The sequence below is a fragment of the Duncaniella muris genome, assembly GCF_003024805.1.
Classification (GTDB): domain Bacteria; phylum Bacteroidota; class Bacteroidia; order Bacteroidales; family Muribaculaceae; genus Duncaniella; species Duncaniella muris.
Map to the genome: position 1 here is coordinate 1 of NZ_PUEC01000006.1, position 57,671 is coordinate 57,671.

At 50.8% G+C, this 57,671-nt stretch carries 43 protein-coding genes and 1 tRNA gene (1 of these 44 running past the window's edge); 22 read left to right on the top strand and 22 right to left on the bottom strand.

Features of this window, described 5'->3' with window-relative positions; genetic code table 11:
- The first annotated feature begins 528 nt into the window (after positions 1-528).
- From C5O23_RS03625 to C5O23_RS03645, 5 genes are all read left to right on the top strand, one after another.
- Entirely contained in the window at positions 529-1,884 is a 1,356-nt protein-coding gene (locus C5O23_RS03625) for a site-specific integrase (protein WP_240597652.1), read from the top strand.
- A gap of 204 nt (positions 1,885-2,088) precedes the next feature.
- A complete protein-coding gene (locus C5O23_RS03630) occupies positions 2,089-2,925 on the top strand; it encodes a DUF4747 family protein (protein WP_107031607.1) in 837 nt (278 codons plus the stop codon).
- A 133-nt stretch (positions 2,926-3,058) separates the two neighbouring features.
- Positions 3,059-3,427 (top strand): hypothetical protein, encoded by a 369-nt coding sequence (locus tag C5O23_RS03635; RefSeq protein WP_133166498.1) that lies wholly within the window; start codon positions 3,059-3,061, stop codon positions 3,425-3,427.
- Entirely contained in the window at positions 3,424-4,533 is a 1,110-nt protein-coding gene (locus C5O23_RS03640) for a DNA-methyltransferase (protein WP_170068190.1), read from the top strand. Before C5O23_RS03635 ends, C5O23_RS03640 begins: the two co-directional genes overlap by 4 nt.
- 41 nt (positions 4,534-4,574) lie before the next feature.
- Positions 4,575-5,921: a DNA-methyltransferase gene (locus tag C5O23_RS03645; protein WP_170068191.1), complete on the top strand. Its 1,347-nt coding sequence runs from the start codon at positions 4,575-4,577 to the stop codon at positions 5,919-5,921.
- Here the strand turns inward: C5O23_RS03645 and C5O23_RS03650 are convergent.
- From C5O23_RS03650 to C5O23_RS03700, 10 genes are all read right to left on the bottom strand, one after another.
- Positions 5,916-6,512, bottom strand: a complete 597-nt coding sequence (locus C5O23_RS03650; protein WP_107031610.1) for an MjaI family restriction endonuclease — start codon at positions 6,510-6,512, stop codon at positions 5,916-5,918. The two genes, C5O23_RS03645 and C5O23_RS03650, sit on opposite strands and share 6 nt — an antisense overlap.
- Entirely contained in the window at positions 6,499-6,768 is a 270-nt protein-coding gene (locus C5O23_RS03655) for a helix-turn-helix domain-containing protein (RefSeq protein ID WP_107031611.1), read from the bottom strand. Before C5O23_RS03655 ends, C5O23_RS03650 begins: the two co-directional genes overlap by 14 nt.
- Before the next feature lie 154 nt (positions 6,769-6,922).
- Positions 6,923-8,125 (bottom strand): relaxase/mobilization nuclease domain-containing protein, encoded by a 1,203-nt coding sequence (locus C5O23_RS03660; RefSeq protein WP_107031612.1) that lies wholly within the window; start codon positions 8,123-8,125, stop codon positions 6,923-6,925.
- Positions 8,122-8,517: a plasmid mobilization protein gene (locus C5O23_RS03665; RefSeq protein WP_133166499.1), complete on the bottom strand. Its 396-nt coding sequence runs from the start codon at positions 8,515-8,517 to the stop codon at positions 8,122-8,124. The genes C5O23_RS03660 and C5O23_RS03665 overlap by 4 nt, the downstream gene beginning before the upstream one ends.
- A 191-nt stretch (positions 8,518-8,708) precedes the next feature.
- The gene (locus tag C5O23_RS03670; protein WP_107031614.1) at positions 8,709-9,119 is read right to left on the bottom strand and encodes a DUF3408 domain-containing protein; all 411 of its coding nucleotides are present in this window, start codon (positions 9,117-9,119) and stop codon (positions 8,709-8,711) included.
- Positions 9,116-9,988 carry a toprim domain-containing protein gene (locus tag C5O23_RS03675; RefSeq protein ID WP_107031615.1) on the bottom strand — a complete coding sequence of 291 codons (873 nt, stop codon included), beginning with the start codon at positions 9,986-9,988 and terminating at the stop codon, positions 9,116-9,118. The genes C5O23_RS03670 and C5O23_RS03675 overlap by 4 nt, the downstream gene beginning before the upstream one ends.
- A gap of 73 nt (positions 9,989-10,061) precedes the next feature.
- Positions 10,062-11,123, bottom strand: coding sequence for an AAA family ATPase (locus tag C5O23_RS03680; RefSeq protein WP_240597653.1), 1,062 nt, complete (start codon positions 11,121-11,123; stop codon positions 10,062-10,064).
- Positions 11,093-11,404 (bottom strand): helix-turn-helix transcriptional regulator, encoded by a 312-nt coding sequence (locus C5O23_RS03685; RefSeq protein ID WP_107031617.1) that lies wholly within the window; start codon positions 11,402-11,404, stop codon positions 11,093-11,095. Before C5O23_RS03685 ends, C5O23_RS03680 begins: the two co-directional genes overlap by 31 nt.
- Before the next feature lie 1,311 nt (positions 11,405-12,715).
- On the bottom strand, positions 12,716-13,516 hold the full coding sequence (locus tag C5O23_RS03695) for a hypothetical protein (protein ID WP_107031619.1): 801 nt from the start codon (positions 13,514-13,516) through the stop codon (positions 12,716-12,718).
- 206 nt (positions 13,517-13,722) lie between these two features.
- Positions 13,723-13,803 (bottom strand) — tRNA-Leu (locus tag C5O23_RS03700).
- 592 nt (positions 13,804-14,395) lie between these two features.
- Between C5O23_RS03700 and C5O23_RS03705 the strand changes: the two genes are divergently transcribed.
- The 8 genes from C5O23_RS03705 to C5O23_RS03740 all read left to right on the top strand — a co-directional run bounded on the left by C5O23_RS03705 (position 14,396) and on the right by C5O23_RS03740 (position 27,964).
- Positions 14,396-16,090: a PKD-like domain-containing protein gene (locus C5O23_RS03705; protein ID WP_161553545.1), complete on the top strand. Its 1,695-nt coding sequence runs from the start codon at positions 14,396-14,398 to the stop codon at positions 16,088-16,090.
- A 302-nt stretch (positions 16,091-16,392) separates the two neighbouring features.
- On the top strand, positions 16,393-18,093 hold the full coding sequence (locus C5O23_RS03710; RefSeq protein ID WP_107031621.1) for a glutamine--tRNA ligase/YqeY domain fusion protein: 1,701 nt from the start codon (positions 16,393-16,395) through the stop codon (positions 18,091-18,093).
- A gap of 26 nt (positions 18,094-18,119) precedes the next feature.
- Positions 18,120-19,643 carry a tetratricopeptide repeat protein gene (locus tag C5O23_RS03715; protein ID WP_133166500.1) on the top strand — a complete coding sequence of 508 codons (1,524 nt, stop codon included), beginning with the start codon at positions 18,120-18,122 and terminating at the stop codon, positions 19,641-19,643.
- Between the two features lie 277 nt (positions 19,644-19,920).
- Positions 19,921-21,264 (top strand): trigger factor, encoded by a 1,344-nt coding sequence (locus C5O23_RS03720; protein WP_107031623.1) that lies wholly within the window; start codon positions 19,921-19,923, stop codon positions 21,262-21,264.
- A 139-nt stretch (positions 21,265-21,403) separates the two neighbouring features.
- Positions 21,404-22,819 (top strand): MATE family efflux transporter, encoded by a 1,416-nt coding sequence (locus C5O23_RS03725; protein WP_107031624.1) that lies wholly within the window; start codon positions 21,404-21,406, stop codon positions 22,817-22,819.
- 228 nt (positions 22,820-23,047) lie between these two features.
- Positions 23,048-24,697: a putative transporter gene (locus tag C5O23_RS03730; protein WP_107031687.1), complete on the top strand. Its 1,650-nt coding sequence runs from the start codon at positions 23,048-23,050 to the stop codon at positions 24,695-24,697.
- 110 nt (positions 24,698-24,807) lie between these two features.
- Positions 24,808-25,752, top strand: coding sequence for a ribose-phosphate pyrophosphokinase (locus C5O23_RS03735; protein WP_107031625.1), 945 nt, complete (start codon positions 24,808-24,810; stop codon positions 25,750-25,752).
- A 52-nt stretch (positions 25,753-25,804) separates the two neighbouring features.
- Positions 25,805-27,964, top strand: a complete 2,160-nt coding sequence (locus C5O23_RS03740) for a S9 family peptidase (protein ID WP_107031626.1) — start codon at positions 25,805-25,807, stop codon at positions 27,962-27,964.
- Between the two features lie 518 nt (positions 27,965-28,482).
- On the opposite strand, the gene C5O23_RS03745 is transcribed toward C5O23_RS03740, so the two are convergent.
- The 6 genes from C5O23_RS03745 to C5O23_RS03770 form a co-directional block, all read right to left on the bottom strand.
- The gene (locus tag C5O23_RS03745) at positions 28,483-28,920 is read right to left on the bottom strand and encodes a GtrA family protein (RefSeq protein ID WP_161553546.1); all 438 of its coding nucleotides are present in this window, start codon (positions 28,918-28,920) and stop codon (positions 28,483-28,485) included.
- Entirely contained in the window at positions 28,917-29,537 is a 621-nt protein-coding gene (locus C5O23_RS03750; protein ID WP_107031628.1) for a trimeric intracellular cation channel family protein, read from the bottom strand. The genes C5O23_RS03745 and C5O23_RS03750 overlap by 4 nt, the downstream gene beginning before the upstream one ends.
- Complete coding sequence (gene nth / locus C5O23_RS03755; protein ID WP_107031629.1) at positions 29,530-30,168, bottom strand: endonuclease III; 639 nt, start codon at positions 30,166-30,168, stop codon at positions 29,530-29,532. Before nth ends, C5O23_RS03750 begins: the two co-directional genes overlap by 8 nt.
- Before the next feature lie 54 nt (positions 30,169-30,222).
- Positions 30,223-31,242 (bottom strand): phenylalanine--tRNA ligase subunit alpha, encoded by a 1,020-nt coding sequence (pheS, locus tag C5O23_RS03760; protein WP_107031630.1) that lies wholly within the window; start codon positions 31,240-31,242, stop codon positions 30,223-30,225.
- Between the two features lie 70 nt (positions 31,243-31,312).
- Complete coding sequence (gene lgt / locus C5O23_RS03765; RefSeq protein WP_107031631.1) at positions 31,313-32,185, bottom strand: prolipoprotein diacylglyceryl transferase; 873 nt, start codon at positions 32,183-32,185, stop codon at positions 31,313-31,315.
- 99 nt (positions 32,186-32,284) lie between these two features.
- The gene (locus C5O23_RS03770; protein ID WP_107031632.1) at positions 32,285-33,691 is read right to left on the bottom strand and encodes a chloride channel protein; all 1,407 of its coding nucleotides are present in this window, start codon (positions 33,689-33,691) and stop codon (positions 32,285-32,287) included.
- A gap of 296 nt (positions 33,692-33,987) precedes the next feature.
- Here C5O23_RS03770 and C5O23_RS03775 point away from each other — a divergent pair, with 296 nt between their 5' ends.
- From C5O23_RS03775 to C5O23_RS03800, 6 genes are all read left to right on the top strand, one after another.
- A complete protein-coding gene (locus C5O23_RS03775) occupies positions 33,988-37,023 on the top strand; it encodes a SusC/RagA family TonB-linked outer membrane protein (RefSeq protein ID WP_107031633.1) in 3,036 nt (1,011 codons plus the stop codon).
- A gap of 18 nt (positions 37,024-37,041) precedes the next feature.
- Entirely contained in the window at positions 37,042-38,496 is a 1,455-nt protein-coding gene (locus C5O23_RS03780) for a RagB/SusD family nutrient uptake outer membrane protein (protein ID WP_107031634.1), read from the top strand.
- 35 nt (positions 38,497-38,531) lie between these two features.
- The gene (locus C5O23_RS03785) at positions 38,532-39,305 is read left to right on the top strand and encodes a DUF4843 domain-containing protein (protein ID WP_107031635.1); all 774 of its coding nucleotides are present in this window, start codon (positions 38,532-38,534) and stop codon (positions 39,303-39,305) included.
- 35 nt (positions 39,306-39,340) lie between these two features.
- A complete protein-coding gene (locus C5O23_RS03790; RefSeq protein WP_107031636.1) occupies positions 39,341-40,918 on the top strand; it encodes a hypothetical protein in 1,578 nt (525 codons plus the stop codon).
- A 5-nt stretch (positions 40,919-40,923) separates the two neighbouring features.
- Positions 40,924-42,261 (top strand): TlpA family protein disulfide reductase, encoded by a 1,338-nt coding sequence (locus C5O23_RS03795; RefSeq protein WP_107031637.1) that lies wholly within the window; start codon positions 40,924-40,926, stop codon positions 42,259-42,261.
- A 165-nt stretch (positions 42,262-42,426) separates the two neighbouring features.
- The gene (locus tag C5O23_RS03800; RefSeq protein ID WP_107031638.1) at positions 42,427-42,858 is read left to right on the top strand and encodes a DUF695 domain-containing protein; all 432 of its coding nucleotides are present in this window, start codon (positions 42,427-42,429) and stop codon (positions 42,856-42,858) included.
- Between the two features lie 34 nt (positions 42,859-42,892).
- Here the strand turns inward: C5O23_RS03800 and C5O23_RS03805 are convergent, their stop codons facing one another.
- On the bottom strand, positions 42,893-43,441 hold the full coding sequence (locus C5O23_RS03805; RefSeq protein WP_107031639.1) for a DUF6155 family protein: 549 nt from the start codon (positions 43,439-43,441) through the stop codon (positions 42,893-42,895).
- A 124-nt stretch (positions 43,442-43,565) separates the two neighbouring features.
- Positions 43,566-45,626 (bottom strand): protein-disulfide reductase DsbD family protein, encoded by a 2,061-nt coding sequence (locus C5O23_RS03810; protein ID WP_107031640.1) that lies wholly within the window; start codon positions 45,624-45,626, stop codon positions 43,566-43,568.
- Between the two features lie 341 nt (positions 45,627-45,967).
- On the opposite strand from C5O23_RS03810, the gene C5O23_RS03820 reads away from it, so the two are divergent.
- From C5O23_RS03820 to C5O23_RS03830, 3 genes are all read left to right on the top strand, one after another.
- The gene (locus C5O23_RS03820; protein WP_107031642.1) at positions 45,968-48,178 is read left to right on the top strand and encodes an alpha-galactosidase; all 2,211 of its coding nucleotides are present in this window, start codon (positions 45,968-45,970) and stop codon (positions 48,176-48,178) included.
- Between the two features lie 136 nt (positions 48,179-48,314).
- A complete protein-coding gene (locus tag C5O23_RS03825; protein ID WP_107031643.1) occupies positions 48,315-49,337 on the top strand; it encodes a branched-chain amino acid aminotransferase in 1,023 nt (340 codons plus the stop codon).
- 39 nt (positions 49,338-49,376) lie between these two features.
- Positions 49,377-49,925, top strand: coding sequence for an HDIG domain-containing metalloprotein (locus C5O23_RS03830; protein ID WP_107031644.1), 549 nt, complete (start codon positions 49,377-49,379; stop codon positions 49,923-49,925).
- A 125-nt stretch (positions 49,926-50,050) separates the two neighbouring features.
- Here the strand turns inward: C5O23_RS03830 and C5O23_RS03835 are convergent, their stop codons facing one another.
- The 4 genes from C5O23_RS03835 to C5O23_RS03850 form a co-directional block, all read right to left on the bottom strand.
- The gene (locus tag C5O23_RS03835; protein WP_161553547.1) at positions 50,051-51,568 is read right to left on the bottom strand and encodes a cellulase family glycosylhydrolase; all 1,518 of its coding nucleotides are present in this window, start codon (positions 51,566-51,568) and stop codon (positions 50,051-50,053) included.
- A 96-nt stretch (positions 51,569-51,664) separates the two neighbouring features.
- Entirely contained in the window at positions 51,665-54,271 is a 2,607-nt protein-coding gene (locus C5O23_RS03840) for a hypothetical protein (RefSeq protein ID WP_107031646.1), read from the bottom strand.
- A gap of 25 nt (positions 54,272-54,296) precedes the next feature.
- Entirely contained in the window at positions 54,297-56,303 is a 2,007-nt protein-coding gene (locus tag C5O23_RS03845) for a hypothetical protein (RefSeq protein WP_107031647.1), read from the bottom strand.
- 45 nt (positions 56,304-56,348) lie between these two features.
- On the bottom strand, positions 56,349-57,671 hold the 3' portion of the coding sequence (locus C5O23_RS03850; RefSeq protein WP_107031648.1) for a RagB/SusD family nutrient uptake outer membrane protein. Its footprint extends 387 nt past the window's final position; only the last 1,323 of its 1,710 coding nucleotides appear in the window; the start codon falls outside the window, past its right edge — the gene reads right to left on this strand; it ends in the stop codon at positions 56,349-56,351.

Genomic DNA, 57,671 nt, shown 5'->3' on the forward strand with positions numbered 1-57,671 from the left:
TGGCCAAATTTTCATTGCACTTATTTTCTTGAAAATCAGAGGTTAAAGCCTCTCCGCCCGTACTGCTCTCGCTATAAAATAACACATTTGTCGAGAATGAGACGAAATCTTAAATGAAAGAGCCGTGACTACAACTTTGCCCTTATCGAAAATCAATGGCTTGCGATGAAAAAATTGGGGACAAAAATCAGCTAAGAAATAATTTGGGGGACAATCGGGGGACAAAAATCAAAAGAGAAATCCCGCAACTCTTGATTTTCAATGAGTTACGGGATTTTATGGTGCCCAGAACAGGAACACGAATATTAGATTGTAATGAACTAACATAGAATTTGATTAAATTCTTGATATTATCGTATAATGCTGTATTTAACTATATTGGCGCAATTTGGATGATTTTGAATAATTCGGAAAATCTGTCTTGATTTAGTTAAATCCAATCTTGGTTGACACGGCGTTGACACGAAAGCCATTGTATATGTCAATCGTATTGGCTAATTTTGTGTTGGAAATAATAATCACTCTCCTATGGCAACACTTACTCGTAATATCACGAAGGGTACCAACCCTATGGGGAAGGCGGAGCTTCTGCTGCGTCTTTCTGTATCGCGTAATCTTGTAGTCCGCCTGAAGACTGGGCTTTGGATGGATCCCTCGCGTTTTGACAAGGGGATATTCTCTTTACCCAAAGACCCGACGGCACGTGCCGAGATTCGCGCGATAGAGGACAGGCTTATCGACATTGAACGGTTCCTTATCAATCTCTGCGAAAAAACACCGTCAGACACGCTGACAAAGGATTTCGTTGTTGCTCAGTATGATTTGTTTCTGCATCCAAAACCGGAAAAGCAGAAACGGCAACCGCGTAATCCAAATTTCTTCGACATATTTGAGGATTACATCGAAAAGAAAAATATTTCGGAATGGCGCATCAAGCATCTGCGAGTCCTGAAACGCGCATTAATGCGATATGAGCTGTATGTCCGCGCAAACGGTCGCGGCCGCTATAAAATCAAACTTGATGATTTTACAGTCGATGATGTCAACAGTTTCGAGAAGTTCCTGCGCTCAGAGCATGAAATCCACGAGAAATATCCGGAAATATATAAGGCGGTTCCGGCAGACACACATACAACGAGAAAGAAGCCTAAGCCCCAACCCAAGGGCGATAACACTATCATCGGGCTTTTTGGACTGATGCGGGCATTCTATCGCTGGTGCCGTGACCAAGAGTTGACAACCAATGACCCGTTTGCAAAATACAACGGCAAGACAACCGAAGTGTATGGCACCCCCTATTACATTACTCTTGAAGAACGCGACAGGATTGCAGACTACGACCTTTCTGCGAATCCGTCATTAGAGGCACAACGCGATGTTTTCATCTTTCAGTGCCTCATCGGATGCCGAGTATCAGACCTTATGGCAATGACACTGGCGAGTATCATCAACGGAGCCATAGAGTATATGCCGCAAAAGACAAAGGGCGAGCGTCCGCAGGTTGTAAGAGTGCCACTCAACGCAAGAGCCCAAGCCCTCGTCGCAAAATATGTCGGACGCGATGACCTCAACGGCAAACTGTTCCCTTTTATCAGCTCACAGAAATACAATGTAGCTATCAAGAAAATTTTCACTATCTGCGGCGTGACCCGTATGGTGACTGTGCTCAATCCGACCACCGGAGCAGAAGAAAAGCGGCCGCTGAATGAAATAGCCAGCAGCCATTTGGCGCGACGCACCTTCATCGGCAACCTCTACAAGAAAGTCAAAGACCCTAATCTCGTCGGCTCACTCAGCGGCCACAAAGAAGGCAGCAAAGCCTTCGCCCGCTACCGAGACATCGACGAAGATATGAAGAAGGAACTTGTCAACCTTCTTGACTGATTTCTCTTTTCCCCAGCCCCTATACATAGGTTCAGTTCAGCGGGCATATATAGTGCCCGAACTGAACTCATATCAATAATGTCACTGGTTTAACCGGTAGTTGTAGAAAATATTATACAAAGCCTTATTGATTTCACTGTTTCAGTGATTTGCTGGTTGTTTAATCCAATTAAAATCACTAACTTTGTAAAAAAATAAACAATCATGAAAACCAGTTGGTATATACTCAATATAAAAGCTCGAACCAATCAGACACCGTCTCATTATGTGGAGTGTCTGAGAAATTTAAAAGCACAAGATCCTTTGGTAACAGTAGCAAAGGATAAATGTGTCAGCATATGGAGCATTGAAGAAAGTATTGAAAATACAAATGGAATCCCAAGTTGGATGATTATCAAGATTATCTCCTATACGATAATTGATCCTACCAAATTTTACAATAGAAGAAGTAAGGAAAATCTTGAATTACAGTGGGACTCAGATGTTGTAGCCAACAAGAAAGAAACTGAACTGTTTTTTATCCCAGCATGTCATAAGTTGGCGACAAGAAAGAACAGTAAAATCACACTTAATTATGTTAAGAAATACTTAGAAGAAGCTCTAAATCAAGTAGAATCAGAATCATTTGATGTTAATATAGTTGTATCCCAGGATCTTATAAGAAAAATTAAGGATGCTTTTGCAGTAGTTAGAATACGAGCGGATATAAGTTTTTCAAATCCGGGACATAGTGATGGATTTGCGCGAGTGTTAGATGAGAAGTTGCGCGCGGCAAATCCAGACAAAGCTTTAGTAGAGCTAATTGGTTCCAAGACAACACCATTAGGTAATCAGTCTGATGGTTTAGTTTCAGCTATAACAGACATAGCGGAACAAGATGGAACGATAGAGGCAACAATCCAATCGGAAGAAGGAGGAATATATGAAAAAGTTTCAAGTTCCACTTATCCACGAATTGTATCTGTGATCCAGAGCAAAGCAAGCGAGGCCTGGGGAGCAGTATACAATGCCATTAGAGAAATATTCCCAACCGATGATTAAATTTGGCTTAAAAGGTATCTTCAAAGATTATTCGGTCACAGAGTTAGGGAAAGACCTAATCTTGCCTTTGGCAGTGACATGTGTACTTACTCCGATAATGTTGATGAGTAATATGTCTCCATACAGATGCCTTATGGAAATTCTGAATTTTGGAATTATTGTTGTCCCTATATTGATAACATTAATCCTCACGGCTTATGTATTACTGTTATCTATGTTTGGATCTACTTTAAAGGACTTTTGCACATCTGAATCAGGAATCGATTTGCATAAGAAGTTGAATTCCGGTTTTGCTGCAAATCTCACAATCTCAATTTTGAGTTTAGTAGGAGTCTTTATCGGCACATTTATTGCAAAAATGGAATTTAGTTCGGATTATGCCAATATCATTAATCAAATTGCGTATGCCATATATGTACTTTTAGTTTCATACCCAATTTTTTCTTTATTTGGGATTACTATAGACCTTTTTAATGTAGGACAAGTAACGAGAATTAAATGAGCCTTATCAACATCATATATTTTCATGCTTCGCAGCAAATGACAGAGTTGGCGGATAATTCCGTAGACTTGGTTGTTACGTCCCCTCCTTATCCAATGATAGAAATGTGGGATGAGGTTTTGGGGCAGCAGAATCCTGAGATTACAAAAGCTATTGGCGCAAATAGTCCTAAATTGGCGTTCGAGTTGATGCACTCTGAACTCGACAAGGTTTGGGCCGAGTGCTGGAGAGTAATGAAAGAGGGTGCATTTATGTGCATTAATATTGGCGATGCAACTCGAACTGTTAATGGCGAATTCTCTCTATATAATAATAACACACGGATTATATCCGCTTGTGAGAAATTAGGCTTTAACAATCTGCCGAATATCCTGTGGAGAAAGGCTACTAATGCGCCCAATAAATTCATGGGTAGCGGAATGTTGCCATGCGGTGCATATGTTACCTTAGAGCATGAGTGGATATTGATTTTCAGAAAGGGTTCTAAGCGCGCTTTCAAAACCGCAACGGAAAAGAAGGAGCGTAGAGAAAGTTCTTTCTTTTGGGAGGAGCGGAATATATGGTTTTCAGATATTTGGGATTTAAAGGGAGTCAAACAGAAGATAGACAAGTCTCCTACACGAGAAAGAAATGCATCATTCCCTTTGGAACTTCCATTCCGTCTGATTAATATGTTTTCTCAGAGAGGAGATGTTGTCCTTGATCCATTTGTTGGATTGGGAACAACTACTTTAGCTGCGATTCTCTGCGAGCGCAATAGTGTGGGATATGAAATTGACTCCTTGCTGTGTGACATTATAGAGAATAACATTAAAAACTTTGATATAGATGAAGCGAATCGGTCTATAAGCGACCGATTTCATAGACATGTAAATTTCATAGAAGAGCGTGAATTAGCTAAGAAGGAGGTCAAACACTATAATGATAGGTTGGGATGCAAAGTCATGACAGGTCAAGAGTCTGAATTGATATTCCACTTCATAAAGAATATTTCCAAGGTTCCTACAGCTGATAATCAACTTAGCTATGAAACATTTTACTATTCAGACAGATCGCTAATAAAAATTCCTATTAGGGAGTCATGCGTCTTATTTTCTGAAGAATGAGCCATCTGAATCACGTCTTGATAACTGGTGATTGTCGGCAGATGAGTTATACAGATAACGAATCTGTTGATCTTATTGTTACATCCCCTCCGTATTGGCAGTTAAAGGATTATGGCAATCCCAATCAGATTGGTTTTAATCAGAGCTATGAAGAATACATTGACAGTTTGAATTTGGTGTGGATGGAATGCTTTCGTGTGCTTCGATCCGGATGTCGGTTATGCATCAACATAGGAGACCAATTCGCAAGGGCTGCATACTATGGACGCTATAAAGTAGTGCCTATACATTCAGAAATAATTCGATTCTGTGAAACTATAGGTTTTGATTACATGGGATCTATTATTTGGCAAAAGCCGACAACAATGCATACGTCTGGAGGCGGAAAAGTTATGGGAAGCTATCCATATCCTCGCGGAGGAATAGTAAAAGTCGATTATGAGTATATTCTACTATTCAAAAAGCCCGGAAACTATAAAACGCCACCTACTGATATAAAAGATTCTTCAAAGCTCAGCGATGAGGAATGGAATACATTCTTTTCTTCTCATTGGAACTTCTTCGGAGATCGACAGAATAAACATATTGCTGTATTTCCGGAGGAGTTACCTCATAGACTAATCAGAATGTTCTCATTTTATGGGGATATGGTTCTTGACCCCTTTATGGGTAGTGGAACCACTGCTTTAGCTGCGATTCGTAATGGTAGAAATGTAGTAGGCTATGAGATTAATCACGACTTTCTTAAGTTCTATGAGGATAAGGTTCTTAGTCAGTTTTCAAAGAGTCAAGTTCACTTCCGGCATATTGTTCAGAAGGATTTAGTAACAGAAGAAGACCTTGTGAGACATCTACCATACCGGTATGTAGATGTATGTGGCCTCAAGCGAGATGAGATGGCTTATAAAAACTGTTATGGCAGTATCATGTCCGTTGGACCGGATAACTATCATGATTTAAATTCGGACTCTTTAACAGACCTGTCAATTTTAGATGGAAGGAATAATGGATCCCCGACGGTCTTAGTGAATCATGTAGATAAACGAGCTATTCTCCAAATGATTGAGACAGGAATAACCTATGTGAGAATCGGAGATGTCAGAGGATCATTAACCGTTACCCCGGGTTTTTCGCGTCTTAAATATGTATTGTTACATTACGGTGGAACGGATCCTCTGCTTTTCAAACTGGCTAAAACCGGCTCATTCCAGATTTGGACAAAGGAAACTCTTGAAGAATATGGATTTTCGCCAAAATCCTCACCTTATTATGCTGTATTGAGATTCAAAAGTTTAAATCCTATAAAATTCAAAAAAGTCCCCTCCCTAATGAAAGGGAAAGGAACTTATGTCGCTAAGATTATATCAGTTGACGAAATTGAATTATGACTCAAATATTGCCGAGTCAAACTCAATTGTTATGCCATCCTTTTTCTTATCGTAGTAGATAATTGGCGTCTCGATGTTTTCTGCAAGTCTTGCTTCCAACTTATAGGTGGATGATTTGATCTGAACTGGAATTTCACCAATAAATCCGTCTATTCCCTGAGCTTCTTCTTCAACATTTGCAAGGCGCCAAGTTTTATTATATTTATCTCCAAGGAATGCTAATATCGCGCTCTGGAATTTAAGGCCACAGTAAGTCTTGTTATAAACCAAATCCTTAACCCAAGCCTCAATCATGGGTCGATCGATTTGCGCGAAGGCTTCGCTCATGAGCTGATACATGGCAAAAATCTTGTCTGTAGCTTTAGTCACGGCATCAGGTTGTCGCTCCGAATACCATGCAATCCATTCTTCTAATGTTTTGCCGTCAAATTCCTGAATTAGTTCAGACATCTGACCCACTACTGCTGGTCTCGTCCCTTGTGCATTGCTATTTAGCAGATTAATAATCTGAGTAGCGTACTTGGGGAAAGGATACTTGCTGGCGTTTGAGAGTTGTTCTATCTCGCCATTGGAAATTTTAAATTTCTTCATGCTCTTTCTGTTCTTCCTCTTTTAGATATTCATCAAATTCGGTTACGAATTCCGGGAAAGAAATTCCAAGAGCGAGACATATTTCACGAAGTTCAATTACATCCAATCTGCGTTCATGAGTTTCAATTTTGCTTACAATGCCTTGACCTACACCTAAGCGAGATGCAAGCTGTTCTTGTGTTATGCCTTTGTTGATTCTTTTCAACCTAAGGAGTTGCAACAAGCTTTGATATGCCTTATTATGAATGGATTTCATTCCTAAAATTTGGAGTCAAAATTAATATTCCATTATAGAATATACCAAATTAGAATATTTTCTGCAACCTATAAAATGACACGAATAGTCAGATAAATGTAGAAGTAAAATGCCATCGGCAACTGCGTGAGCTGCCGATGGCATTGAATTGGGATTAATGTCCCATGTGGAAGCCTCCGTTGAGATGCTTGCCTCGGCGTTTGGCTCGCCATGCATCGAGGGCTTGCTTAGGAGTAAGCTCTGGATGTCTTGCTTTGAACTCGGGGAATGTTTCGGTATCGCTTCCGGATACTGAACAGCATCCATCTTCGGGAGCGGACGGTTGCTGAGTATGGTTAAGAGATGGGGCAAAGGAAGAAGTTGAAGTCTGCTTAGGCTCGTCTGGATTTGATGAAAATACTTTGGGGACTTTGACTTCCGGTACGAATTTCAAATAGACGGTAGAGTATTCTCCCTTACATCCATCGACACGGATTGCTTTACCGGCAACGTAGTCATTAATCTGCTGTCCCGAAAATTTCACTCCTCGGAAATTGGTTATCGGGACAATAGAGCCGTCAGCATACATCCATTTTGAGTCGGGATGCAATGGGCGATTCTCTGAAAGATGCTTTCGAATATTACTGTAACTGAAACGCCGGTCAATCTTCGATGCAGAAAACCGTTTCCCTTTTCGGGTGTACCACAGGCCTTGCACCTCATTGGTGCCACGCCTGTATTTGTACTCTATACCGACACCTGACGCTTTGAGTTTAGTCTTGAATTTGTCAAAATCGCAGATGCTACGATCTTCCCATGCGTCATTTACTGCATTGAAAATCTCGTATCTGATTTTCTCGACACCACGAAGATTATCCACATTAGTATGCTGCTTACCTTCGGAAATATGCAGTCCATACTCCTCAGTCAAGGAACGACAAGCGTCTTTATTGCGACTATAGTCATTACTGTCGGAGATAGTCTCCCCGAAATTATTGATTCGGCTATACACCAAGTGGCAGTGCGGATAATCCTTGTCGAAATGCCTGACCAATATATAAGGAGTGTCTTTTATGTCCATTCTCTCCATATATTTTCCAGCGATTTCAACCATCATTTCCTCTGTCACCTTGCCCTTATCCAAGGCGTGAAAGTTGAGAGAAATGTGTCCGACCGGGTCTTTGACATTCGGATTCATAGATATGTTATCCTGTAAAGAGGCGGTGATTTCCGCTCGCCCACCTGACAGAAATACATCCTTAGAGTCGATGATTTTCCATTCATCACAGGGCGAACCATCCGGTTTGTCCTTCTTCTTTCGGGTGACATAATCAATGCAACCTCCGGCACTTCCGCCGTTGCTTATCTTGCCCATCATATGCTGTCGGGAGTATTACGATAGGTTTTGATAAGCGACAAAATAAAGTCCCGGCATTCGTATATGTCCCGGAAAAGTTGGACAAGGTTCTCATTTGTTGAACCTCTGTTTAGAATGGATGAACAAAATTTGGCGATGCGATTGAGATTCTCGGCTATGCCCTGAAGATCTCTTATCGCCTTTACGTCTTTGGGTTTTAGACGCTCCGTCACCGTACAATGGATTGATGCCTGACGGATATATTCCGAACGGTTCAATCCAGCAACAATTGCCTTGTTCATCATTATCTCATATTTGTCGAGGCCGTATTTCACCGGAACAACGATTGACTTTCGTTCCTCGGCGGGTAGTTTGGGTCGACCTTTGGAAGGTCGGGAATTGTATCTTCTCATAATAGCAGTGTGTTTAGAAGTCTGTGACCATCGGGAGCGGTTGGGCGAGTCGTTTTCGGATTACTTGTAATACGAAAACATAAACTCGCTCCAACCCCAACTGAACACTGACGATAGTTTCGAGCTGCGCGAAACTAAGCCCGCTTTTAGTGGTCGTGATTAATCATTTTTAGACAGTTGCAATCAAACAATCAGAGTTTGCGCCAGATTTCGTGGTCGGCGGCGTAGTCGTCCATGTGGCGGAGAAGCACCGAGTCGATAAAGCCGGAGATGGTGGTGTCGATGCCTCCGAGTCGACGAACCATCAACGCGATGCGGTTGTATAGTTCCTTGCTGATGCTTGTCTGCTTTCGCTGGTCAAGTATCTTCGGGGCGAGGTAGGCTGACTTGTATTCCTCGTACTCCATCTTGCGCTGTTTTATGCCGATGCGCTGTAGTTTCGGCTCGTCTGCTGACAGTAGCGCAACTGTTGTGTTGTTCTCGGCGGTTGCGTTATCCGCATTGTTGACAGTGGTGTCGCTGTTGGCTTCAACACTATTGTTGAAGATGTTGTCAGTCATTTCGGACGACTGAGTTTCTGTAAAATTCTTTTTATTACTCATAATTGTAAATTTTGATTGTTTGTAAAACTTGTTGTCAGATACTCATTCAGGTCATTGCAACCTGAGTAGAGTGTGGAGCGGTCAATCACCTTTATTTCGAATCGCTCTGTCAACTGACCCAATGCCGTTTTACCTGCAACATCGTTGTCAAGATAGCAATGGATAGCGTTGTAATCCCGCAGATAGGGGATTGCCTTGTTGACATTGCTGACCGAGTTAAGAATGATTGCGTCCGCTTCGATGATTCCGAGTGTCAGTGCCGACAGATAATCAATGAACCCTTCAAACACTGCGCACTCCGTTGACGGACCATCGCGTATGCGCCATATCGAGATGTCTTTCGGCGATATGCAACCTTTGAAATATCGGTTGCGTATCTCATGGCCGCCTGATCCGTTGGCAAAGGCAACGGCATAGTATCGTTTGCCTCGGCAACTGTAATGAATCTGTTGACAGTGTGCCTTTGAAATCTCCGGTGGAATGCCGCGCTCTTGGAGGTATGCGACAAGTGCGTGGCTCTCCAACGGCACTGTTCGGATGTCCTCAAAACTCGGAGCAGTGTGTCGCGTAACGGATGTGGCAGCGACTGTCTGCACCGATGGCACAGGGCAACTGTCGGCAATGCATCGCAGTAGATGACGCATATCGGTTGACTGATACATCTCGGCTGCAAGGTCGATGATGTTGCCTCCTTTACCGATACCGAAGTCATACCAGCAGTTGAGCGTGGCCTCCACCTTGAACGATGGCGTATGCTCCTGTCTCAGCGGCGACTTATACCAAAGTTTGTCTCCACACCGTCTTACCGGCTCATGTCCGAGTCGGGACATGAAGGTGGCTAAAGGAATAGATTCTATCTCTTTGAACATGGTGGTAAAATGTTTAAGGGTGGCAGTTCGAGTTCGGCTCACATATATACACACCGTACCGAACTAAACTCGATTAGTAGTAGAAGTCGCGGTTAAACTGATAGGCTCCCTTCTCCTTGACAATCATCCGCTTGTTCATCAGGAAGGTCTTCAGTTTGGTGACCTTGCCGTCGCCATACGGATAGCCGCAAGATGCGTATGCCGCCTTGATTTTATCCTCGCAGTTCTGACAGCCTTTGATGGCTCCGTCGGCGAAGGCGAGTTCAAGAGCTTCGCGGTGCCGGTCGGGTGACAGCTCGTTGTAAGAGAACACCTGCTGTTTGGCGGATTTACCGAAGGTGTGGTTCTCTACAATCTCCGGCAGACCGTAGTCATTGATCCTAAAAGCGAATGGCGCGAAGTCCATTGACCGGATACATGATGCCGACACCTCGGTCACTTCATCATCTGTCGTGCTTTTGGAAACCTGCAATACGGTCTCGGCTTTGTTGTTTAGCTCCGTGCCGACATGACCGCGCACATTGTCATCGCTCTTGTTGAGATGCAGGACAGTGTGGATGTGTATCTGATACTTGTCCGTCCACTCCATCAGCTTGTTGATGAGCCTTGATGATTCGGTAGCATTGTTGATGTCGAACATCAGGTCGCGTACACCATCTATGATTACCAGACCGACATTGGGTGTTGTGGCAATCGCCCGGTCGATAATCTCCAGCCTTATATCGGGCACTTGTGCCCTGAGCTGGGCAAAGATAAGATTGTCGGGATGACGGTCGAGCGGCAGACCGGCGAGTTGCAATGCCCGGCGAATCACCTTCTGACAATGATAGGGACTCTGTTCGGTGTCGAAGTAGAGGACAGTCCGCTTGTTGTCGGGAAATTCGGCTACATACCGCAACACCTCGCCGTTCATCAGCGCAGCCGCAACGATAGCACTTACATTGAAAGTCTTCTTGCTCTTTGCTTTCCCGGTCGATGCCGAGAAGTTCCCGAGTGTGCCGATTACGGAGCCGTTGCAAAAGAGAACCTCCGGTGCCACGGCAATCTCGTCCGTCACTCTGATTTGCGAGGCCTGCCACAGAGCATCCAAATCCTTGGCATCCATCATCGTTTGCCGCGCTGAATGATGAGACATTCCACATCTGCCTGACGGTAATAGACCTTGCGGCCGATTTTTACAGGCTCGATGTATTTCTTCCTCTCCCAGTTCCAGAGCGTGGTGGGACAGATGTTGAATTTCTCCAGCACCTCTGCTTTGGGCAGAAGTTTTTCCTGCGACTGTTTCACCATCGGCGAGAACAGTGCCTCCTTCGCCTCGCTGATAAAATGGTCGGCAAACTCCACAAGGTCTTCGATTTTTATGTTGAGGGTAAGACCGGTAACCCCACTCTTGACGAGTTCAATAATGTTATTCATACAAGTTTTTGTTCCGCCGGATGATGGAAGGCATGGAGCGATGGCGGATTTAGGTCATCCCATACCTTTCGTCACGATTGACGTGGATTAGTGGTCTTTCCGATTTGAAAACAGGCATGGCGATAGCGTTCTCGACTCACTTGGGTCAAGGCAAATGACATGACAATATCAAATACGGAAGTGGGAAGTGGCCATTAAAACGATGTACATTCCGTGGGCTCTCTGGCTCTCCCAAAGCCTCAAGCATTACTGGGAACAAAATTTACGGCTTCTTCTTTGCCAAAGGAAGAAGGCTGGCGCTTAACCCTGCGCGGGTCATGAATAGTCGGTCATCTGCCTTCGGTCTCCGGATACCGTCAACATTCTGACCATTGGTTGGTCGCAGAGGTGTCGGATTACGAATCCGGTTCTCCCCGCTTTTACTCGACAAACATACCGCCAAGTGAGATTGTTTCGCCTCTCGATACCGGTTTCCCGATATTTCCGAGATTTTGATCAACATTGCCCAACATTTTTATTTCGGGCGATTTTCAATGAGAATAATCTCATCAGCGGATTGTCTGCCAGTCTATCATTATAACTATCAAATTTGCATTTTGTTCACACAAATAATTGATATATAGACGGTTGTCTGCCGTTGTCCGGCTTTTGTCTGATGTTGAGTCAGACCTTGCGACAAGATTAGACCAGATTAAACCAGATTATCAGATACGATAGAATCTCCAAACGGTCAAATGTTAAAATTCAAATGTCCGATAATTTTTTTTCGTTGAGACACCCTTTTTGACCATGATAACGGGTACCACTCCGTTATCAGCATCCCACCTCAGAATTCCAGCGATAGCGTCTTTGACAACACCACCATCATCAGACTGCACCAAAACAGTATTCAGTGGCAGTCAGTATCAGGAGTCACGCATCTGATTGACCTGCGTCTGATATTGCAACATCGGCAATATGTTGATAGTTTGCAACAAATCAGACACTTCCCCAACGTGCCCCAATCTTTCCTCAACATGTCCCAACAAATTTTTCATGTCTGAACCATCGGGTGTAATCGGGTGTTGATTGATTCATCCTGAATTCGGACTCTCAGTCGGAACAATCGGCTTTAGCAAGACCTCCGTCTCAGCAACCATCCATCAGTCCAACACCTGTTCCGCTTGCATTGCTCACGCAATTTCGCCGAGTAATCAACGTGAAACAACTTTAATACAAACTTGAACAACAAAAGCCCCGACCGCCACGTCACATCGACGCAGCAGCCGGGGCATATATCACAGACACATTATGCCAGATAATCGGAGTTAGTTATTGTTGTTTTCCATTCCTAACCTTACGTTGCAAAGCCATTAGAAATGAATCGTAGCTTGTTTTTCGATGTAGTTTAACATACGTGGAATAACCTTCATTGAGCAATCGCGTGTATTGGGTTGCTTTATATTCATTATATAATGGCATTCCTGTCTTTGGATGAATCAGGTTCCCGAAATCTTCAAATGCGTGTATCTTACAGGGAATCTTTTCTTTGTGAATCAAGAAAGAAATAAACTGTTCGAGATCATCGATACTTGTAATATGAGAGCTATCATCAGTATATTTATTTTCTTTATGTAAGGTATCAGTAACAGGCAGTTTTCCCCTCCACTTCCAATTTATAATCTCTCTGCCGCTTAAATCTGTAGTGCATAGAGGTTTCATATAGTATGTACTAGATTTGGAAAAATATATTGTCACATCCTTAATCCAGCCACAACTTTTAACATCATTCCACACAATTGATATTTTAGAAGCCACGGATACATCATCCAAGCCGGCTATTCTCTTTTTGAAGTCGACCCAAATGCCTATCATAAGAAAATCACATGAACCCTTATCAACTGTCTTATAGTTGGGATCGAAATACTTGTTATTATGATAGTGTTCTATATCTACAACATTATCATAACCAAATCCCTTTTGTAAAGAGCTTCTTAATGGGAGATAAGATTTCTCTTCTTTCAGCAGTGTCTCTATAATTTTGATAGCTCTATCGAATACCAAGTCATCAAATATTTGCTCATAAAATCTTGACTGCTCTTCTGTCGGGTTGATTGATGATACTTTAGGCATATCTTGAAGGAATCCTGAAATGGAGTGAAAATGGAGTGTACTAATAAAAGTTAAAGAATTTAATTTCGGTTTATTTAATATGCGTCATGACGGTTGATTTCGGTTTAAATCGGGGGTTGCGCGGAGGTCGGTTGACACCGCGTTGACACGGAGTGAAACTGAAAATCGCAAGTGATTGAGAAATAATCACTTGCGATTTCTTGGGGTGCCCAGAACAGGACTCGAACCTGCACGCCTCGCAGCACTCGCACCTGAAACGAGCGCGTCTACCATTCCGCCACCTGGGCTTTTCGGAGGACAAAGGTAAGCATCTTTTTTCATTCCTCCAAATTTTTTCGGCTTTTCAATATGTTTTTTTCTTACTTTTTTCTTGTTACTTTGTTTTTTACCGCTTATTAACAGTATCTATTCTCTTGTTATGCAACAACTTATACAGACATCTTTTACTATATTCATCCGCCATTATTCCTGCCGACTGCTTTTCCCGGAACAATGCAAGGTGATTAATCACTAACAATCAACCTATTTCACACACCCAACAGTCCTGACTGACTCGATTCAACCTCTTTTCAAGACTGATCTTCATGTTTCGTTCTCTATTTTTATCTCTTCCTTGCTCTGATTTTTTCACTACTCCAATACTCTATCTATGGCGATTCTCTCGCTGCGCGATTTTGTTTTTACACCTTAATTATATATTGGGAGCCAAGCATTGTTGACAATTGTTTTATGGTAGCAATGGCGACCTTTAAGGCCTTTAATTCTTTTTGTGTTTCTCTTGTCGGTGTTTTTTTGTATTTTTGGCAGCATTTTCCCGATAATCATAAGTTTATCACCAGTCACCGCACTGCAGTCATTTTTCATTCCCGTCAATTAACGATGAAATCAAATATCTTTTACCTCCTCCTATCTTTTCTCTGCCTCAACAGCCTCTTCGCCTGCAATACCGACAAAGACCTGATGGCGCCTGACCGTAGCCCGATTTCTGTTTCGTTTGACAATGAATCCGGCGTCTACGAGCTCAAAACCGGCCGTCAGCTTACGGTCACGCCCATTGTGACCAACGCAGTCAATCCGCGCTACAAGTGGGTCGACGACCGCGGAACGACCGTGGCTTCCGGTTTGACCCTGAGTTTTTCGTCACAGACAGAGGGTGTGTTCTATTTCACTTTCTGCGTTGATGCCGACAACGGTTCGGCCCGTGAAGAGATACGCATTGATGTGCTTTCTATGGTGATTCCAACCGTCACTCTGCCTTCGGAGATGCAGACCACCGTGGGCCGTGAGCTTACAATCACTCCTGCAGTCAGCACCGGGGGCGATGAATCGGCCGCCTATGAGTGGCAACTCGACGATACTGCTGTCAGCTCCGACACGGTGTTCACCTTCCATGCCGACAAGGAGGGCTCCTACACTCTCCGCCTGACGGTCAGCAACTCTGACGGAAGCGGATCTGCGGAAATGAAAATCAACGTCACAAGCGGCCAGGACCTGTCGGTAAGCTTTCCGCGCTCTGAAATCGAGGTTCTCAGCGGACGCACCGTCAGCCTCGCCCCGATCATCCGCGACACCATAGGCCTGACGAGCTATGAATGGAGCATCGACGGGCGTCTGATAGCCGATGCCAACGGCACAGTCCTCGAATACACGCCTTCTTCACCGGGTCTGTCTACCGTAAGTTTGAAAGTCACAGACTCAAACACCAGCCGCGCGGCATCTGTCAGCGTCAACTGCCTCCAGGCCACCGAAGCCGACCGCTACCGCCCGGCCACTGCATCAAGCTCCGCCGACCGCGTCACCGTCTATGAATTCCGGCCCGCTCCCGGACAGTTCATCCATCAGATCAGCGCGACAACCGCCACCGAAGCCTGCCGCGAAGCCGAGCGGCGCCTCGCCAACAACCAGACCGTCTCGCTCGGAGCATTCGGCGGATACATCACCGTCGGTTTCGACCACAGCGTCAGAAATATCAGCAGCGACTACGACTTTGCCATAGCCGGCAACTCATTCCGCACCAGCAACGAGCCCGGAATAGTCTGGGTGATGCAGGACGAAAACGGCAACGGACTGCCCGACGACACCTGGTATGAACTGCGCGGCAGCGAGACCGACAAGCCTGAGACGCTCTACAACTACTCCGTCACCTACTACCGCCCGACCGCCGCAGGTTCACCGATAGCCTGGGCCGACAGCGGGAATCTCACCGGAACCCTGACCGTCATGCCATCATGGCCCTCATGGCAAAACACCGGAAGCTACACCCTCAGCGGCACCAGACTTAAAGCCAGAACCATTTTCTCAACCGAATGGTCAAACGAGCCTTTTGACTGGGGCTATGCCGATAACATGGGCAGCGACCGCCTCACCGACTCCGAAAACCCCGATGCCGGCATGAACTACAACTATTTCAAGATCGAAAACGCCATGTCAGCCTCGCGCCGACCGGTGAGTCTTGCCTATATCGACTTCATCAAAGTGCAATGCGGAGTCAACTCCACAGCCGGCATACTCGGAGAAGTCTCCACCGAAGTCTTCGGCTTCCTCGACTGCACAATGAACAGGCAGGCGGAATAAAAAAATTTCGCTCCGCCCGCATTATCGCACCAAAACGCGGCCCTGACGGCATTACCTTTGCATCATCATCACCAAAATCACCCGCACCCCCGCTCCCCTAACCCTCTCAACCGTCACTCCCGCAATGAAAACCCTCACCTCCAGCCATCGCCACCCGCGCCCCACAGTTTCCCCGCAAGCCCTACGCCCCCTACAGTCCATAGCCGAATCAGCGTATGTGACATGATTTTTTATGCAATTACAAAAATTCTGACTAACTTTGCATTTTAAATCGAACAGAAACTCACAATATAGCCAGAACAATGGAAAATAATAACCCGTCCACAGCCCAGGAATCCAAGGGACTCAGCTTTGTAGAGCAGCTTGTGCTCGAAGATCTTCAGGCCGGCAAAAACGGCGGCCGGCTCAACACCCGTTTCCCGCCCGAACCAAACGGCTACCTCCACATAGGCCATGCCAAGGCAATATGCATGGACTTCGGAATCGCCGAAAAATTCGGTGGCACATGCAACCTGCGCTTTGACGACACCAACCCCGTCAAAGAGGACGTGGAATATGTCGACTCCATCCGTGAAGACATCCATTGGCTCGGCTTCGACTGGGGCGACCGCGAATACTACGCCTCCGACTATTTCCCCCAGCTCTTCGACCTCGCCGTACGCCTCATCAAGGAAGGCAAAGCCTACGTCGACGACCAGACCTCCGAAGAAATCGCAGCCCAGAAAGGCACCCCCACCCAGCCCGGCACCGAGAGCCCCTACCGCAACCGCTCGGTAGAAGAGAACCTCGACCTCTTCATCCGCATGAACCAGGGCGAATTCGAAGAAGGCGCCCGTGTGCTCCGCGCCAAGATCGACATGGCCAACCCCAACATGCACTTCCGTGACCCGATCATGTATCGCATCATCAAGACTCCCCACCACCGCACAGGCACAACCTGGAAAGTCTATCCGATGTATGACTTCGCCCACGGACAGAGCGACTACTTCGAAGGCGTCACCCACTCGATCTGCACACTTGAATTCGTGGTCCACCGTCCGCTCTACGAATACTTCGTCAAAGAACTCGCCGACGAAAGCTACTGCCCACGTCAGATCGAATTCAACCGACTGAACCTCACCTACACCGTCATGTCGAAGCGCAAACTCCTGCAACTCGTCAACGAAGGCCTCGTAGCCGGCTGGGACGACCCCCGCATGCCGACCATCTCCGGTCTGCGCCGCCGAGGCTTCACCCCGCGCTCCATCCGCAACTTCATCGACACCATCGGCTACACCAAATACGAAGCCCTCAACAGCATCTCGCTGCTCGAACACGCCGTGCGCGACGATCTCAACAAAGTAGCCACCCGCGGCATGGCCGTCATCAACCCCGTCAAAGTAGTCATCACCAACTACCCCGAAGGCCAGACCGAAACCGTAGAGATGGACAACAACCCCGAATCACCCGAAGCCGGCACCCATGAAATGCCCTTCAGCCGCGAAATCTACATCGAGCGCGACGACTTCATGGAAAACCCGCCGAAAAAATTCTTCCGCCTCGCCCCTGACGGCGAAGTCCGTCTGAAAGGCGCCTATATTATTAAATGTACAGGCGTGAAGAAAGATGCCGAAGGCAACATCGAGGAAATCTACTGCACCTACGACCCCGAAAGCCGCAGCGGCCTCCCCGGAAGCCAGCGCAAAGTCAAAGGCACACTCCACTGGGTATCGGCCACCCACGCCATCGATGCCACAGCCCGCCTCTACGACCGCCTCTTCAGCGTCGAGAACCCCGGAGCCGAAACCGAACGCGACTTCCGCGAACTGCTCAACCCCGACTCGCTCAAAGTAGTGGAAGGCATCAAAGTCGAGCCCTATCTGGCCGAAATCGCCGCCCCCGGCCTGCCCCTCCAGTTCCAGCGCATCGGCTACTTCACCCTCGACCCCGACTCAACCCCCGGCAATCTCATCTTCAACCGCACCATAGCGCTTAAAGACAGCTGGGAAAAAGCTCAGAAATAATCTATTGACAACCACAATCCGGGAGCGTGTCTAACCTCTTTTTCGGGGTCAAACACGCTCCTGACATAACCACCCCTGACCGAATGGACGAACCCAACGACCGCCGGGACCTCTACGAAGAATTCGAATCAGAAGTAGTCCGCCGAGGCAACACCGAAGCATTTTTCGACGAAAACGACCTCGTCGAGATCTTCGACTACGCCTCGGACTACGACAACTACATCGTCAAAATGGAAGTACTCCTCTACGGAGCCATCCACTACCCCAAGAGCGAAGCGCTTGCCACGCGCCGCGCCTGGCTCTACTACTCGTTCGGCGACGTAGAAGCAACCTCCGAGCTCAACAGACGCGTCGGCACAGGTGGCGTCCTCAATCGGCTCCTTGATCTCCGCGCCAGCAACGCCAATCTCGAACTCGGAGACGAAGAAGTGATCAGCGCCCTCGAAAAAATACTCGACGATACCGACGACTTCGATGACGAAGGCATCATACAATTCACAGACTACGCAATGGAACTGCGTCTCGAATCATGGCTGATGCAGAACAAAGACCGCATCCAGTCAAAATGCTCCTATCCGCAGACCTTCCTCTATGAATTCGCCGACCATCTGGAGGAAAACAACGACCTGCCGGCAGCCGCAAGACTCTTCGAGGAACTGACCATGCTCGAACCCTTCAACCTCGACTTCTGGCTAAGACTCGCCACAGTCCAGATCAACAACGACGACTATGAAGGAGCCCTCTCGTCAGCCGAATACGCCCTCGCCATAAACCCCGAATCAATGATGGGCCTGCGCATCAAAGGCGCATCGCTCTACAGACTTGAACGCGACCCGGAGACAGTGACCGCCATCTACCGGCGCATCGTTGCATCAGCCGAAGCCGAAGACACCGACGTCTCCACCCTCGCAGCAGCCCTCATGGAGACCAACCGGCAGGCCGAAGCCGTGGAAATGCTCACCAGATACATCGGACAGCACCTCGACTCGCGTCTTGCCATCGACGTGCTCCTCGTACTCGACCGCGAGAAAGCCTCCCCCTACGTGCGCAGCCTCATAGCCTCCGACCTCCTGAGTGAAAAAGACACCGTAGAGTGGGCCCGCAACCACGTGGTCCACGGCCAGTTCGCCTCCGCCGCCACCGTCTGCCTCATCTATGACGAAATCAAAGGATTCCAGGAAGAAATCCCATTCCTGATCGAGATAACCTACTTCGCCCTCCGCTTCGACGACGTCATCAGAGTCTACCGCGACAAATTCATCAAAATGAAATGGCCCTACCTCCCGGCACTCACCTACCCCTACCTGATGAGCCTCGTGCGCACCGGACACCGACAGGAAGCACTTGACGAAGCCAAAGAAATCCTCAACACCATACGCACCTTCAAAAAAAGCCACACCAATTCGGATCTCGGCACACTCTTCCGCCTCACCCCGGCCTCGACAGCCGCAATGATCACCGGCTACATTGAACACCTCAGAAACATAATTCACGCCCTGAAAGCCCCGGAACCGATTCCGGCCGACGAATTTGACCCCATGCTGCTCTGAACCACCGGACTGAGCACCCCGAAAAAGCCACACCTCAACCGGCCTCGCCCAAAGAGAGAATTAGAGGTCGTTTAAAGACAACCGCTTAGAAGCTGTTAAAAAACAATCGCTAAAGCCGGCCCTGCTATAAAGCAGACGGACGGCAAAGTTTTGCGATTTGGGATTTTTTTGTTAATTTTGCACGCTGATTCAACGCGCGCGGGCGAATCTGCAACGGCAGCCCCCCGGCGAAAAACAATCATCAGACGTAAACACTAATAAAACAGATAAATAGGAAATGAAAATTACCAAGGAAGAGATTTCACCCGTAGACGTACGTCTTACCGTGGCGATCGAAGAAAACGACTATAAGGACGAGGTCACCAAAAAACTCAAGGAAATCGGCCGCACCCACGTGCTCCCCGGCTTCCGCAAAGGCCACGTTCCCTTCGGAGAACTCAAACGCCGTTTCGGCAAGCAGATGACCAGCGACGTCATCAACGACACCGTTTACCGTGCAGTGGTCGACTACATCACTGAAAACAATCTCCCCGTAATGGGTCATCCCGTACCCGTAGAAGTGAAAGAAGCTTTCGAGGACGGCGATCAGGAATTCAAATATGACCTGGCCCTCATCCCCCAGCTCGACATCAAGCCCGGCAGCGACGACCACTATCCCTACTACGAAATCGAAGTTACCGAAGAAATGATCGATGAGCAGGACAAAAACCTCCGCAAACGCTTCGGCAAGCAGGAACCCGGCCAGGAAATGACTGAAGACGGCGTTGTAAAAGGCACCCTCATGCAGCTCGCCGAAGACGGAACTGTCAACCAGAACGAAGGCGCCATCCAGGTAACCGACGGCATCGTCTTCCCCCTCTACTTCAAAGACAAGGAAGAAGCAGCCAAATTCAACGGCAAAAAGCCCGGCGACAAAGTGGTATTCAACCCCAACAAGGCAGCCGGAGGCGATGCAGGCGAACTCGCATCAATGCTCCACGTCGACAAAGCCATCGCATCTGACATCACAAGCGACTTCGAGATGACCATCTCAGAAATCATCGTAAGCGTTCCCGCCGAACTCGGCGAAGAATACTACAAGATGGTATTCGGCGAAGACAAAGTACACAACGAAGAGGAATACCGCGCAGCCATCAAGGAAATGATCGCCGGCGAACTCAGCCAGAACAGCCACATCCTCTTCCGCAACCAGTTCGACAAAGCCATGATGGAAAAATACGGCGAATCAATGACACTCCCCGCCGAAACCATCAAGAAACTCTTCTTCGCTGACGCCGAAAACGCCGATGAAGCATTCAAAGCTCAGGAAAACGGCATCAAACACGAAATCATCGAAAACAACCTCCTCAAGGCCCTTGAGATCAAGGTTGAGGAAGACGAAGTGCTCCAGACAGCCAAATTCCTCACTGCCCGCCAGTTCGCACAGTACGGCATGGCCGGAATCGACGACGAGATCATCACCCGCTACGCCAAAGAGCAGCTCGAAAAATCAGAAATCCGCCAGCAGCTCATCCAGCAGGTGCTCACCTCCAAACTTTACGATGCAATCGAAAAGGCTGTCACCCTCGACAAGAAAACCGTCAGCCTCGACGAATTCAAGACCATCGCCCAGGAAGCATAACAGACATCCATTGCCGGCATCCGCTTCCCCGAACTAAAGCGGACCGCACAGCATAACCACCATCAGAACCAGGCCGCAAGCAGATCTCAACCCTGTCTTGCGGCCTGCTTTAAAATCACCATCGAAAGCACCGACACCTATGAAAGCAAGCACCCTGACCGGAAAAGCCGGTTTCTGGAAAGCATATAAGCCCGAATACAAAAGCCTGTGGCGACTCGGAATGCCCGTCCTCGTCACTCAGGTCGGAATCATCGTAGTCAGCTTCGCCGACACCATGATGGTCGGAGCCTACGGCACAGAAGAACTCGCCGCAGCAGCCTTTGTCAACAGCCTATTCATGATAGCCATAGTCATGCAGCTCGGCTTCGCCTCCGGAATGACACCCATAATCGGAGCCCTCTACAGCCGCCGGCAGCATGACCGGGTCGGAGCCACACTCCGCGCCGGACTCCAGATAAACTCGATCGTCTCGATCGGATTCACAGCCATAATGGGCACACTCTATTTCTTCCTCGACCGCTTCGGACAGCCGGAAGAACTAATGCCGCTGATCAGGCAATATTACCTCATAATACTGGCCACACTACTCCCTATGGCCATATTCAACTGCTGCCAGCAGACTGCAAACGGCACCACAGACACCGCCACACCGATGTGGATGATCCTCGGCGCCAACATAATCAACATCATAGGCAACTACCTGCTCATCGGCGGACGCTTCGGGTGCCCCGAACTCGGCCTGGCAGGAGCCGGAATCAGCACCCTGACAGCCCGCTGCATGGCCACCGTCGGAATACTGACAGCATTCTTGACATCGAAGCGATACAGAGTCTACAGAAACGGACTCCGCACCCCCTCGCCCGAAACCGCCGCCATCCGCCGCCACGTATGGCTGACATCCTACCCAGTCATGATACAGAGCGGAGTGGAATGCTTCCTTTGGTCATTCGGAGCCATCGTCTCAGGCTGGTTCGGAAAAATACAGCTTGCTTCCTACCAGGTAGTCAACACCATCTCACAGCTCGGATTCATGACCTACATGAGTTTCGGCATAGCCACCTCCATACGCGTAGCCAACTACACCGGACTGCGTGACACCAACGGCATCCGCCGCATCACCTCAGCTGGACTCCATCTGAATCTGCTCCTTAGCACCATCGCCTCCGCCATCTTCCTCATCGGAGGCTCCGACCTGATCCGCATCTTCACCCCCGACCCGGAAGTAACCGCCGCCGCCCTGCTCCTCATCGCCCCGCTGATCCTCTACCAGTATGGCGACGCCATCCAGCTCACCTATGCCAACGCACTCCGCGGCACATCCAATGTCAAGCCCCTGCTCTGGATCTCCCTCACCAGCTACATAGTCATCGGCATCCCCTTCCTCCTTCTGCTCGCCAAAGGGCTGTCGATGAAAAATGTCGGCGTCTACTACAGCTTCTCGCTTGCCCTGATCGTAGCCTCGGTCCTGCTCTACCGCTCCTTCCGGTCCACCATCGCAAAAAAGGAACTTGAGACTTTACAGACCGTTGCGGCCGGCAACAGCGAAACAGACTGAAACACCGTCAGAAATATTTCCACGGATACCCGAAATTTATAGCTTCCGCATTGTTTAAAAAAAGTAAAAAAATCGTACCTTTGCACTCTCAAAACCGCACCTCCTGCCTGGATGTATCCGGAGCGGTCTCCAATAGGCTTCAGATCCCTCTTCGAGACGCGGCGTGGTCAGGTGAAAAAGATTGAAACATTCTCTAAATTTCCTATAACAATTTCGTATCTCAATCAAATGGAATGGTTAATTGATCTGATCGGTCCGGGACACACGGAACTTGCGAGCACCCTTGTGCTCTACTCGTTTGTCATCGCGGCCGGCATTTTCCTCGGCAAACTGAAAATCGGAGGAATCTCACTTGGGGTCACCTTTGTACTGTTCGTGGGAATCATCATGGGCCACTTCGGCTACATCGTCAACCCCGAAGTCCTGAAATTCGTACGTGAATTCGGCCTCATCCTCTTCATCTTCGCCATCGGCATCCAGGTAGGCCCCGGCTTCTTCTCGTCATTCAAGAAAGGCGGCGTATTGCTCAACGGACTCGCAGTGCTGATCATAGCGCTCAATGTCGCTATCGTGCTCACCATCTTCTACATCGACGGCGACACAGGCATCGAAGCCCTCGTAGGCGTCATGTCAGGAGCCGTGACCAACACCCCTGGTCTTGCAGCCGCTCAGCAGACTGCCGGCTCGACCGAAGCCATCAACATCATGGCTATGGGCTATGCCGCCGCCTACCCCCTGGGTGTAATCGGCATCATCCTCTCGATGCTCATTGTCAAAGCCATCTTCAAAATCCGCACCGAAGATGAGATCAAAGCCATCGAAGACGAAATAGAAAGCAGCCAGCAAAAACCGCTCATACTGTCATTCGAAGTGACCAACAAGCTCATTGACGGCAAAACCCTCTATGAACTCCACCAGATCCTCGACTGCGACTTCGTGGTTTCACGACTGATGGGAGCCGACGGAAAAGTGATCATCCCCACCTCCAAGACAGAACTCCACGTCGGCAACAAGATCTTCGTTGTCATCGGCCCGGCTGATGAAATGAAATTCCAGGGCGTAATCGGCCATGAGATCGAAATGGACTGGGAAGAAGTCCAAAGCCAGGTCTACTCACGCCGCATCGTAGTCACCCAGAGCAAATACAACGGTGTGCCCCTCGGCGACCTGCGCCTCCACACCGCCTACAGCCTCAACTGCACCCGCGTCAACCGTGCCGGCGTCGACCTGCTCGCATCGCCCAACCTCCGCCTGCAGATGGGCGACCGCCTCGTAGTTGTCGGCGACCTCAATGACATCGAGCGTCTCGGTGTGCGCCTCGGCAACTCAATGAAGCGCCTCAACCAGCCAAACCTCATCACCATCTTTGTCGGCATACTCTTCGGCATAATCATCGGCTCAATCAACGTAGGCTTCGGCATGAAACTCGGTCTGGCAGGCGGACCGCTCGTGGTAGCCATCCTTCTCAGCCGCTTCGGCTACAAATTCAAACTCGTCACCTACACCTCCTCGTCGGCATCGCTGCTCATGCGCGAACTCGGCATCTGTCTCTTCCTCGCCTCCGTCGGCATCTCGTCGGGACGCGGCTTTGCTGACACCGTCTTCAACACCACCGGTATGTGGTGGGTTATCTGGGGCTTCATAATAACCTTCGTGCCACTGCTCATCGTCGGCATCATCGCCCGCGGAGTCTACAAGATCAACTACCTCACCATCATGGGTCTTGTTTCCGGCGGCTGCACCGATCCCCCTGCACTCGCCTATGCCAACAATTCCACCGGCAGCGACGCTCCCGCCGTGGCCTACTCGACTGTCTATCCGCTGACCATGTTCCTCCGCGTGGTAGCTGCCCAGGCCCTCATCCTTTGCTTCTTTTGATGCACGGCATCAAAGTATAACACCAGAACAAAAAATTCCCTCGCATTTAACACTATGGCCGAGGGAATTTTTGTAATTTTGCACCCAAACTCATCATTATCACATAAACCATGATTGATTCCCTTCCACCAATCAAAGTTTTTTCAGGGACTAAGTCTCACTACATGGCTGAGGAAATCTGCCGCGATTTAGGCTGCGAACTCGGCAAGATGAACATCCAGTATTTCGCCGACGGCGAATTCGAGGTTTCTTTCGAGGAATCCATCCGCGGCTGCGAGGTCTATCTCGTGCAGTCCACATTCCCCAACACCGACAACCTCATGGAACTCCTGCTGATGATCGACGCCGCCAAGCGCGCATCGGCAGCCTCGATCATCGCCGTGATGCCTTACTTCGGCTGGGCCCGCCAGGACCGCAAAGACAAACCGCGTGTGTCAATCGCCGCCAAACTCGTCGCTGACCTTCTGACAACCGCCGGAGTCGACCGCGTGATCACAATGGACCTCCACGCCGACCAGATCCAGGGCTTCTTCGACATCCCCGTAGACCACCTCTACGCTTCGTCGGTCTTCATCCCCTACATCCAGTCGCTCAAACTTGAAAACCTGGTTATCGCATCGCCTGACGTAGGCGGAGCCAAACGTGCCAACAGCTACGCCAAATATCTCAACGTGCCTTTGGTCCTCTGCCACAAACAGCGCGCCAAAGCCAACGTAGTAGCCCAGATGACAGTCATCGGCGATGTCAAAGACAAAGACGTCATACTGATCGACGACATGGTAGACACAGCAGGCACCATCACTAAGGCAGCAGACCTGATGATGAGCAACGGGGCCCGCTCGGTGCGCGCACTCTGCTCTCACGCCATCATGTCTGATCCCGCATCAGAACGCGTTGACAACTGCGCCCTGACCGAAATGATGTTCACCAACTCCATTCCGTTCAACAAAAGCTGCAAGAAAGCCACCATACTTTCTGTGGCCCGCCTCTTCGCCGACACCATCCGTCGCGTCCACACCCACGAGTCAATCTCCTCACAGTATCTTATAAAGTAAGAGCCTGTCTGTGCATATCAAACAACCGCTAATTACTTAGACCACAGTTTTTATGAAAAATATTCTTGTCATGGCTGCAACCGCACTCACTCTTACTGCATGCGCAGGGGCAGGCGAAAAAGAAGCCGATATCATCGACAAGCCCGACTACAAGAGCGAGACAGGAGTCTTTGACATCGAAGCCCTCGAAGCCCTCGGCCGCGTATCAGCGGTGCAGGTTTCACCCGCCACAAAAAAGGTACTGTTCAACATTTCATATGAAAGCGTAGAGCAGAACCGCAGCAATGCCGACCTCTACGTCATGAACCCCGACGGTTCCGACCTGCAGCGCATCACCCGCACAGCCGGCTCGGAAAGCAACTTCGTCTGGATCAACGAAGGCAGACAGATCGCCTTCACCTACGCAGTAGAAGGTGTGCCACAGCTTTTCGTCATGAACGCCGACGGCAGCGCCCGCAAACAGGTGACCAAACTTGAAAAAGGCGTGGAAGGCTTCCTTTTCTCTCCTGACGAAAAGAAAGTCATGATCATCTCCCCCATCAAGTTCATGCGCGAGGCCAAGGACCTCTATGAAGACCTGCCCGATGCCACCGGCCGTGTAATCGACGACCTCATGTACAAGCACTGGGACCAGTGGATGACCGAAATCCCCCACCCCTTCATCGGCGACTTTGACGGCAACGAAGTCAGCAACCTCGCCGACATCATGTCAGACGAACCCATGTATGAAGCTCCGATGCGCCCCTTCGGCGGATCAGAATCATTCGCCTGGGCTCCTGACAGCAAGTCGATCATCTACGTATCACGCAAGAAGACCGGAGTTGACTATGCAGTCTCAACAAACTCCGACCTCTATCTCTATTCACTCGAAGACAAGACCACACGCAACCTCACCGAAGGCATGATGGGCTACGACACAGCTCCCGCCTATTCCCCTGACGGCAAATACGTGGCATGGCTCTCGATGGAACATGACGGCTACGAATCAGACAAGAACCGCATCTTCCTGCTCGACACCGCAACCGGTGAGAAACGCGACCTCACAGCCGACTGGGACTACACAGCCGATGCCATCGCCTGGAACCCCGACAGCAGATCGCTCTACTTCCTCGCCGCACGTGACGGCGTCTGCCCCATCTTCAACATGTCCCTTGACGGCACCGTCTCTGTGGTCGCCCAGGGCGAATGTGACTATGCCGCACTCGCACCCGTCGACGAAGAAACCGTCATCACCCTGCGCCACTCAATGCTTGCACCCAACGAAGTCTGCGCAGTCAAAGGCGGAGAAGTGAAACAGATTTCCAACGTCAACACCGAATTGCTCGCATCACTGAAAATGCCCCGCGTGGAACGCAACATGGTTCCCACCACCGACGGCAAGGAAATGCTCGTCTGGGCCGTCTATCCCCAGGACTTCGACAGCACCAAGACCTATCCTGCACTTCTCTACTGCCAGGGCGGCCCGCAGCAGGCTGTCAGCCAGTTCTGGAGCTACCGATGGAACCTCGCGCTCATGGCTGCCAACGGCTACATAGTCATAGCCCCCAACCGCCACGGCCTGCCCGGATTCGGCACCGAATGGAACGCCCAGATCTCAGGCGACTACCCCGGCCAGAACATGCGTGACTACCTCGCGGCTGTCGACTTCATGAAAAAGCGTCCCTACGTAGACGAATCACACATCGGCTGCACAGGCGCAAGCTACGGCGGCTTCTCAACCTACTGGCTTGCCGGCAACCACGAAAAGCGCTTCGCCGCCTTCCTCGCCCACGCCGGAATCTTCAACATGGAAGCCCAGTATCTCGAAACCGAAGAAATGTGGTTTGCCAACTGGGACATGGGTGACGGCGCCAAAAACGGCCCTGCCGACACCGCCACAGCCTATGACTACGGCGCATTCTGGAAGAAAGACAACGCCACAGCCCAGCGCACATTCGCAATGTCACCCCACCGATTCGTTGACAAATGGGACACCCCGATCATGGTGACCCACGGCGAATTCGACTACCGCATCCTCTCATCGCAGGGCGAAATGGCCTTCAACGCTGCCAAACTCCGTGGCATCCCCGCCGAAATGCTCATCTTCCCCGATGAAAACCATTGGATTCTGAAGCCGCAGAACGCCATCCTCTGGCAGCGCCTCTTCTTCCGCTGGTTCGACAAATGGCTCAAGCCCGAAAGCGCAGCTAAAACTGAAGCCGAAGCCAAATAAGCCCGAACGTTTCTCATCATAAACAAAACGCGCAGCCCGCCTCATGGCGGGCTGCGTTTTTTATCCCCGCTCCCCAAATAGTTTTTACCGCCTTTGAGTTACTGCAAAGATACACCCCCTGCCTTGACGGAGTGTCATAATGCGTAGGCACCCCATCCGGAGCGGTAAACCGGTGTCCTGCCGGACACCACATGCCGGGAGGATCGCAAACCCGTGACACCTTCGCGCTTTGCGCTCCGGTGTCACGGGCTACGAGTAAATCGATGTCCTGACGGACATCACCATCCGGTCTCAACACGCGCAACATGCCCCATACAGATTGCAGCCAGCAGTCAAGCCCGACAAGACGTATCCCGGACCATGCCCCGAACAGATCTGCGGCCTGCGGGTGTCCGCAAGACGGGTGCTTGATGGGATCGTAGCTTACCTATATCATAAAAAACAGCAATTGCTTGTAAGACAATTGCTGTTCTATTTTTTGACATCCATTGCAGAGCCGGAAGCGGATTATGCAGAAATCAGCGGTGGAAGGTGACGAGGCGGTTGTAGAGGTAGTTGCAGACGGTGTAGGCACCCATGCCAATGAGGGTAGCCAGGCCGTAGGGACTCATCACAAAACCACCCGGAAGCTGCCACTCGGCCTCGCCCATCATCCGTGTCAAAGCCCACGTCAGCGCGAACTGCACGGCATAACACAGACCGAAGCCTATCAGGAAGCGCAGGGCCTCACCGTGGAAACGCCGGCTGTGCGAATGGAAGACCCAGAGTTTGTTCCAAAGAAAAGAATTGATCATTCCGGCCACGTAGCCGCAGGCATTTGCCACCCACGGATTGATGCCGAGGCCAGATTTCAGCCCTATGATCACTATGAGAGTGAGGGCGGTGTTGCCGCCTCCGACGAGCAGATATTTGCCGAACTGAGCGGCATCGGTCCGATGCAGATGCGGAGTCTTCATCTGGTGCGTTCCTTCATTTCGGGCAGATGCCATCCGTAACGCAGTGCACCCCAGCGCAACACGAGGATGGCCAGAACGCACAGCGACTGCTGAAGCCATACCGGACCGCCGAACACAGCCGTCATCCAGTAGAGCGCGCCACCTGCCAGGCAGGCTGTGGCATAAATGTCTTTGCGAAAAAAGAGAGGTTCCTCGTTGAGAAGCACGTCGCGCAGAATACTGCCGAACGAACCGGTGATCATGCCCATTATTATCGCCACCCACATCGGATAGCCTATGGCGAGGGTCTTCTCAATGCCGGTGATCACGAAAAGCGTAAGCCCGACGGCATCAAACATGAAAAGCGATTTGGAATCTGAAGTGAGCACCTTGGTAAAGGCAAGCACAATCAGAAACGAAACGCCCGTAACAGCGAGATAGAGCCATGTCTGCATCCAGAACACAGGGATGTCCAGAAGCACATCGCGCACCGTACCGCCACCTATGGCGGTGATCACGCCGAGCGTATAGGCGCCGAACCAGTCGAAATGCTTTTTTGCGGCAAGACGGACACCGCTGACTCCGAAAGCCAGCGTGCCGAGAATCTCTATTATAAATAAGAATGTCGACTCAACCATTTTTTGAATAAAAACGACAGACTGATGTCAGAAAACAGTTAAGACAGTCCGGACGACGTGCCTTGCAGACGTAGCGTCCGTGAAGTATAAGCCAGTGATGGGCCTTCGGTATCAGTTCCTCAGGGATATATTTCACAAGAGCCTTTTCGGTGGCAAGCGGAGTCTTGCTGCCGGTGGTCAGGCCTATGCGCTCGCTGACGCGGAACACGTGGGTGTCAACCGCCATTGTCGGGCGGTCGAAAATCACCGAGAGGATCACATTGGCGGTCTTTCGCCCTACTCCCGGAAGACTTGTTAGCGAGTCAAGATCCGAGGGCACCTCGCCGCCGAAATCTTCGACAAGCCGCCTGGCCATACCGCTGAGCGAACGGCTCTTGTTGTTTGGATAGGAGCAGGATCTGATGTATTCGAATATCTCTTCCTGTGTGGCCGCAGCCAGGGCCTGAGGTGTCGGATAGGCCTCGAAAAGCGCCGGGGTGATCAGGTTGACCCGCTTGTCGGTGCACTGAGCCGAAAGAATCACGGCCACAAGCAGCTGAAACGGGTTTTCATAATGCAACTCTGTCTCGGCGACAGGCATCGCCGAGGCAAAGAGTTCGAGCACTTTTGAATAGCGTTCCTTGACGGTCATCAGAGACTGTTTGGTTTCGGAAGTATGTCAGGAATATGTCTGAAAAACGTCTTCTCAGTGCGCAGCCTGGAACTGCTCAAGGAAGCGTACGTCATTTTCAGAGAACATGCGCAGGTCTTTGACCTGATATTTCAGGTTGGTGATTCGTTCGACACCCATGCCGAGGGCGAAGCCGGAGTAGACTTTGGAGTCTATGCCGCAGGCTTCAAGCACATTTGGATCGACCATGCCGCAGCCGAGAATCTCGACCCAGCCGGTGTGTTTGCAGAACGAGCAACCCTTTCCGCCGCAGAGGTTGCAGGAGATGTCCATTTCGGCAGAGGGTTCAGTGAAGGGGAAGTAGCTCGGACGCAGGCGGATCTTGGTTTCAGGTCCGAACATTTCGCGGGCAAAGTAGAGCAGAGTCTGGCGCAGGTCGGCGAAAGAGACGTTTTTGTCAACGTAGAGAGCCTCCACCTGATGGAAGAAGCAGTGGGCGCGGGCCGAGATGGCTTCGTTGCGGTAGACACGTCCGGGACAGATGATGCGGATTGGCGGCTGGGTCTTTTCCATCACGCGGCTCTGCACGGATGAGGTGTGGGTGCGCAGGAGCACATCGGGGTTGCGCTGGATGAAGAAAGTGTCCTGCATGTCACGTGCGGGATGGTCTTCGGCAAAGTTGAGCGAAGAGAACACGTGCCAGTCATCTTCGATTTCCGGACCTTCGGCAATGGTGAAGCCGAGACGCGAGAAGATCGAGACGATTTCGTTGCGGACAAGCGAGAGCGGATGGCGGGTTCCGAGGGGCATCGAGGCCGCTGTGCGCGAGAGGTCGATGTCAGCGGCTGTATTGTCAGCGGTCTCAAGCGCCTCGCGAAGAGCGTTTAGGCGGTCAGTGGCAAGATTTTTGAGCTCGTTGAGTTTCTGTCCGAGCTCACGTTTCTGCTCAGCGGGCACGTTGCGGAAATCGGCCATGAGTTCCGACACGGCACCCTTTTTGCTGAGATACTTGATGCGGAGGGCTTCTACATCCTGGGGAGTCTTGGCTTCAAGAGCCTCGATTTCAGCCTTTAGCTGATTTATTTTGTCTATCATCGTGTATGATCGGTTTAGAATGCGTTTGATGGAGTGCAAATTTAGTGATTTTCCTCTTAACGGAGAGGTCTCAGCGACGTTTTTTTGCAGGCTGATCCCCATCGGCATCAGCAAAGCGGTTCGGGAAAGTCAGCTGTTGGCGGGGCCGCATCATGGCGTAGACAATCAGTCCGACGCCAAGGAGTATGAAGGGTATGCTGAGGAGCTGGCCCATGTTGAGCACCATTGTCTGTTCGAACTCGACCTGGGGATTCTTTATGAATTCTATGAGGAAGCGTGGCAGGAAGATGCCGATGAAGAAGACTCCGAAGATGAGTCCCGGACGCTCTTCGGCATTCTTTTTCCAGTACATCCACATCAGCAGGCCGAAGAGTGCGAAATAGCACAGAGCCTCGTAGATCTGCGTCGGGTGGCAGGCCTGGCCGTAATAGAGCTGGTGCCACTCGGCGGAGCGCACAAACATGAAGCCCCAGGGGAGGTCTGTGGAGTGGCCGAAAATTTCGGAGTTCATCAGGTTGCCCAGGCGTATGAGTCCTCCCACAAGCGCAATCGGTATCACCAGGCGGTCAAAGGCCCAGAGGGGGCTGCGCTTCGTTGTGAAGATGGAGTACATGATGATGCAGAGCACAATCCCGATGGTGCCGCCGTGGCTTGCAAGTCCGCCTTCCCAGACATAGAGAATGCTGATGGGGTCCTGCCTGTAGAGGTCCCACTGATAGAAGAACACATGGCCGAGGCGGGCGCCGATTATGGTGCCGGCTATGGTCCATAGCAGCAGGAGGCTGAGCCACTTTTCAGGCGCTCCCTCATGCTTGTAGATACGGGCTTCGATCTCGTAGCCGACGAGGAATCCGATCATGAAGGCCAGGCTGTACCAGCGGATTCCGAAGTTTCCGATATGAAACAGAAAGGGATCGGCATTCCAGACTATAAAATCCAACATTTGCAGAAGTTGTGATGAGGTGTGATTATTTTGTTAAATTCCTGCAAAATTACGCAGAATCGGGGTGTCGGCCAACCGCAATCGGCATTTTTACATTAATTAACCCTTGCGAAGATCTCTCAGCCTTGCCACCAGGCCGTTGTTGCGGTCGCTGTGGCGTGAGAAGAAGCTGTCAGCGGTGAATAGCCTGACTACTCCGAAAGAGACAGTGGCCGTAATCATCAGGGGCAGGAAGTAAGAATAGGCCGCTCCCATCTCGCATGTCAGAAAGATGGCCATCAAGGGCGCTCTGATGGCTCCGGCCATCACTCCGGCCATAGCAAAGTAGGCGAAGGAGGCCTCCGGCAGATGCAGGACGAAGAGGCCGTTAAGCAACGAGGCAAAGAAGAATCCACCCATGCAGCCGGCAAAGAGCGTGGGCGCGAAGTCGCCGCTGACACCTCCGCCATTGTTTGTGGCTGATGTGGCGAAGCATTTCACAAGGAGAGCTCCGCCGGTAAAGAGCACCAGACTCCACTGTCCGCCACATCCGGCAAAAAGGCTGTCATTGAGAAGAGTGGAGAAGTCTCCGTTGATTACCTTCCCCACCGTCCCGTAGCCTTCGCCATAGAGGACCGGAAACAGAAACACGAGCAGCGCGAGAATGGCGCCTCCGGCCAGATTTCTGACCCACGGGCTTGAAATGCGATATAGGATTGTTCCGACGGATTTCATCACATGACTGTAATACAATGAATAAGCTCCGCAGAACAAGCCAAGACAAAGCACATAAGGAAGCAGCGAGGAATCAAAGCCTGCCCCCTGGGCAAAGGGAATGTCGAGAGTGCAGCCCGACAGCATGTAGGCCGTCATGCCGGCTGTGATGCATGAGACCAGGAGTACCAGCACCGAGACTGTGGACAGCGGCAGTCTCAGCACCTCAAGAGTGAACAGCACTCCTCCGAGCGGCGACTTAAAGATGCCTGCGATGCCCGCTCCGGCACCGCAGCCCACAATCACCATCATCATCCGCGGCGAAAAGCGCATGACGCGCCCAAGGTTACTTCCGATAGCGGCTCCGGCATAGGCGATAGGCCCTTCCGAGCCGGCCGAACCGCCGAATCCGAGGGTGATGGTGCTCGCAAGGATGGGAGTGACTGTCAGTGCGGCCCGCAGACGGTAGATTTTTTCAGACAGATTTTTCATCAGCTGCCTGACCCCGTGGGCCAGTTTCATGCGAATCACATAGCGGCAGAAGACACCTGTCAGCAGTATTCCGGCCAAAGGAATGATCAGCAGAACCCAGTTGGCCGACATGCTGTGCAACCCGGCCACCAGGAGTCCGGAGACTCCGGCCACCAGCCGTTTCAGCACAAAAGCCCCCGCTCCGGCAAGCAGACCTGTGACCGTGGCGACTATGAAGAGAAAAGCCGTGTCGGAAACATGTCTGCGGCGCCACAGCAGAAAGCGCAGCAACCTCCGGTTGAATTTCCATCCGGAGCTATGTCGAAACTGGTGAAACGTCATATTTTTTAAACAAAATTCAAAGCGGCAAGGTTTTACCGGCACAAATAGTTAATATTTATTAATGCAAATTACACCGTCTACAAAGATAAACATCTAAGCGACAATGCAATAATACCCGTCACTACTAATTTTCACTTTAATTAAAATTTCAATAAACAAACTGACATTTTGCTACTTAATGATAAAATACATATCTTTGAGGTCTGTTAAAACAGATCAAATTTATCGCAAAGCGAGTAAAACAGTAACATTTTGATATAACGCCCAATCAGTTTTACACTTCTTAACAAAAAGCAATGAACTTAGTTAACCATTATCCCTCCGGATTAACTCGGATGATCGGGACTTTGGCTGTATGGCTTGTCTGTGTGCTTTTCGCTGCCGGAAGCGCGTCTGCACAGAACTCCGGGACAGTCAACGGCGTGGTCCTTGACGAAGCCGAGCACCTGCCGATGCCTGGAGTTACAGTCGCCGTCATGAAAGGCGGCAAGATAGTAACAGGCACTTCGACCAACCTTGACGGCGAATTCAGCCTCAGTGTTCCCTCCGGCGCCAAACTGCGCTTCTCTTATATCGGCTATGCTTCCCAGGAAGTGGCCCCAGTGTTCGGCAAGAGCATGGAAGTGGTCATGAAGGAAGAGTCTGAGATGATGGAAGAAGTAGTTGTCAACGGCTACTTCACCCGCAAGCGCAACACCTATACAGGTGCGGCCAAGAGCATTTCAGGCGATGAGCTTCTGAGCGTGTCGCCCACCAACATTCTCCAGGCCATCAGCACCCTTGACGCGGGTCTTAACATCACCCAGAACAATTCAATGGGCTCAAACCCCAACAACATCCCCGATCTTGTGATCCGCAGCACCACGTCGCTTGCCACCAACAACGAAGTGGGCCTGAACTCGCCGCTGATCGTCATTGACGGTGTGGAGAGCACGCTCCAGGCCCTCTATGACATGAATATCCAGGACATAGAGCGCGTGGACATCCTAAAAGACGCATCGGCCACAGCTCTCTACGGCGAGAACGCCGCCAACGGCGTGATCATCATCGAGCGCAAACGAGTGACCCAGGCCCCCGTGCGCGTCCGCTACACATTCACCCCCCAGATGAGTTTCGCCGACCTCAGCAGCTATGATCTCTGCAACGCCGGCCAGAAGCTTGAGCTCGAACGCATAGCCGGCCTTTATGATGCAACCGACGGCTCGCTTGACCAGAGCTATTTCGACAAGCTGGCAATCATCAGCGGAGGCCGCGACATAGACTGGATATCCAAGCCTGTGCGCAACAGCTTCTCCCACACCCACTCTCTCTCGGTGTCGGGCCGCGGCTCAAGCCTCGACTACAACATCACGGCCGACTACCAGAGCATCAACGGCGTGATGAAAGACGACGGGCGCAACCGCTACGGAATGAACCTCTATCTGAGCTATCGCGTGCAGGACAAACTGATCGTGACTCTGCGCGCAGACCACACCAGCCTGCAGACCAACAATTCGAAATACGGATCGTTCTCTGACTATATCTCGGCCAATCCCTATGACTCGCCTTATGACGAACGGGGCAACCTTCTGAAACAGCTCTCCTACAGCAAGCGCAATCCTCTCTATGAGGCGTCGCTGAGCAGTTTCAGCAAGACGCAGACCAGAACTCAGAACGTGTCGCTCGACGTGCGCTACAATTTCAAGCCGAATCTCTACGTGACCGCCCAGGGCACTTACTCTACCTCGCGCGGCACAAGCGACGTGTTCGTGTCGCCGGAATCCAATTCATTTGCCAGCGCTCCGCTCGAACAGAAAGGCTCCTATCAGTTAGGCAACCTCGGCACTGACAACTGGAGCGGCAAGATTGTGGGTAACTGGATACACAATTTCGACAAGCAGGGCACCATGTTCACCCTCAACCTCGGCTGGGAGGTGAAACGCAACAAAACAACCAGCAGCTACCTCACCGGCAGCGGCTTCCTTTCAGACGATATGGACGATCTGTCATATGCCACCACCTATTCAACATCTCAGCTCCCCTATGGCGGAGAAGATCTATCGACAAGCATAGGCGGATTTGCGGCAGCCAACTTCATCTGGAAAAACCGCTACGTGGTTGACGGAAGCTACCGTCTGTCAGGCTCCTCGAAGTTCGGCGCCGACAAGCGCACAGCGCCGTTCTGGTCAGCAGGTCTCGGCTATAACCTCCACAACGAGAGCTTCATCCGCGATCTCGGATTCGTTGATCTCCTTCGCCTGCGCGGAAGCTACGGCTACACCGGCAGTGTCAAGTTCGACTCATATCAGGCTATCTCGACCTACTTCTATTCGGTCAACTATCTTCACTATGCGGGCGTAGGCGCCATTCCGATGGGCATGGCCAACCCCGACCTTACATGGCAGACAACCAAGAAGTTCAACGTGGGTCTGAATTCATCGCTCTTCGGCGACCGCGTGAACATCAACTTCGACTACTACCGCGAGACTACCGACGACATGCTCATCGATGTCAGCCTGCCGCCGTCATCAGGCGCAAACTCTGTCAAGAACAACTTCGGCAAGCAGCGCAGCAACGGTATAGAATTCTCTCTCTGGGGCAAGATCATCCAGACACGCGACTGGAGCTGGAACCTCTCGGTCAACGGCCTCCACTCCAAGACCACCATCCTGAACATCTCTGACGCGCTCAAGCGCAAGAACGAGAACAACTCGCAGGTCAACGACGAAGTGGCCCCCCGCCTGCAGTTCCGCGAAGGCGAATCGCCCACAGCCATCTATGCCGTGCGCTCCGCCGGTATCGACCCCGCCTCAGGCAAAGAAATCTTCATCAAGAAAGACGGCTCATATACCTATGAATATGACACAGCCGACCAGGTAGCCTGCGGTGACACCAACCCGACCCTCCAGGGAACATTCTCATCGCTGGTGACCTGGAAGAACCTCTCGATGAACCTCAACTTCTCCTATCGTTTCGGCGGCGACATGTACAACTCGACACGTATGGCCAAAGTAGAGAACGTGGACCCGCGCCAGAACGTGGACATCCGCGCGTTCACCGAACGCTGGAAGAAACCCGGCGACCGGGTGCCCTATCTCGCCATCTCGCAGAACGGCGGGTCGACATTCAACTATACCGACCGCTTCATCGAGAAAGACAACGAGCTCTGGCTGTCAAGCATCACCCTGCAATACAACGTGCCTCAGAACTGGATCACCCCCCTCGGTCTGCAGCGCCTCTATGTGAGCGCCGGAGCCGAAGACCTCTTCCGTCTGACCAGCGCCAAATATGAACGCGGCACCAACTACCCCTTCAGCCGCAGCGTGAACCTCTCGCTCAGTGTGACATTCTAACCCTCCACAGACACGACAATGAAAAAAATATATCTTACCTTACTTTCGGTCCTGGCCCTCACCGCAAGCTCCTGCGATGATTTTCTGGACGTAAGGCCGAAAGGCGAACAGGTTGAGAACGACCAGTTCGAAACGGCCAAAGGCTTTGAAGATGCCATCTACGGAGTCTATGGCTACATGACCGAAAGCGCCCTCTACGGCATGGATATGGTATGGGGCGTGGCCGAAATACTTTCGCAGGACCTCAAATGCACCGACACATTCGGAACCGACCTCGGCAAATATGACTACAAGAGCAACGCCGTGACCCGCGGGCGCTTTCTTGCCATGTGGACCAAAGGCTATCAGGCTATCGGCTATGCCAACAACGCGCTGAAAAACCTTGACAAAAAATCGCCTGACGCATTCCCGCTCTATGACTTCTACAAAGCCGAACTGCTGGGCATCCGCGCCATGATCCACTTCGACCTGCTGCGCTTCTTCGCCCCGACTGATCCGGCCAAGCAGGGTATCCCCTACGTCAAGACGTTCAATTTCTCAGTGAAACCGTTTTCGACCGTAGGCGAATGCTATGACTTCATCATCGCCGATCTCACAGAGGCCGAAAGTTTGCTCAAGGAGAAGGAAGTGATGGTCTATCCGCGTGACAACGAGAATTATGACCGTTTCCTTAACTGGCGCGAGACACACCTCAACCTCTATGCAGTGCAGGCACTGCTCGCCCGCGTCTACTGGTATATGGGCGACTACAGCAAGGCTGCCGAATATGCCGAAGCCGTCATAGGCAGCGGGCGTTTCCCGCTGGTAGATGTGACCGAGGTCCAGAACTACGTGGCAGGAGTGCTCTCTCCCAAAGAAACTATTTTCGGCCTCTACTCAACCAAATATCTGAGCACCGCCACAGATTATCTCTACTCCTACGAGACCAACAAGTCATACAATCCGTTTGACGACATCAGCGGAACCAACTATCTGCAGTCATGGTCGGCAGTCTATTCGGCCGACACCGAGTCGACAAGCCAGGACTACCGCAAGAATCAGTTCCGCCAGGGCAACGGTGTGGCCTACTGCCTCAAGATGGTCGACTATCTGACCATCGAGAACAGCAACGTGCAGGCCCGTCCAAACCTGATCACCGGCATCAGCCTTATCCACAGCGCCGAGATGTATCTCATCGCAGCCGATGCACTTCTGGAAAGCAACTATTCAAAGGCTCTGAAATATTTCAACGATGAAATCTCGTCGCGCGGCCTCACTCCGCTGCCCGACACAGAGACCCTCACTGCCGAGCGGATCTACAATGAATTCCACAAAGAACTTTTCTGCGAGGGCCAGCAATGGTTCAACATGAAGCGTCTTGGCCGTGACATCATCTCCAACGTAGAGAGCCGCGTCATTCCCGCAAGTGACAATATTTATGTGCTCCCCATCCCGGATGAAGAGTTTGAATATCGTCCCGATTACAAAAACTAACACCGTCCCCACAAAAAAACTCAGAAAAATCACATATGGAATTCAAGTCTATAAAAAACATCCTTCTGATCACAGGTCTGGCGACGGCCGCTTCAGCCTGTACGGAGGATGACTACAAACTCTATGATGTCTCTCAGAAAGACTCGGTCTTTTTCGAATACCGCGATTCGAAAAACGATCTGGCCGACGAGATCGAATATGCCTTCAACTTTGACATAGCCACAGTCCACACCATCGAGATCCCCGTCACGCTCATGGGCATGCCTAAGGACTATGACCGCACTATCAACATCGAGGTCATAGCTGACAAATCGACCATGACCGAAGGTGTGAACTACACTATCACCGACAACATCATCGCGGCAAACGCTGTAAGCGGCACCGTAAAGGTCAATCTGCTCCGCGACATCGATCCTGAGATACTGACATCGGCCAAAACGCTTGTGCTCACCATAGGCGAAAACGATGACCTGCGGTCAGTCGGAGAGAACTCCTTCACCATCACCTATTCCGACATCCGTCCGGAAGTACGGCCTGAATGGTGGTCAGTCTCAAGTACCTCCCCAATGCCGGAATATACGTTTGAAAACGCCCAGCTTTTCTTCCAGTATTTCTATGAGTACGCCCCGAAGGCCGACATCAATCTTTTCAACGAAATGATTGACAAGTATGGAGACTATTTCGTCGATGCCGCGTATGTGCAAGGCCCTTTGGCCATGTACAGCGCATTCATCAAGAATTATGTCTGCATTCCGCTCTACCGCGATCATCCTGAAATCGGCTGGCCATACTCTATCCCCGAATGGTAAAACAAGAGACCAAACAACAAAGCAAGTAAAGAATCATGATAAAAAAATCATATTTATTCCCCACCTTTGTCGCCATGCTGGCGGTGACAGCCACCTCATGTATCGACGACAGCTCATCCTACGGCGGGAATCCGCTTCCGGGGCTCTCGGTCACCGTGCCCGGCGACGAGGAGATGCCGGTCTACAGCTTCAACTACGGCGAGGACTGCGTCATCACGCCGGATATCCGCTATGACGGCACCGGCGAACTGAGCTATGAATGGAGCATCGGCACATTCAACAACCGCGTGAAAGGACCGATGGAATTTGTCACAAATGACAAGACGCTCAGATACTTCTTCCCGCAGGGAGGCAGCTACTACGCCCACCTCGTGGTCTCTGACGGAGAAGTAGGCCTCGTGCAGGACTATGAGATCAATATCAACCGCACATTCGAACAGGGCTACATGATTCTCTCCAACAATGCCGCCGGCGAAGGCAATCTCGTGTTTATCAAAGACCTGACACGCGAGGAAATCGAGGCCGGCCAGGAGCAGACAATCATGGAGAACTGTCTGCAGCGCGTCAACCCCAACCTCAGCAGCTCTTCGCTTATCGGAGCGCAGATCATCCAGTGGTATGCATGGGGCGGCAGCGGCCCGGTGCAGACAAGCAGACTCGCGGTTATGACCACTGAAGAGGGCCTCTATGTGGACCCCAACACCTTTGTCATCTCATCGACTATCAGATGCAACGACATTGTGCCCGGATTCAAAGGCAACCAGTTCTTCATGAGCGGAATCACTCCGGTGATAGTCGACAATGTCTCAAAGAAATATATCTCGCTGAACAGTCAGTATATGTTCGGTTTTGAAGACAGTCTCTACAAGGGTGAGGAGTTTGATCTGATCAAGAACAACACCTATCAGGTGGGGCTGAATCAGGTTTCAGACGTTTATTACGTCAATCTGTCACCTCTCGTGCTTTCAATCACAGCCCCATATTCGCCCACAAAATGGTCATCGTCAAACACGATTGATGAAACAGATGAGAACGGCTATCCGCTGTTCACCAATGAAGAACTGCTTGCTATCTTCAAGGGTGAAGGCATTTCCGGCTCTACCGGCACCACTTCATATCCGGCCACACTCATCACCCGCAACAAGACCACCGGACAGATCTACTCCACAGCTTTTGTGGGCATCGGAGACTACACAGACGGCCTCAGATTCTCATCGCGCAACGTAGTCACAGCCGACGCATCGACTGCACTGCCTGACCAGAATTCACAGATAGTATGCTCGAACACATACCGCCGCGGATTCTTCTCAAAAGGAAATCAGATTTTCGTGATGCTCAGAAACGAAAGCATCTATAACTTCCCGCCGGTCTCTCAGGCAGCCGTCACCTATCCTTCAAACGAAGAGATCACCTATATGACCATCAGCACCCAGAGCGGATCGGAATCTCTTATCGTGGCGACTGTTGACAACAATACCGGCCGCGGCAACCTCTATTTCTATAACGTGAGTGATATCCGCACCGACAACCCGAATCCTGCGCCTATGGCCACATATCCCGATTGCGCCGACCGTATTTCATACATTACCTATAAACCCAGTATCTCCAATTAAGCATCATGAAATCAACTTATATCACCATCGCTTTGGCCATGTGCACCGCCATTCCTGCCGGAGCCGCAACTCTGGATCTGACCGTCGGCATGCCGGCTGAGGACCTCAGAATGTTCGTACGTCCTGTCAACGATACATCCAGAGAAGCACTTGTGGAACTGACCGCAGATGAAAGCCGCCGCAACGCCAAAGGCCAGGTCAATGTCAATCCTGACGGGCTTTACTATCTGTTTGTCTCAAACTCAAACGCTCAGTATTCACTTCCGTTCTATATTCCGGCTGATAAACCGGCATCAGAATTCTCACTGATTCTTGACGGCACCACCACTGCCACCTCACTCTCTGACAATGTCAATTCGGCTCTTAACACCTACACCACCTCACAGACTCAGAATTCTAAAATACTTGGCGCAAAAGCTGAAAGCCTTAGTCCTGAACAGATCAGAAGCATGCTTACAGGCTGTATCACAGAAGCCGATTCGCTTATCGGTCTCGGCCATCTGCCTACCGCAGTGGCTGATTTCATGCGTATCCAGGCCTATATCGCAGCCTCTGACGCCTATCGCTTCGCCGACTATATGACCATGCGGGCCAAACGCCAGCTCGGCTTCGGCTCAGCCGATATTCTGCCCGCCGCATCCACCGTGCTTGACACACCGATGGCTGCATCTTTCCCCACCGCACCGCAGATTATCATCGCCAGCCTGCCCCAAGGCACTCTGGAGGAACGCCTCGCGGCTCTTGACAACATATACAAAACTCCGGAGATCAAAGGCCGCATCAGAGAGCTACTTGTCAGCTCCTTTATCGATTCCTTTGACTATGCCAATGATTTTGCCAATGGTGAGGCCCGTCTGAAAGCCGTTGTCGAACAGTACTCGCTGCCACAGACCTATCTCACAATTTTCCGCGCACGCCTCGCCACAATACCCGGCACTCCTTTCCCTGCCGGAGTGACACTCGTAGACAACGAGGGAAACAAGGTTGATTTCAGTAAATTCAAAGGAAAATTCGTCTATGTAGACCTTTGGGCTTCATGGTGCGGACCGTGCTGCAAAGAGGTTCCGTATCTTCAGGAACTTGAAAAGGATTTCGAGAATTCAGACGTGGTTTTCGTCTCGATCTCAATCGACTCCGCCAAAGAACCCTGGCTCAAGAAGATGGGACAACTCAACATGCACGGCAACCAGCTCTGGAACAGTGACGGTGAGCTGCCCAAACAACTCAACATCCGTGGAATCCCACACTTCCTGATCTATGACCGCGAGGGCAAGCTTCTGGATTACGATGCACCGCGCCCGAGCTCAGAAAAGATCAAGGCCCTGCTTCAGTCACTGAAATAATCCGTACACACGGCTAACGTGTAGCCGATCATCGGCCACAAAAAAATCAGGGGATCACAAAAAATGCTATTTTTTGTGATCCCCTGATTTTTTGTATCTTTGCCGAAGCGTTGTATCCATATATAATATATGAGCAACGCATTATCTGAACCAAACTGTCGATTTATGGAAAATGGAACCTGGTGGACGGCTCCCACTGAAAGCGAATCAGGCAAACTGATTCTCGTCACGGGCCGCAAAAACGTAGAAAAATTCCGCTCCAATCCGCGCTTCAACATCCGCGTGGAAGTCAGCTGGAAATATGAGGGCGATGCCAAAGGTATGCCTGACAAGGAGACTTCAACCCTTATGGAGGAGGTCCAGGAGGCTCTGCAGAAGGAGTTTCACAAAGATCCGGTGGCTGTGCTCACCGGCATCTTTACCGGTGACAGTCAGCGCGACTGGATTTTCTACACTCTGAGCACCCACATCTTCGGCCGCAAACTCAACGAGGCTCTTGAATCGTTTCCCCTGCTTCCCTTGACCATCTATACAGAGAATGACCCTTCATGGGAAGAATATGACGAGATGTCGGAAGCCGAGATAAAACTCGACTGAGGCCACACCTGTCAGAGGCTGTTAAAGCTGCCTTTCACGCATCAAGATCATACTGACTCAGATCTGCGCCCGCTTTGGAAAGATTGCTGTCGACAATCTTCCGGAGCGGGTTGACTGTATGACGGTAGTCACTTATATAGCGCCGCATTTTCAGTATGCGCGGCACATAGTCCTGCACCATGTCGCGCTCCTGCAGAAAGTCCATCACCTCGGCCATGAATTTGTCGATATTTGTGTAAAGAGCATCAAGGAGCCATGTCTGCGCGCCGTTGCCTATCAGAGCCAGCAGAGTGTCAACCATCAGTTCGGCCACTGCATCATCGCCCGGTTCGAGCGAGCGGAAGCGTTTCAGAGTAGAGCGCAGACGCGATATGCGCGGGCGGAATGCCCTTTTGGCATAGCGGGTGGCTTCTTTACGGAGAATAGCCCTATACTCTTCGGTCTTCTTCATTACATCAGGGTCGGCCAGAAAGTCGAGATATTCCCTCGCGTCCTTACTGTGGGAATAGACATCCATGATCAGTGACCGGAGCTGCACGTCGCTGAAATCATTGAGTAATTTTCGTAGAGTTGTTTTTGACATGTCGTGAGGTTCAGATTATATAGCGTGGCCGTAAACGGAAGGCGGCGTGTCGCACTGCTTGTCCGACACGCCGCCTCTTTAAGCCCCCATATGGGGTGGAATTCAGATCTACTCTGATCAGAGTTTATTTCTTATAGCCTTTGATGCCTTTTTCAAGAAACTCGGAGAAGCGGGCCACATTTTCGTCATAGGTATAGGGCCCTGACAGGAGCTCGCCTTCGTCATTGAGAATGACATAGTAGGGCTGGGCGTTGGCGTTGAATTTGTAGCGCTGCAGATAGCTCCAGCGGTCACCATAGGTGTAGAGAGTCATATCCTTGCCATATTCCTTAACAGTGATAGGCTCCGGAAGGTTCTTCTTCTCGTCTACCATAAGCTTGATGACTGTGAAGTTGTCTTCGATCATGGCCTTGACATTCGGTTCGTCAAGCACGGCGCCTTCCATCTTGCGGCAGTTGACACAGCCGAAGCCGGAGAAGTCGATGAGGACGGGTTTGCCTGACTCCTTGGCAACCTTCATGCCTTCTTCAAAGTCGTCATATTCCTTGAAGCCGTCACCGTAGAGGTTGAAATCCTGAGTGAACAACGGGGGCACGAATGCGCTGACTCCCTTGAGGGGAGCACCCCAGAGACCGGGGATCAGATAAATTGTGAACGAGAACGAGCAGAGGGCAAGGAAGAAGCGGGTCACACCGACACTTCTGTCAGCCGGGCCGTAGTGGGCGAAGTTGAACTGGCCGAGCAGATAGAGGCCGAGCAGGGCGAAGATCACGATCCAGAGAGCGAGGAAGGCTTCGCGGTCAAGAATATGCCATCCGTAAGCGAGGTCGGCTACAGAGAGGAACTTGAGCGAGAGGGCGAGTTCAACGAAACCGAGCACCACTTTCAGTGTATTCATCCAGCCGCCGGAGCTGGGAGCGGCCTGCAGCATTGTGGGGAACATGGCGAATAGCATGAACGGAAGAGCAAGGGCTGTCGAGAAGCCGAGCATACCGATTGCCGGGCCCCAGAGGTCGCCCTGTGAGGCTGCCTCAACGAGCAGAGTGCCGATGATAGGGCCTGTGCAGGAGAATGACACAAGTGTCAGGGTGAAAGCCATGAAGAAGATGGAGAGCAGACCGGTGGTCTTCTCGGCTGTGGCATCCATCTTGTTTGACCATGATTCGGGGAGTTTGATGTCAAAAGCTCCGAAGAAGCTGATGGCAAACACCACGAGCAGAAGGAAGAAGATGATGTTGCAGACGGCCGAGGTAGAGAGTGCGTTGAGCGAGCTTGCGCCGAAGATACCGGTGATGAGCAGGCCGAGGGCCACGTAGATTATGATGATTGACAGACCGTAGGTGCAGGCATCGGCGATGCTCTTCGCGCGGTCTTTCCCTTTTTTAAGGAAGAAGCTGACAGTCATCGGGATCATTGGCCACACGCAGGGTGTGAAGAGGGCCACGAGACCACCGAGGAAGCAGGTGAAGAATATGTACCAGAGAGAAGTCGACGAGAAGTCCTCGGCGCTTTCTGAATCCTCGAATGACACGGGGGCCCAGAGGTCGGCACCTGCACTTGCAGGTGCGGTGGAGGTCAGAGAATCTGCGGCTACGGAATCTGCCGGAACAAGCACCGCGGCCTCCTCAGCCACTTCGACTTCGGCAGTCTCGACAAGTTTGGGTTCTTCCTTCACCTCTGCCTTTTCTTTCGGCTCATCTTTTGAAGAGACGGCAGCGGCAATCTTGGCCGTGCCTGAGAGGTTGAATGTAGAGCGTGACGGCGGAATGCAGTTTTCATCGTTGCAAGCGCCACACACAATCATCACGTCGATGTTGAACTCAGGCTTGGTGGCTTTGAACTTCTGTGTGATGGTCACACTCTGCGTCCACCATGAGAGTTCGGCTCCAAACATTTCGTCAAACTGTTTGTGAGAGGGCTTGTTGGGTGTGGGTTTTCCTTCGAGAGTCACTCCTTCGAGTTTAGGATAAGAGATCTCAAGGATCTGGGGACCGGCATCAGGGTTGCAATCAAGCGCATACATGTGCCAGCCGGAACTGATCGCAGCTGTAAGAACTACCTGCCCTTGGACATCGCCTGTCATTTCGACCTTGGCCTGCCATTTTACGGGGTTCATGATCTGCGCGACGGCCATGTTGCATACCATCGACAATAGAAGCAGAAGCGTGAAAGTGTACTTTCTCATGGTTACAAAAAAAGAGAAATGCTAAATTAGATTGGTTTTACAGCACAAATGTAATGATTTTTCCTCAATCGCAACTGTTTTTACCTTACGGAAACGTAAAAAGTCATTGTAAATCTTGCAAAAAGCACGATTTTTCGGTTTCTCGCTGTTCAAAAAGTCAAAAACGGCCTTGCTTTTGGCCCAAAACGACCTCTGCATGATGACTTTTTGCCACATGAGGAAGTAGTCATACTTTTTTGCCATTTTATTGGCGCAAGAGCTTGACACAGCCTCCGGTTTTCAAAAATTTCATTATCTTTGTAGACAGACAAAACCAACCTACATTTTACCTCAGTCCTCCCATGAAGCAATTCCTTTTACTGCCCGGAGCGGCGCTGCTGCTGATGACAGCCGCACTTCCGGCTACTGCCGAGACAGTCAACATCTCCACCCCAAACACATCTCTTGTACTCGACGCCGAAAAAGGGGGCAAACTCCGCATCCTCCACTATGGCAACAGGCTCAGTGATGCCGACATAGCAAACCTTTCGGAGGCAGGAGCCATCAGGCGCGACGCCTATCCAGTCTACGGTATCTATCCGCAGGCCGAAGCAGCCATGAGCGTGACCCACGCCGACGGCAACAGAACCACCGACACTGAAGTGACCGGTATCACAAGCCGCAAAGATGCCGACGGAGCCGACGTGACCACCATAGCCATGCGCGACAAGGTCTATCCTTTTGACCTCAACGTAAACTACCGTACATATCCGGGTGAAGACGTAATCGAGACCTGGGTCGATGTAAAGAATAATGAAAAGGGCACTGTCACCCTCAACCGCTTCATGTCGGGCTACCTTCCGGTGCGCTACGGCAACGTATGGCTATCTCAGCTCTACGGCTCATGGGCCAACGAGGGCAAGGTGTCAGAGACTCCGCTGAACCACGGGGTCAGAATGATCAAAAACAAAGACGGAGTGCGCAATTCCCACACCTCACACGCCGAGATCATGCTCTCGCTTGACGGCAAGCCGCAGGAAAACACCGGCCGCACCGTGGGCGCGGCTCTTGAATATTCAGGCAACTACAAACTGTTTATCGACACTGATGACAGCGACTATCACCACTTCTTCGCCGGCATCAATGAGGAGAATTCGGAATACCATCTCAAGACGGGTGAAAGTTTCGTGACCCCGCCTCTGGCTCTCACCTACTCCGAAGAAGGTCTCTCAGGTGTAAGCCGAAATTTCCACCGCTGGGGACGCAACCACCGTCTGCACGCCGGCAACACCGAGCGCAAAGTGCTGCTCAACTCCTGGGAGGGTGTCTATTTCAACATCACAGAGCCTGTGATGGACGGAATGATGAAGGACATTGCCGACATGGGCGGCGAACTCTTCGTGATGGACGACGGATGGTTCGGCAAAAAATATCCCCGCGACAACGACAGCACCACCCTCGGCGACTGGGTTGTGGACACCAACAAGCTTCCCAACGGAATCCAGGCGCTGATCGACTCTGCGTCCACCCACGGTATAAAGTTCGGAATCTGGATCGAGCCTGAGATGACCAACACCGTCAGCGAACTTTACGAAAAGCATCCCGAATACATAATAAAGGCTGCCAACCGCCCGGCCACTCAGGGACGAGGCGGCACTCAGTTAGTGCTCGATCTCGCCAACCCCAAAGTGCAGGACATAGTGTTTACCGTCGTTGACACCCTCATGCGCAAATATCCGGCCATAGACTATATCAAATGGGATGCCAACGCGCCGATCATGGACCACGGCTCGCAGTATCTCACCGCCGACAATCAGAGCCATCTCTACATAGACTATCACAAGGGATTCGAGACTGTGCTCAATCGCATCCGCAAGGCACATCCCGATGTGACCATCCAGGCCTGCGCCAGCGGCGGCGGCCGTGCCAACTGGGGCATTCTCCCCTGGTTTGACGAATTCTGGACCAGCGACAACAATGACGCTCTGCAGCGCATCTACATGCAGTGGGGCACCAGCTACTTCTTCCCTGCCATTGCTATGGGATCGCACATCTCGGCTTCACCCAACCACCAGACTTTCCGCAGAATTCCTGTGAAATTCCGCGCCGACGTGGCCATGAGCGGCCGTCTCGGTCTCGAAATGCAGCCCCGCGACATGAACGATGAAGACAAGGCCGTGTGCCGTCAGGCCATCACTGACTACAAGAAGATCCGCCCCATAGTGCAGTTCGGCGACATCTACCGTCTGATCTCGCCTTACGATGGAAAGGGCGTGGCCTCGCTGATGTATGTCACTCCGGAGAAAGACGACGCCGTGTTCTACTGGTGGAAGACCGAAACATTCATGAACCAGCAGCTCCCGCGTGTGGTGATGGCCGGTCTCGACCCCGACAAGATCTATATGATCACCGAGCTGAACCGCATTGACAAAGAGCCTCTGAGTTTCGAGGGCAAGACTTTCAGCGGCCGCTATCTGATGTCGAACGGACTTGAGATTCCTCTGACCCACAAGGTGGACTATCACAAGAACACCGACTACGCCTCACGAGTGCTGCGCGTCACAGCTAAGTAAGCTGATGACGGCATTTCCATTGTGATTTTCCGCAGAATTTCAAGTCGATTTTTATTCTTAAAACTTTTTGGCGCATTTTACTTAGTAATTTGCGCCTTTTTATGTAATTTTGCCATAAACTATAAAAACTCATATCATGAATCAGGAACTTGACTGGGGCAACCTATCATTCGGCTATATCCCCACCGACTATAATGTGCGCTGCTATTTCCGCGACGGGAAATGGGGCGAGATCGAAGTGTCGCAAAGCGAAGAGATCAGTCTCCACATCGCCGCCACCTGTCTCCACTACGGCCAGGAAATTTTCGAAGGCCTCAAAGCCTTCCGCGGCAAGGACGGCAAAGTGCGAGTGTTCCGCCTCGAAGAAAATGCCCGCCGCATCCAGGAATCAGCCAAAGGAATCCTTATGGAGCCGCTGCCGCTGGAGAAATTCAAGGAAATGGTGCTGAAAGTGGTGAAACTCAATGAGCGCTTCGTGCCGCCCTACGGTTCCGGCGCATCACTTTACATCCGTCCGATCGAGCTCGGCATTTCGGCCCAGGTCGGTGTCAAGCCGTCTACCGAATATCTTTTCATTATTCTCGTTACTCCGGTAGGTCCTTACTTCAAGACCGGATTCAAGCCGACTAATATCTGCATCATGCGCCAGTATGACCGCGTGGCCCCCAACGGCACAGGCCTCTGGAAGGTGGGCGGCAACTATGCGGCATCGCTCACTGCCGGCGAACACGCCCACGAGCTTGGATATTCGGCCGTGCTCTATCTCGATCCGAAGGAAAAGAAATATCTCGACGAATGCGGTCCGGCCAACTTCATCGCCATCAAGAACGGTGTCTACATCACTCCAGCCTCTAACTCGATACTGCCTTCGATCACCAACAAGAGCCTCATGCAGCTTGCCGAGGATATGGGAGTGAAGGTTGAACGCCGCCACATCACGGTCGATGAACTGCGCGATATCGACGAAGCCGCCGCTGTCGGCACTGCCGCTGTGGCTTCACCCGTCGGCGAGATCGATGACCTTGACACCGGCGAGAAATATATCGTTTCGAAAAACGGCGAACCGGGCCCCATCACCACTCGCCTCTACAATACGCTCCGCGGCATTCAGCTCGGAGAGATTGAGGACGTCCACGGATGGTGCACTATATTAGAGTGATCCAAGACAATTCACAGAATCAATCCACAACACTGAGCCATGACATGGCAGGAAATGATTGACAGATATTATCCCGAAGACGGCTGCCTTCGGGATATTTACATGGCCCACTGCCGTTCGGTGGCCGATCTGGCACTTGAAATCAACCGCCGGAAAGGGCTCGGCCTTGATCAGGCGGCAGTAGAAGAGACCGCTATGCTCCACGACATCGGCATTTTCATGTGTGACGCTCCCGGCATAGAGTGTCATGGCGACGAGCCTTATATACGCCACGGTGTGCTTGGCGCCGCACTGCTGCGCAGCGATGGTCTTGGAGAGGACTGCGCCCGTGTGGCCGAGCGCCATACCGGAGCGGGCCTGAGCCGTGAGGATATTGCCCGGCAGCATCTGCCTCTTGATCCTGACGGGGACTACATGCCGCAGTCAACACTAGAACGCCTCGTCTGCTATGCCGACAAGTTCTATTCAAAGAGCGGCGACATGCAGCGCAAGCCGCTTGAAAAGGTGATACGCTCAATGCAAAGGCTTTCGCCTGAGACTCTGGAGCGCTTCATGGCGCTCCATCGCGAGTTTGGCGAGCAGGAGTGAGCCTCCGAAAACGCAAGACACACATAACGGCCCGCATGAAGACAGAATTTTCATGCGGGCCGTTTCTAAGAGATTGTCTATGAGAATGTCTCACAGCAGAAACAATCTCTAAAGCTGACATTTTATCAGAAGGGATAGATGCCGTTGGCAGCTCCGTTCATGAGGGCATTGAAGAGATAGCCGTTAAGCTGATTGCCGTTGTTACGGTCAATGTCTCCACCGGTTTCCCAGAAGAAGGGCACACAGCCATGAGCCTTGGCCGATCTGGTGACATATTCAGTCCAATAGGCGCGGCTTGCTTTGTGTTTTTCAACATCCATGCTATCAATGTTGCGGTTAGAAGCAACACCATATTCGCCTATGATAGCAGGAACTCCCTTGCTGACGTAGGCATCCTGCACTTTCTTGAACTGGGCATCAATATTTGCCTCTTTGTGCCATGTGCAGTTGCGGTCAGAACCGGCCACGAAGTTGGCCTCACCCCAGTAAAGCTTGATAGGATTGTTGGGACCCCCCCAAGCGTTGTCTTTATCCATGATAGTGAAGTCAGTGGGATCATAGAAATGCACTTCGACCATTGAACGGTCTGCTACGGGATCTTCGGGAAGTTTATAGAGGCCTCTGACACCTTCATCAATATTGGTGAAAGGAGTCTGATGGATCAGCACTCGTGAAGCATTGTTTCCGCCTGTAGCACGGACAGCGTCGACAAAGGTCTGCTGATAGGCCATAATTGCATTGACAGACTGCTGCTGGCCGGCTGCAGACTGATTCTGCTGGCCGGGTTCGTTCATGCCGGCAAAGAGAAGATGCTCGTCATAGTGGTTGAGTTTGTTGGCGATCTGAGTCCAAAAAGTGCTCTGCTTTTTGTCAACGTCAGCATCATAGCCGTTTACGCAGCTTTCTTCAAGCCAGCCACCGTCCCAATGGATGTTCACAATGGCATACATGCCTTCGCCTATAACCCAGCCTACAATCTCGTCAACACGATCAAGCCAGGCGGGATCAATTATATTTTTGGCTTTTTCAGCGGTTGTCTTACCCTGAATGTGGCTGTTCCAGGCGCATGGGATACGCACGGCGTTGAAACCTGCGGCCTTAAGGCCACGGATGTAGCTGACAGTCACAGGGCGACACCATGATCCTTCTCCGTCAGGAGCTTCAAGTGTATTGCCGATGTTGACACCTGCAAAGATGTTTTTGGCAATCTCAGTTGCGCTGACATTGTTGATGGGGGTTTCGGCCGGCACCACAGGAGCATAGGTAGGCTGAGTGACAACCATGCCGCGGGCCACGTTGCCTGCAAAAACCGAGACACGGGCCGAACGCGGACCGCGGGTTTCATTAAGTTCGGTTATCACAGTCACAGGGGAACCGTCGGCTGTACGGTCACCAACTTCTGCTTTGATCCATTTTAGATCATCGTCCTCATCTATTTTTTCAACCTGAACCGATACGGCTGCAGGCGACTTTACTATAAAAGTCTGAGGTCCGCCAATCGCAGCAGCAGTCATACCATCGGCAAAAAGCTGATCGGGCACCTGAATCACTTCATAGCGCATTTCATTTCTGTCATTGTCACACGATGCGGCAAACGAACCGCCTGCCACCGTACAGAAAGCAAAAAGAATTGATTTAGTCATATTCATTTGTAGATATTTTATCAAAAAATAAAGAAGTCCGGCCGGACTGAAGCCTCACCGGACTTCTCTATAAATTTTATTTCTGTTATTTGAAAATCACCATTCAACAACCGGGAACAGTCTGTCAACGGAGAAGCCTACACTCATCGAATTCGAGAATCCGAGTTCCACGATCTTCATCTCGCCACCGCTCTGAACGGGTGTGCCGAAGGCACAGCCTGAAGATGCAGTGATTCCATAAGTGTTCCAAAGTTCAAGACGATGCTTGTCACCGTCATCAGAGTTAAGAACTTTGGCAGAATCCCAGCCGGTTACTGCGTTGCCGTCAAGTTCAAGCGATGTAAGAGTCATGTGAGTGCCTGGGAAGTCCTTATATAGCTGCTCGGTGTTGATAAATGTCATTATCGATCCGTCAGCATGGTCTGTGGAGTTGAGAGTGATGACAAAATCCTTCTTGCTTGCGGCAATTTTTGAATTTTCGTCAACTACAACGGTGAACGATCCGTCATTCGGACCGGTCCAGTCACCACCCCATGAGGGATTGATTGTGATAAGACCCGGAGTGTAGTAGGCGGGGCTGAGATTAATTGTGTAGTCTATCTCAAGTTCAGATGAAACCTGGAATGCAGGCTCGCTTTCCAGATTTGTGGCTGCACTGAAAGGACTTTCCACAACCTTGCCGCCCTGCTGGCCCTTGCCCCAGATGTTGAAGAGCTCAATGCGGTAGTTGCCGTTGTCTTCAATGTCGCCATAGAAGAATCTGTTGGCATCAAATTTTATTGACTTGCCGTCACAACGTATATCGTTGATATAGACGATGGCAGTCGGATATTTTGCAACAAGGTTCTGGAAGTCGATGTTGAATACCATAGCGCCATTGACGGTGCCGTTATAGGTCACGGTGTGTTTGCCTTCGAGTTTTTCGGCATCAATGCGGTCGCAGATCGCCCCCCATTCACCGTTCCAGTCACCGCCTACACACTGGAAGTTGACCGGAATGGCGTCATCGAACTCCAGTTTGCGTTCACTGTAGTAGTTGACTGCATAGCCGTAGTCTCCGTCAGGGATGGCGATGCGGAGTCCGTCATTGTCAAGAGCGAGGATCTTTAGGCTTCCCGACTTGTTGGCAAGCCAGGTGTTGCCGCAAAGAATGTCAATGTCAATGTTAAGGACAACGTTCTTTTCGTCAATAGTGTAGTGGCCGGTCTCGTCGGTAACTGTTCCGTCCTCGGCGATACGATGGATGCTGACGGTTCCGTCTTCAAGAAATTCCATGTAGCCATAGTCCTTGCCGTAAGTGTAGCCGATCCAGCCGTTGTTGGTTCCCATTTCCCATCCGATCTGCTGTTCGACATTGGGATGATTGTTGGTGATGGTGTTCCAGTTGTCAGTTACGCCAAACTGGGTGAAGGGACCTTCAAACACGTGGAGTTTGCCGTCCTGGCCGTTTTCCATGTACCATTTGCCATAGAGTTTTGTCTTGTCAAACGGAATGTTGCGGGCAGTTGAAATGGCACGGACTGCTGCCGCCTGATAGACAGGAAGAGAGGCGCGGGCTCTGTTGGACAACGAGAACTGATAGGCATAGTAGAAATCGCCATTGTTTACAGAGCCTGTGGCATAGTAACCTGCTGTGCCCTGAGAGCTGATATCACTGACTGTACGAGTGCCGGCAGCGGGAAGGAAGATGGAGTTTCCGTTGGGGCCGGTCAGTCTGTAGCCGGCTACGCCCTCAACTTCAGTCCATTCGGCTGTACATTTTGCAAAAAGTTCCTCATAGTCCTGGTAAGAGGGAAGTGTTCCGACACCTCCAGTCACGTTCCATGCGAGGTCCTGCTTGGTGCGATAGATGTCGCCTGAAGCATAGTCTTCGGGGAGATACGATGTATTGACACCTGAGAGATCTCCAAAGCCGAAGAGGCCTCCGAAGTCAGACTCTGATTTCGCGCCAAGATTGCTTTTTGCCCATTTGACAGAGAGACCGAGGTCTACGAAATCGGCATCGGCATCAAAGGTCTTTGCGTCAGTGGTGAATTCTTTCACGTCGCCGTAGATGACACCTGCGCCAAGATCGAGATAAGCGGCATAGTAATATTTGGTTCCGGGAACGAAGCCTGATTTTTCGACAGAGAATGCGGCAGCCTGCTCCGCAGCGGGAACAATGAGACCTGCACGGACTTTCTCCACATCAGGATCAGCAGATATAACCACACCCACTGTGGCACCTTCAGGTGCTTCGGTAACGGCTCCGCCCATAGTGGCTGATGCGAAATCAACGGTCTGTACATTGTCCGTGACAACGGTGGCGCTGGTGGTCACGAATGACTTGACTTCGCCCTGGAATGAAACCTGGCCCTTGAGAGATACAAACACCTGATAATAGTATGTCTTGCCGGTCTCAAGGCCATCGACAGTGGCTATCACGACGTTTTTGTCAAGCACACCGTCAACGCGGTTTGTCAGACTGTTCTGATCCTCGCCATAGTAGAATCCTACAGAGTAGAATGCAGCAGACTTGTCGGCCAGGCCCTCCACCGTTCCGTGGAGGGTTGCGCTGTTGGCCGTCACATCAGAGGAGCCGGTTGTGACCGATGACTGGTCTATAACGGGGTCCGTCGAGATGAAATAATTGTCATCGTCATTGCAGGAAGCCAAGGAAAGGCCGAGCATGAGCGACGCACAGAGAAATATTTTGGTTTTCATGTTAAAATTTTCCTTGTTTCATGGTTTATTCAATTGTCAGCGAAACGATTTCGGGCTTGACCACAGTTGCGTCAAGATTTCCGTCGGCGTCAAGCGGTGACACTACAAGACCCTTCTGCTGTATGCAGATTGAGAAGCAGCTTGCGCCCTCAAATTTCAGAGTTCCGGAGGTGGTATTGGTCAGGCTGATTTCGGTCACACCGTCCTTGTTGAGGGAAACAGACGGATTACTGAACACACCTGCGTCATTTGAGTCCCAGTTGAAAGCAGCCAGGTCATCGAAGTTATGGCCGAAGACTACTTTGGGGTCAGCTCCGTCAGTCCAGGTGATGCCGGGGAGGCGGAATGCAAGCTTGATGGTCTGTCCTTTCTTGAGACGGAGTTTGGTCACATCAACAGGATAGAGGCCATCGGCATCATAGAATGCGTTGTAGACTTCCAGACGATAGTGGTGGTCATCCTGGATGTAGCAGTTAAGATATTCAGGATTTACAGCAATAACAGTCGGACCTGCCTGGCCACCGCCAAGAGACTTGACAGTCAGATTGGCACAGACATAGCGGTTGGCGACACCGTTTTCATCCTTAGCCACGGGAACACCGATAACGAGGGTGCCGTTTTCAGGGTTACATTCAAAGACTGTGAATTCTTTGCCCTTGACGGGATCAGGAGTAGTGGCGAGAAGTGTCACTTCCCGTGCAAACACGATCTTGTTGCCTTCAATGGTGAATTCAGTCTGCGCCAGGCGTTCTTCAATAGCAAGTCCGTAGGCATTGTAAGGGATGCTGAATTTGCCGTCAGAATCCTCTTTGTAGCCGGTGTAGCGATTCATTGTCATTACGAATTCGTCATCAGAGAAAGCCGGACAGGCGGGAGTGCCATAGAGTTCAGAGAGTTTTTTCCATGCACCTTCAACCTTGCCTTCACCGTTCTTCACTGTACCGTCCCATTCCATAAGACAATAGGGCTGTTCAGAATCAAGGAGATATGTGACAGCGGTTGCGTGATAAGAAGCATCATCGCCGATAATGGTGAAGAGATCCGTGGCAAGATCCTTGTACTCAGGAAGAACCGGTGGAACTGTCGACAGAGACGGTCCGGTGACAGGCCACTCGCCGTCCCAGCCTTTTTCAACGAAGCAGAGAACCATGCGCTGATCCTTGTTGCCTCCTTTGCCGTCGTTACGGATGAGTTTGAGACCGAGAACGTGTTCGTTGAGTTTGACCAGTTCGATATTAACCATGTCGACAAAATACGAGTCACCAATGCGGTCGCCAAGCCAGTTCAATCCGGCAGGCATAGTGATAGTTTTTCTATCAGGGTCCATGACGAACGCTTTTGTCTGGCCGTTGACAGTCAGATTTGCGCCATTGATGAGATCGAACGTGAGTTCGTGGATAGACTCGATGGTAGCTGTGGTAGTGGCGGCATCGCCAAACAGCCAGTCAGGAGCACCGGCCTGCCATACCCAGTTGGGGTCATCGACACCATCTTCGGCATATGAGGGATAATCGGCCTCGGTATATGTTTTGCCGTCGGTAAATTTATCCCATCCCATCGGAGCGCACATGAATGTGAACGCGCCTAAATCAAGGTTTTTGGTGTCCAGCTCCCATGTTTTTGACTGGTCGGCCCCACCGGTGAGGTATGTCCAGAGAGGGTCTGTCAGCAGGTCACCGTTGGTATTTTCGAGTGTGAAACGATAGGGTTCGCCATAGACTATGCCGCCACGGGTCATTACGCCGAAACGGATTTCATAATCACCGGCAAAGGGGATGTTGGCTTCTGTAGAGGTTTTGCGCTCTATGCCCTGCGGATGAATCCAACTTGTGACGTAGCGGCTTCCAAGGAGGCTTTTCATTTTAACCTTGTTAGTAGCCTGGTCGATTTCAATTGTGTATGCTTTGCCTTCCACGAGATCCGCAGCCGTCAGATCAGGAGCGGGAAGGGATTCATCTTCCGGCGTACAGGCAGTGGAAGAAAACAACAGAGCCACGCCTGCAAGAAATGAATAAAAAAACTTATGCTTCATGTTTTTCAGAAAATAATAATATAATGACTGTGTGTTTCCTTAAGGTCAATCAGCCCAACCTGGGTTCTGCTTAAGCACACCGTTTGAAAGAATAATCTGATCGTTGGGTATCTGCGAAAGACCCTTTGTGGCAATGATCTTGTTGCGGCTGTATGAAACCTGAGCGGGAGATCCGCCATTCTGTACGGAACCGGCACTGGCTACAACTGCATCAGCCATCACTTCAACTCCCTGACGCAGGAGATCCCAGTAACGGATGCCTTCAAAGGCAAGTTCACGGGCACGTTCCGCCATGATGTTTTCTTTATTGACAGGGATGTCTGAAAGTCCGGCGCGCGAACGAATGCGATGCATGTAGGTTGCAGCTTGAGGCGAGCCGAGTTCGGCTGCCATCAGAAGAACGTCGGCATAGCGTATAATATTGTACGGCTGACAGTTATTGATCTGCATATCACCGGCTCCGGTAGACATATTAGCATTTTTTATGACCAGAGCTCCGTTTTCGAGCTGATAGAAAGCGATGGGTGAATATTTTTTAACGGTATATCCCGTATATTCACGCCAGTCATTATATGACGGTTTGAAGTTTGCGTCTGATCCGATGCCTTCGCCTGCAATATCAATCACGCCTGCTGTGCGGCGGGGATCGGCAGCATCATAGATGGAATTGATGAATGAGGGAATCACGGTGCATGCGCCCCAGCCGCAGTAGTAGGGAACCACGCTGAGCGGGCTACGCATACCCATCATCACCTGCCAGCGGTTGCCGTCAGCCGATCCTTCGGTAGCATATGAGGCCATCGGAGTGAAGTTCATGCTGAGCACTACCTCTGAGTTGGCATCGCCTGCGTAAGTGGAGGCTGCTTCGTTCCATCCGGCTGAGGTTGTATTGGCTACGAGCGATGATGCCGGCCAGAAGTCTTTGTATGAGTCCAGAAGTTCGTAGTTGCCGCTGGCAATGACATCTTCGACAGCTGCAAGGGCTTCCGCCTTTGTGACAACGCCTGTGGTTTCGCCGGATTCATTGGTGAAACCGGGTTCCTGTCCGTAATAGCCTGTATAATAAAGGTAGGCACGGGCAAGGATTGCCTCTGCGGCATATTTTGTGATACGGCCGAACTGTGATTTTTCAAGATTTGCATCGCCGGGAATATTGGCGATCGCATATTTGAGATCTTCGAAAATAGCAGCATAGACTTCTGCGGGATCGGCCTGACTGCGGTTTTCATTGACGGGTTCGAGAAACAGAGGTATGTTGCCCCAGAGGCGTACCATGTCAAAATAGAGCAAGGCGCGGAGAGCATGACATTCGCCCATGTAGAGACCGCGGTTCGAGTCTTTGTCTTTCCACTTGATCTGATCTTCACG

What these genes read in the sequence shown, in the direction of transcription:
- C5O23_RS03625 (WP_240597652.1), top strand. Translation starts at nt 529, where the DNA reads ATGGCAACACTTACTCGTAATATCACGAAGGGTACCAACCCTATGGGG.
- C5O23_RS03630 (WP_107031607.1), top strand. Translation starts at nt 2,089, where the DNA reads ATGAAAACCAGTTGGTATATACTCAATATAAAAGCTCGAACCAATCAG.
- C5O23_RS03635 (WP_133166498.1), top strand. Translation starts at nt 3,059, where the DNA reads ATGGAAATTCTGAATTTTGGAATTATTGTTGTCCCTATATTGATAACA.
- C5O23_RS03640 (WP_170068190.1), top strand. Translation starts at nt 3,424, where the DNA reads ATGAGCCTTATCAACATCATATATTTTCATGCTTCGCAGCAAATGACA.
- C5O23_RS03645 (WP_170068191.1), top strand. Translation starts at nt 4,575, where the DNA reads ATGAGTTATACAGATAACGAATCTGTTGATCTTATTGTTACATCCCCT.
- C5O23_RS03650 (WP_107031610.1), bottom strand. Translation starts at nt 6,512, where the DNA reads ATGAAGAAATTTAAAATTTCCAATGGCGAGATAGAACAACTCTCAAAC.
- C5O23_RS03655 (WP_107031611.1), bottom strand. Translation starts at nt 6,768, where the DNA reads ATGAAATCCATTCATAATAAGGCATATCAAAGCTTGTTGCAACTCCTT.
- C5O23_RS03660 (WP_107031612.1), bottom strand. Translation starts at nt 8,125, where the DNA reads ATGATGGGCAAGATAAGCAACGGCGGAAGTGCCGGAGGTTGCATTGAT.
- C5O23_RS03665 (WP_133166499.1), bottom strand. Translation starts at nt 8,517, where the DNA reads ATGAGAAGATACAATTCCCGACCTTCCAAAGGTCGACCCAAACTACCC.
- C5O23_RS03670 (WP_107031614.1), bottom strand. Translation starts at nt 9,119, where the DNA reads ATGAGTAATAAAAAGAATTTTACAGAAACTCAGTCGTCCGAAATGACT.
- C5O23_RS03675 (WP_107031615.1), bottom strand. Translation starts at nt 9,988, where the DNA reads ATGTTCAAAGAGATAGAATCTATTCCTTTAGCCACCTTCATGTCCCGA.
- C5O23_RS03680 (WP_240597653.1), bottom strand. Translation starts at nt 11,123, where the DNA reads ATGTCTCATCATTCAGCGCGGCAAACGATGATGGATGCCAAGGATTTG.
- C5O23_RS03685 (WP_107031617.1), bottom strand. Translation starts at nt 11,404, where the DNA reads ATGAATAACATTATTGAACTCGTCAAGAGTGGGGTTACCGGTCTTACC.
- C5O23_RS03695 (WP_107031619.1), bottom strand. Translation starts at nt 13,516, where the DNA reads ATGCCTAAAGTATCATCAATCAACCCGACAGAAGAGCAGTCAAGATTT.
- C5O23_RS03705 (WP_161553545.1), top strand. Translation starts at nt 14,396, where the DNA reads ATGAAATCAAATATCTTTTACCTCCTCCTATCTTTTCTCTGCCTCAAC.
- C5O23_RS03710 (WP_107031621.1), top strand. Translation starts at nt 16,393, where the DNA reads ATGGAAAATAATAACCCGTCCACAGCCCAGGAATCCAAGGGACTCAGC.
- C5O23_RS03720 (WP_107031623.1), top strand. Translation starts at nt 19,921, where the DNA reads ATGAAAATTACCAAGGAAGAGATTTCACCCGTAGACGTACGTCTTACC.
- C5O23_RS03725 (WP_107031624.1), top strand. Translation starts at nt 21,404, where the DNA reads ATGAAAGCAAGCACCCTGACCGGAAAAGCCGGTTTCTGGAAAGCATAT.
- C5O23_RS03730 (WP_107031687.1), top strand. Translation starts at nt 23,048, where the DNA reads ATGGAATGGTTAATTGATCTGATCGGTCCGGGACACACGGAACTTGCG.
- C5O23_RS03735 (WP_107031625.1), top strand. Translation starts at nt 24,808, where the DNA reads ATGATTGATTCCCTTCCACCAATCAAAGTTTTTTCAGGGACTAAGTCT.
- C5O23_RS03740 (WP_107031626.1), top strand. Translation starts at nt 25,805, where the DNA reads ATGAAAAATATTCTTGTCATGGCTGCAACCGCACTCACTCTTACTGCA.
- C5O23_RS03745 (WP_161553546.1), bottom strand. Translation starts at nt 28,920, where the DNA reads ATGAAGACTCCGCATCTGCATCGGACCGATGCCGCTCAGTTCGGCAAA.
- C5O23_RS03750 (WP_107031628.1), bottom strand. Translation starts at nt 29,537, where the DNA reads ATGGTTGAGTCGACATTCTTATTTATAATAGAGATTCTCGGCACGCTG.
- nth (WP_107031629.1), bottom strand. Translation starts at nt 30,168, where the DNA reads ATGACCGTCAAGGAACGCTATTCAAAAGTGCTCGAACTCTTTGCCTCG.
- pheS (WP_107031630.1), bottom strand. Translation starts at nt 31,242, where the DNA reads ATGATAGACAAAATAAATCAGCTAAAGGCTGAAATCGAGGCTCTTGAA.
- lgt (WP_107031631.1), bottom strand. Translation starts at nt 32,185, where the DNA reads ATGTTGGATTTTATAGTCTGGAATGCCGATCCCTTTCTGTTTCATATC.
- C5O23_RS03770 (WP_107031632.1), bottom strand. Translation starts at nt 33,691, where the DNA reads ATGACGTTTCACCAGTTTCGACATAGCTCCGGATGGAAATTCAACCGG.
- C5O23_RS03775 (WP_107031633.1), top strand. Translation starts at nt 33,988, where the DNA reads ATGAACTTAGTTAACCATTATCCCTCCGGATTAACTCGGATGATCGGG.
- C5O23_RS03780 (WP_107031634.1), top strand. Translation starts at nt 37,042, where the DNA reads ATGAAAAAAATATATCTTACCTTACTTTCGGTCCTGGCCCTCACCGCA.
- C5O23_RS03785 (WP_107031635.1), top strand. Translation starts at nt 38,532, where the DNA reads ATGGAATTCAAGTCTATAAAAAACATCCTTCTGATCACAGGTCTGGCG.
- C5O23_RS03790 (WP_107031636.1), top strand. Translation starts at nt 39,341, where the DNA reads ATGATAAAAAAATCATATTTATTCCCCACCTTTGTCGCCATGCTGGCG.
- C5O23_RS03795 (WP_107031637.1), top strand. Translation starts at nt 40,924, where the DNA reads ATGAAATCAACTTATATCACCATCGCTTTGGCCATGTGCACCGCCATT.
- C5O23_RS03800 (WP_107031638.1), top strand. Translation starts at nt 42,427, where the DNA reads ATGGAAAATGGAACCTGGTGGACGGCTCCCACTGAAAGCGAATCAGGC.
- C5O23_RS03805 (WP_107031639.1), bottom strand. Translation starts at nt 43,441, where the DNA reads ATGTCAAAAACAACTCTACGAAAATTACTCAATGATTTCAGCGACGTG.
- C5O23_RS03810 (WP_107031640.1), bottom strand. Translation starts at nt 45,626, where the DNA reads ATGAGAAAGTACACTTTCACGCTTCTGCTTCTATTGTCGATGGTATGC.
- C5O23_RS03820 (WP_107031642.1), top strand. Translation starts at nt 45,968, where the DNA reads ATGAAGCAATTCCTTTTACTGCCCGGAGCGGCGCTGCTGCTGATGACA.
- C5O23_RS03825 (WP_107031643.1), top strand. Translation starts at nt 48,315, where the DNA reads ATGAATCAGGAACTTGACTGGGGCAACCTATCATTCGGCTATATCCCC.
- C5O23_RS03830 (WP_107031644.1), top strand. Translation starts at nt 49,377, where the DNA reads ATGACATGGCAGGAAATGATTGACAGATATTATCCCGAAGACGGCTGC.
- C5O23_RS03835 (WP_161553547.1), bottom strand. Translation starts at nt 51,568, where the DNA reads ATGACTAAATCAATTCTTTTTGCTTTCTGTACGGTGGCAGGCGGTTCG.
- C5O23_RS03840 (WP_107031646.1), bottom strand. Translation starts at nt 54,271, where the DNA reads ATGAAAACCAAAATATTTCTCTGTGCGTCGCTCATGCTCGGCCTTTCC.
- C5O23_RS03845 (WP_107031647.1), bottom strand. Translation starts at nt 56,303, where the DNA reads ATGAAGCATAAGTTTTTTTATTCATTTCTTGCAGGCGTGGCTCTGTTG.